Origin of the sequence: Marinovum sp. PR37 (genome assembly GCF_028807375.1) — a bacterium.
Lineage (GTDB): Bacteria > Pseudomonadota > Alphaproteobacteria > Rhodobacterales > Rhodobacteraceae > Marinovum > Marinovum algicola.
In genome coordinates this window covers 1-42692 of record NZ_JARAML010000036.1, presented here as the reverse complement: position 1 = coordinate 42692, position 42692 = coordinate 1, and the positions used below count along the sequence as shown (strand labels likewise).

Here is a 42692-nt window from a genome sequence, read left to right as displayed (position 1 = left end):
GTTGCAGTGCGGTTTGGAACGCTCAAACTTTTCCTTTGCCATGGTAGTGGCTCCCTTGATTTGGTCTTGCGGTGCGCATCAATGCGCACCCTACGGGGGGTTGTAGGGTGCGCCTTTACGGCGCACCGCTCGCTTATGCGTATTTGGACTGGATCTCGTCCGAGATGTTCTGCGGCACCGGATCGTAGTGATCGAACTGCATGGTGAACTGGGCGCGGCCCGAGCTCATCGAACGCAGGGTGTTGATGTAGCCGAACATATTGGCCAGCGGCACCATGGAGGCGATTGCCACGGCATTGCCGCGCGGCTCCTGACCGGTCACCTGGCCGCGACGCGAGGTCAGGTCGCCGATGATGCCACCGGTGTATTCTTCCGGGGTCACCACTTCGACCTTCATGATCGGCTCCAGCAGCTTGGCGCCGGCTTTCTTCATGCCTTCGCGCATGCCCATGCGGGCGGCGATCTCGAAGGCCAGAACGCTGGAGTCCACGTCGTGGAATTTACCGTCAACCAGAGCCACCTTGAAGTCGATCACCGGGAAGCCTGCCAGCGGACCGGAGTCCATGACCGACTTGATGCCCTTTTCGACGCCGGGGATGTATTCCTTGGGAACGGCACCGCCGACGATGCGGCTCTCGAAGGAATAGCCTTCGCCCGGCTCGGTGGGCGTGATGATGAGCTTGACCTCGGCGAACTGACCGGAGCCACCCGATTGCTTCTTGTGGGTGTAGGTGTGCTCGACCTCGTGACCGATGGTCTCACGATAGGCCACCTGCGGCGCACCGATGTTGGCTTCGACCTTGAATTCGCGCTTCAGGCGATCGACGAGAATGTCGAGGTGAAGTTCGCCCATGCCCTTCATGATGGTCTGACCGCTCTCGATGTCGGTCTCGACGCGGAACGACGGGTCTTCCGCCGCCAGACGCGCCAGGCCGGCCGACATCTTCTCCTGGTCGCCCTTGGTCTTGGGCTCGACCGCGATCTCGATCACCGGATCGGGGAAGGTCATGGTTTCCAGCACCACCGGATCGGACTTGTCGCACAGGGTGTCACCGGTCGTGGTGTTCTTCAGCCCGCCAAGCGCGATGATGTCGCCGGCATAGGCTTCGGAAATCTCGTCCCGGTTGTTCGAGTGCATCATCATCATCCGGCCAACGCGCTCGGTGTTGCCCTTGGTCGAGTTCAGCATCGAGTCGCCCTTGTTGAGCACACCCGAATAGATCCGCACGAAGGTCAGCGAGCCGACGAAGGGGTCGTTCATGATCTTGAACGCCAGGCCCGAGAACGCCATGTTGTCATCCGCGCGGCGCGGGATGTTGCGGGTCTCGGTCTCGTCGCCGGGCTTGAAGCCCATGTAGTCGACCACGTCCAGCGGGCTGGGCAGATAGTCGATCACGGCGTTGAGCAGCGGCTGGACGCCCTTGTTCTTGAAGGCGGAACCGCCCAGAACCGGAACGAAGGACAACGAAAGCGTGCCCTTGCGCAGCAGTTTGCGCAGGGTGGCCACGTCGGGCTCTTCACCTTCGAGGTAGGCTTCCATCGCGTCGTCGTCCATTTCGACGGCCGCTTCGATCATCTTGCCGCGCCATTCCTCGGCCACGTCCTTGAGGCTGTCGCGGATCTCTTCCTGGAACCAGGTCGCGCCGAGGTCTTCGCCCCGCCAGACCCATTCCTTCATGGTCACCAGGTCGATCAGGCCTTCGAGCTCGTTCTCGGCACCGATCGGGATGCCGACGGGCACGGCGGTGGCGCCGGTGCGGTCTTCGATCATCTCGACACAGTTGAAGAAGTCGGCGCCGATCTTGTCCATCTTATTGACGAAGACGATGCGCGGAACCTTGTAGCGGTCAGCCTGACGCCACACGGTTTCGGTCTGGGGTTCGACACCGGCGTTGGCGTCGAGCACACAGACGGCACCGTCGAGAACCGCCAGCGAACGCTCGACTTCGATGGTGAAGTCGACGTGGCCGGGGGTGTCGATGATGTTCAGGCGGTGCTTGGGGCTGTCGGGTTCGGTGCCGTTCTCGGTGCGCTCCCAGAAGGTCGTGGTCGCGGCCGAGGTGATGGTGATCCCGCGTTCCTGCTCCTGCTCCATCCAGTCCATGGTGGCGGCGCCATCGTGCACCTCACCGATGTTGTGGGATTTGCCGGTGTAAAACAGGATCCGTTCCGAGCAGGTGGTCTTGCCTGCGTCGATATGGGCCATGATGCCGAAGTTGCGGTAGCGGTCGAGCGGATAATCGCGTGCCATTGGATAAAGCCTCTGAATTTACCAGCGGTAATGGCTGAACGCTTTGTTCGCGTCGGCCATCTTGTGGGTGTCTTCGCGCTTCTTAACAGCAGAACCGCGGGAATTGACAGCATCCAGCAGCTCGCCTGCGAGGCGTTCTTCCATTGTGTTTTCGTTGCGGGCGCGGCTGGCGTTGATCAGCCAGCGGATGGCCAGCGCCTCGCGGCGCTCGGGGCGCACTTCGACGGGCACCTGGTAGGTGGCACCACCCACACGGCGCGAGCGGACCTCGACCGAGGGTTTGATGTTGTCGAGCGCTTCGTGGAACAGTTCCACCGGGGCGCGCTTGACCTTGCCTTCGATGCGGTCGAGCGCATTGTAGACGATCTTCTCTGCGACCGACTTCTTGCCGTCGATCATCAGGTTGTTCATGAATTTTGTCAGAACCCGGTCACCATATTTGGCGTCGGGCAGGACTTCGCGTTTTTCAGCGGCGTGACGACGAGACATATCCTGATCCTCTTACTTAGGACGCTTCGCGCCGTATTTCGAGCGGCGTTGCTTACGATCTTTGACGCCCTGGGTATCCAGAACACCGCGAAGGATGTGATAGCGCACACCGGGAAGGTCTTTGACACGACCGCCGCGGATCAGCACAACCGAGTGCTCTTGCAGGTTGTGGCTTTCACCGGGGATGTAGCTGATCACTTCGTAACCGTTGGTCAGGCGCACCTTGGCCACCTTCCGCATCGCCGAGTTCGGCTTTTTCGGCGTGGTGGTGTAGACACGGGTGCAGACGCCGCGCTTCTGCGGGCATTGTTCCAGGTGCTGCGACTTGGACCGTTTGACTTTCGGCTGCCGCGGCTTGCGGATCAGCTGTTGGATCGTTGGCATAGAGGTATCGTCTCCGCTTTCGCTCTCATTTCTTGCATGAGGGCGCCCCCATGCGGTGTTGTTCAGTCCCGCGCCCGCCTTCCCCGTGCATGCAGGGGGCTCACAAGCGCAAAATCCGCGATCACAGCCATTCCGAGGTCTGCGACGCGGTTGGTTATCAGAGGATCGGAGCGCTAACTGCCCGGATCTTGACCACTGCAATATGATGTCGGCACGCGGGATGGCCCCGAAACCGAGATGAGGGTGGCGTATAGGGGGAGTCGCAGGCCTTGTCAACAGCGCGCCCCGGGCGGTCCGGGCCGCTTGCCAAGCGCGGCGCGGCAATGCAAGGCTGCGGCATTGGTTAGCACCCCCTCAGGCGGAGAAAAAGTAGTGCAGGTCATTGGATTGTGCCGATTTTCCTATCCGGCGCTCGGCGGTTTCCAGGTCGAGCATGACAGCATCGAGGACCGCATCGCCTATCTCTACGCGCCCGCGCGCATGGAAGAGCGGTTCCGACATTTCGAGGCGGTCACCCTGCCCGGCCTCAAGGCCCAGACCGACGGCGATTTCACCTTTCTGATCGTCGTCGGCGACCAGCTGCCGAAACCCCATGCCGACCGGCTGCATGACCTTGTCGCCGATTTTCCCCAGGCCCGGATCATTGCCCATCCGCCACGAGAGCATCGCCCGGTGATGGCCGAGGTCCTCAATGACGCCCGCCAGGATCTGGGCCAGCCCTGCCTGCAATTCCGTCACGACGATGACGATGCCATTGCGGTCAGCTTTGTTCAGCGCCTGCGCGAGGCGGCGGCCGATTGCCCCGGCCTGATGCGCGATCACCGGCTGGTGGGCTTCGACTTCAACCGCGGCTTCATCGCCCGGCCCGACAGCGGCGGCCTTCTGGCGCAGGAGACGGTCACCCCCTATTGGGGCGTGGCCCTGGCCATGGCGGTCAAACCCTGGGCGCGGCACACGATCATGAATTTCGGCCACAACCGGATCAACCGCTTCATGCCGACGGTCACCTTTACCCACGAAGACATGTTTGTCCGCGGCCACAACGACCACAACGACAGCCGTCAGGGCCGCAAGGTCACCAAGGTCGATCTCCGACGGCTCGACGGCGCCGGAGAGCGGCATTTCGAAACCACCTTCGCAATCTCATCGGACCGGGTACGCGAGATTTTTGCGGGAACGCCGCGCCTCGCGCCATAGGGTAAAGACCCCCATGGCCACCACAATGAAGGCCCCCAGCAGCGTCAGCGGCTCGGGCCAGTCGCCCCAGACCAGAAAGCCCAGGATCAGCGCCCAGATCAACCCGGTGTAACGAAACGGCGCGGTAAAGCTCACCTCGCCGACCCGCATCACCATCACCGAGCAGAGATAGGCCGCCAGGATGAAACCGGCCGCGATCACGATAAAGAGCGCGTTCTGCGGCGCGATCGGCTGCCAGCCGCCCGGCAGGCTGGCCAGCCCGGCAAATCCCATGACCGAAACCGCCCCCATGAACGACACCATGAGCGAGGGCACCTGAACCGACATCGCGCGCGTGGCCAGATCGCGCAGGGTGGAGCAGACAACCGCCACCAGAGCGAACAGTGTCGCGTCGGAAAACCCGTCCGGCCCCGGCCGCACGATCAGCAACATGCCGCCAAAACCCACCGCGATGGCGCTCCACCGCCGCCAGCCCACCGGCTCGCGCAGAACCAGCGCCGCCCCGAGCGCGACGCTCAGCGGCAGGATCTGAAGGATCGCGGTGACATTGGCCAGCGGCATGCGGAACAACGCCGAGAGAAAGAACACCGTCGTCCCCACCTCGGTCAGCGAGCGCACGACGACCAGGGCCCAGTCGCGCCGCGAGAGGCCGAGCCGCAGCGCGCCCAAGTGCCGCGCCAGAAAGAACAGGAACAGGCTGGCGATCACCCCGCGCAGGAAGATCAGCTGAAACAGCGGCACCTCGCCCGCCGTCAGTTTCACGAAGGTATCGTTGAAGGTGAACCCCGCCATCGATCCCATCATCAACAGCGCCCCGCGCGTATTGTCCTGCATGTGCCTGCCCCTCGTCTTGCCCGATAATCGCCCGCAAGAGCCGCCCTTCCCGAGACGCGACGCTCGGGCCGGATCGGGCAGGCTCTTCCGGCTGAACCAGAACACTGCGCGCCGCTGACGCACAATGAAAAAACCCCGCCCGGTTCGCACCGGACGGGGCTGAAGCTGTCAGCGAGCTGCGATCAGTCGCGGCTGTCTTCGTCCATCACCGGCTGGGTAAAGGCATCGCCCCCCACCATGTCGTCCGAAGGCGCTGCCAGGGCGGCCGCCGCTTCCGCTTCCTCGCGGCGCGCGCCGATCACCACGTTGTCGCGGTCCTGGGCAATGCGGCGGACCTTCTGGGTCGCGCCACCGGTGCCCGCCGGGATCAGGCGGCCGACGATGACGTTCTCCTTGAGCCCCACCAGCTTGTCCTTCTTGCCCTGCACCGAGGCTTCGGTGAGAACGCGGGTGGTCTCCTGGAAGGAGGCCGCCGAGATGAACGACCGGGTCTGAAGCGAGGCCTTGGTGATCCCCAAGAGGATCGGTTCGCCCTGCGCCTCGCGCCCGCCCTTCGACAGCGCCTTTTCGTTGGCGGCGTCGAATTCGGCCTTGTCCACATGTTCGCCCTTGAGCAGCGTGGTGTCGCCCGAATCCTGGATTTCCCACTTCTGCAACATCTGGCGCACGATCACTTCGACATGCTTGTCGTTGATCTTCACGCCTTGCAGTCGATAGACGTCCTGGACCTCGTCGATCATGTAGTTGGCCAGAGCCTCGATCCCCATGATGGCGAGGATGTCGTGCGGCGCCGGGTTGCCGTCCATGATGTAGTCGCCCTTCTGGACGAAGTCACCTTCCTGAACCGGAATGTGCTTGCCCTTGGGCACCATGTATTCGACCGGCTCCAGGCTGTCGTCGGCCGGTTCGATCGCGATGCGGCGCTTGTTCTTGTAGTCCTTGCCAAAGCGCACATAGCCGTCGATCTCGGCGATGATCGCGTGGTCCTTGGGACGCCGGGCTTCGAAGAGTTCGGCCACACGCGGCAGACCACCGGTGATGTCCTTGGTCTTGGCGCCTTCACGCGGAATACGCGCCACGACGTCACCGGCCTTCACATCGACACCGTCATCGACCGACAGAATGGCGTCGACCGACATCGGATAGGTGATCGGGTTGCCCGCCTCGTTGCGCACCGGCTCGCCGTCGCCATCGATCAGGATGATCTCGGGCTTGAGTTCGTTGCCCTTCGGAGCCGCACGCCAGTCGGCGACGATTTTCTGGGTCATGCCGGTGGCATCGTCGGTCTCCTCGCGCACGGCGACACCGTTCACCAGGTCGACGTGACGGGCGATACCGTCCTTCTCGGCGATGATCGGCAGGGTATAGGGATCCCATTCGAACAGCTTGTCGCCGCGGGCCACCTGCTGGCCTTCCTTGACAAACAGCTTGGTGCCGTAGCCCAGCTTGAAGCTGGCCCGTTCGGCGCCGTGCTCGTCCTGGATCACCAGCTTCATGTTCCGGCCCATCACCAGGGTCTCGCCAAGGGCGTTTTCCAGCGTGTTGGCCGCCTCGAAGGCCACGACGCCATCGGTGCCCGCCTCCTGGAAGGACTGCTGACCACCCTGGGCAACGCCGCCGATGTGGAAGGTCCGCATCGTCAGCTGGGTGCCGGGTTCGCCGATCGACTGCGCTGCGATGATGCCCACCGCTTCGCCGGAGTTGACCATGGTGCCGCGTGCGAGGTCACGGCCGTAGCACATGGCACAGACGCCCTCTTCGGCCTCACAGGTCAGCGGGCTGCGGATGCGCATCTTTTGCACCCCCAGATCCTCGATGGTGTCGGCCATGCGCTCGTCGATCAGGGTGCCAGCCTTGCAGACCACGTCCTCGGTGCCGGGGGCCAGCACATCGTCGGCCGCGACACGGCCCAGGATACGCTCGCCCAGCGACGACACGATCTCGCCGTCGTTGACCGCCGCTTCCGCGGTGATCGCCCGGTCGGTTTCGCAATCGTGCAGACGCACGATGCAATCCTGCGCCACGTCCACCAGACGACGGGTCAGGTAGCCCGAGTTCGCCGTCTTCAGAGCGGTGTCCGACAGACCTTTCCGCGCGCCGTGGGTCGAGTTGAAGTATTCAAGAACGGTCAGACCTTCCTTGAAGTTCGAGATGATCGGCGTCTCGATGATGTCGCCGTTCGGCTTCGCCATCAGGCCGCGCATCCCGCCCAGCTGCTTCATCTGCGTGACCGAGCCCCGGGCACCGGAGTGCGCCATCATGTAGACCGAGTTCGGCTCCATGACCGAGCCATCCTCGGCGTGACGTTCGGCCGAGATGGTCGACATCATCGCTTCGGTGACCTTGTCGTTACACTTCGACCAGGCATCGACGACCTTGTTGTACTTCTCACCTTGGGTGATCAGACCGTCCATGTACTGCTGTTCGAAGTCCTTCACCTGATCGCGCGTCTCTTCGACGATCGGCCATTTGGTGTCGGGGATGACCATGTCGTCCTTGCCGAAGGAGATGCCGGCCTTGAAGGCTTCCTTGAAGCCCATCGACATGATCTGGTCGCAGAAGATCACCGACTCTTTCTGACCGCAATAGCGGTAGACGGTGTCGATGACGCGCTGCACGTCCTTCTTCCGCAGAAGCTGGTTGACCAGTTCGAAGGGCGCCTTGGCATTCAGCGGCAGCAGACCGCCAAGCCGCAGCCGGCCCGGGGTGGTCTCGTAACGCTTCATCACCTCGAGGCCGTCTTCGTCGATCTGCTTGACCCGCGCGGTGATCTTGGCGTGCAGATGCACTTCACCGGCGCCGAGCGCGTGCTCGACTTCCTCGATCGAGGAGAAGGCCATGCCCTCGCCCTTCATGCCATCGCGCTGGATGGTGAGGTAGTAGAGACCGAGAATCATATCCTGCGACGGAACGATGATCGGCGCGCCGTTGGCGGGCGACAGGACGTTGTTGGTCGACATCATCAGCACGCGCGCTTCCAGCTGGGCTTCCAGCGAGAGCGGCACGTGAACGGCCATCTGGTCGCCGTCGAAGTCGGCGTTGAAGGCCGAACAGACCAGCGGGTGAAGCTGGATCGCCTTGCCTTCGATCAGCGTGGGCTCGAAGGCCTGGATGCCCAGACGGTGCAGCGTCGGCGCGCGGTTCAGCAGAACCGGGTGCTCGCGGATCACCTCGTCGAGGATGTCCCAGACCTCGGGGCGCTCTTTCTCGACCAGCTTCTTGGCCTGCTTGACGGTCGAAGAAAGACCTTTGGCTTCAAGCCGCGAATAGATGAACGGCTTGAACAGCTCGAGCGCCATCTTCTTGGGCAGACCGCACTGATGCAGCTTCAGTTCCGGCCCGGTCACGATGACCGACCGGCCCGAGAAGTCGACCCGTTTCCCCAGAAGGTTCTGACGGAAGCGGCCCTGCTTGCCCTTGAGCATGTCCGAGAGCGATTTCAACGGACGCTTGTTGGCACCGGTGATGACGCGGCCGCGACGGCCGTTGTCGAACAGCGCATCCACCGATTCCTGAAGCATCCGCTTTTCGTTGCGGACGATGATATCCGGCGCGCGCAGCTCGATCAGCCGCTTGAGGCGGTTGTTCCGGTTGATCACGCGGCGATAGAGATCGTTGAGGTCGGAGGTCGCAAAGCGGCCACCGTCCAGCGGCACCAGCGGGCGCAGTTCCGGCGGGATGACCGGAATGACGGTCATGACCATCCATTCCGGGCGGTTGCCGGATTCGAGGAAGCTCTCGACGACCTTCAGACGCTTGATGATCTTCTTGGGCTTCAGTTCGCCTGTCGCCTCTTTCAGATCGGCGCGCAGGGTCTCGGCCTCGGACTCGAGGTCGATGGCGGCCAGCATCTCGCGGATCGCCTCGGCGCCGATGTTGGCGGTGAAGGCGTCCATGCCATAGGCGTCCTGGGCGTCCATGAACTCTTCTTCGGTCATCATCTGACCGTAGGTGAGGTCGGTGAGGCCCGGTTCGATCACCACGTAGTTCTCGAAGTAGAGCACACGTTCCAGATCACGCAGCGTCATGTCCAGCATCAGGCCGATGCGCGAGGGCAGCGACTTGAGGAACCAGATATGGGCGCAGGGCGCGGCCAGCTCAATGTGGCCCATGCGTTCGCGGCGGACCTTTTGCAGCGTGACTTCGACACCGCATTTCTCGCAGACGACACCGCGATACTTCATGCGCTTGTACTTGCCGCAGAGGCATTCGTAATCCTTGATCGGGCCAAAGATACGCGCGCAGAACAACCCGTCACGCTCGGGCTTGAACGTGCGGTAGTTGATGGTTTCCGGCTTCTTGATCTCGCCATAGGACCACGAGAGGATCCGCTCGGGCGAGGCAAGAGACACCTTGATCTCGTCGAAGGTCTTGACCGGGGCGACGGGGTTGAACGGATTGTTGGTCAGTTCCTGGTTCATTTGATGTCCTCAAAACGGGAGGGTGCGGGGAAGGTCGGCAGGGCGGGCGTAGGGTGGGGTTTTACCCCACCGATGCGCCTCACTCATCCTCCTCCGCATCCAGGAGTTCCATGTTCAGGCCGAGGCCGCGGACTTCCTTGACGAGCACGTTGAAGCTCTCGGGAACGCCCGCCTCGAAGTTGTCCTCGCCCTTGACGATCGATTCATAGACCTTGGTCCGGCCGGCCACATCGTCCGACTTCACGGTCAGCATCTCTTGCAGGGTATAGGCGGCGCCGTAAGCTTCCAGAGCCCAGACCTCCATCTCCCCGAAGCGCTGGCCACCGAACTGCGCCTTACCGCCCAGCGGCTGCTGGGTGACGAGGCTGTAGGGCCCGGTCGAACGCGCGTGGATCTTGTCGTCCACCAGATGGTGCAGCTTGAGCAGGTACTTCACGCCCACGGTGACAGGACGCGAGAACTGCTCGCCGGTGCGGCCGTCGAAGAGCACGGATTGGCCCGACTCCGAGAAGCCCGCACGCACCAACGCATCGTTGACGTCGCCTTCCTTGGCACCGTCGAAGACCGGTGTCGCGATCGGCACGCCACGGGCGACGTTGCCCGCCGCCTCGAGCAGACGGTTCTCGTCCATGTCCGACAGGCCTTCTTCATAGACCTCGTCGCCATAGGCGATCCGCATCGCTTCGCGCACCGGGGTCAGATCACCCGAGCGGCGGTATTCGTCCAGCGCGTCGTCGACCTTGATGCCCAGACCGCGTGCGGCCCAGCCCATGTGCGTCTCGAGGATCTGACCGACGTTCATCCGCGACGGAACGCCGAGCGGGTTGAGGCAGAAGTCGACCGGGGTGCCATCGGCGAGGAACGGCATGTCCTCCATCGGCACAACGCGCGAAATCACACCCTTGTTGCCGTGACGGCCGGCCATCTTGTCGCCCGGCTGAAGCTTGCGCTTCACCGCGATGAAGACCTTGACCATTTTCATCACGCCCGGCGGCAGGTCGTCGCCGCGGCGGACCTTCTCGACCTTGTCCTCGAAGCGGGCGTCGAGCTGGCGTTTCTGCGCCTCGTATTGCTCGTTCAGCGCCTCGACGATCTTGGCGTCTTCCTCGTCCTCGATCGCCAGCTGCCACCACTGGCCACGGCTCAGGCTGTCGAGCAGATCCTGGGTGATCTCGGAGTTCGGGCGCACGCCGCGCGGACCCTTGACCGCCACCTTGCCGAGGATCAGATCGCTGAGACGCGCATAGATGTTGCGGTCGAGGATGGCGAGCTCGTCGTCCCGGTCACGGGCCAGACGCTCGATTTCCTCACGCTCGATCTGCAACGCCCGTTCGTCTTTCTCGACGCCGTGACGGTTGAAGACACGCACTTCCACGACGGTGCCGAAATCGCCCGGCTTCACCCGCAGCGAGGTGTCGCGCACGTCCGAGGCTTTCTCACCGAAGATGGCGCGCAGGAGTTTTTCCTCCGGCGTCATCGGCGATTCACCCTTCGGAGTGATCTTGCCCACCAGGATATCGCCCGGTTCCACATCGGCGCCGATGTAGACGATGCCCGCCTCGTCGAGGTTGCGCAGGGCTTCCTCGCCGACGTTGGGGATGTCGCGGGTGATCTCTTCCGGCCCGAGCTTGGTATCGCGGGCGGCGACTTCGAATTCCTCGATGTGAACCGAGGTAAAGACGTCGTCACGCGCGATGCGCTCGGAGATCAGGATCGAGTCTTCGTAGTTGTAGCCGTTCCACGGCATGAAGGCGACGATCACGTTCTTGCCGAGGGCCAGTTCGCCCATGTCGGTCGAGGGACCGTCGGCAATCACTTCGCCCTGCTGCACCGTGTCACCCACCTTCACCAGCGGACGCTGGTTGATGCAGGTGTTCTGGTTCGACCGCTGGAACTTGCGCATCCGGTAGATATCGACGCCGGGGTCGCCGACCTCGAGATTGTCGGTGGCCCGGATCACGATCCGCTGGGCATCGACCTGGTCGATGATGCCGCCACGGCGCGCGGTCACCGCCGCACCGGAGTCGCGGGCGACGATTTCCTCGATGCCGGTGCCCACAAGCGGCGCTTCCGAGCGCAGCGTGGGAACCGCCTGACGTTGCATGTTCGAGCCCATCAGAGCGCGGTTGGCGTCGTCGTTTTCAAGGAACGGAATGAGCGAGGCAGCGACCGAAACCAGCTGTTTCGGCGACACGTCGATCAGGTCCACGTTCTCGTTCGGCGACAGGGTGTAGTCGCCCGACTTCCGGGTCGAGACCAGATCGTTCACGAACTTCATGTTCTCGTCGAGGTTGGCGTTGGCCTGCGCCACGGTATGGCGCATTTCCTCGGTCGCGGACATGTAGTGCACCTCGTCGGTGACGGTGCCTTCCTTGACCACACGGTACGGTGTTTCGATGAAGCCGTATTTGTTCACGCGGGCAAACGTGGCCAGCGAGTTGATCAGACCGATGTTCGGGCCTTCCGGCGTTTCAATCGGGCACATCCGGCCATAGTGTGTCGGGTGAACGTCGCGCACCTCAAAGCCGGCGCGCTCGCGGGTCAGACCGCCCGGGCCAAGGGCCGAGAGACGGCGTTTGTGGGTGACTTCCGACAGCGGGTTGGTCTGGTCCATGAACTGCGACAGCTGCGACGAGCCGAAGAATTCGCGCACGGCGGCCGCCGCCGGTTTGGCGTTGATCAGATCCTGCGGCATGACGGTGTCGATCTCGACCGAGGACATGCGCTCCTTGATCGCGCGTTCCATGCGCAGCAGACCCACGCGGTACTGATTTTCCATCAGCTCGCCGACCGAACGCACACGGCGGTTGCCAAGGTGGTCGATGTCGTCGATGTCGCCACGCCCGTCGCGCAGATCCACCAGCGCCTTGATGCAGGCGACGATATCCTCGCGGTCCAGCGTGCGCTGGGTGTCGGGCTTATCGAGCGCCAGACGCATGTTCATCTTCACCCGACCAACGGCCGAGAGGTCATAGCGCTCGCTGTCGAAGAACAGCGTATCGAAGAGTGCCGAAGCGGCCTCGACGGTGGGCGGCTCGCCCGGACGCATCACGCGGTAGATATCCATGAGCGCGCTGTCGCGGCCCATGTTCTTGTCCTGCGCCATGGTGTTGCGCATGTAGGCGCCGACGGTGATGTTGTCGATGTCCAGCACCGGGATCTCGGTGACGCCCGCGTCGATCAGCTCTTTCAGAGTGCCGCCGGTGACATCGCCATCCTTGTCGACTTCCCAGGTCAGCTCGTCGCCGGCCTCGACGTAGATCGCGCCGTTTTCCTCGTTGATGATGTCCTTGGCGGCGAACTTGCCGACGATCTGCTCGAAGGGCAGCAGCAGATCCTTGACCTTGCCTTCGTCGATCAGCTTCTTGACCGCCCGCGGCGTCACCTTCTTGCCGGCCTCGCCGATGATCTCGCCACTGTCGGCATCCACCAGGTCATAGGTCGGGCGGGTGCCGCGCACACGCTCGGGGAAGAACTTGGTCACCCAGCCCTCACCCTTGCGCAGGGAATAGGTCACGGTGTTGTAATAGGCGTCCATTATCGCCTCTTGATCGAGCCCCAGCGCATAGAGCAGGGTCGTCACCGGCAGTTTGCGGCGACGGTCGATCCGGGCAAAGACGATGTCCTTGGCGTCGAATTCAAAGTCGAGCCAGGAGCCACGGTAGGGGATGATCCGGCAGGCAAAGAGCAGCTTGCCCGAGGAATGGGTCTTGCCCTTGTCATGGTCAAAGAACACGCCCGGCGAACGGTGCATCTGGGAAACGATGACCCGCTCGGTGCCGTTCACGACAAAGGTGCCGTTCGGCGTCATCAGGGGCATGTCGCCCATGTAGACATCTTGTTCCTTGATATCCTTGACGGATTTCGCGCCGGTATCCTCATCGATATCAAACACGATCAGCCGCAGCGTCACCTTGAGCGGCGCGCTGTAGGTCAGGTCGCGTTGCTGACATTCCTCGACATCGAACTTCGGCTTTTCCAGCGCGTAATCGACGAATTCGAGAACCGCGGTCTCGTTGAAATCCTTGATCGGAAAGACCGACTGGAAGACACCCTTGATGCCCTCGCCATCCATCGGCTCGAGCTGGTCGCCGGACTTCAGGAACAGGTCATAAGAGCTTTTCTGAACCTCGATGAGGTTCGGCATTGCGAGGACTTCACGGATTTTGCCGTAGTACCGGCGAAGACGTTTCTGGCCAAGGAAGCTTTGCGCCATGAGGGGAGTGCCCTTTCGATTTTCTCTGCCCGAACGCGCGCAGTGCCGGGGCTGCAACGGCGCATTCTCGTCAGTGACGGCGTGAAACGGATCCATTCTCGGCGCACGTCCCACCGCGCGTCACTCGATCTCGATTTCCCTGCCTTGGAAAACTCCCCGATCGGGGGGCTTGCCAAGAAGGGCCTGCGAACCATCTGTTTGGAAAGATCGGAATATGGGGGTTACTACGATGATTTCAATGCGTCGCCGCCACCTCATATTCAGAACGAAACACGCACGGGTTCGAATCGGTCGAACCCGCGGGAGACTTCCGAATATTCGGTGAACAGCGCGAACGCAAGACCCCTCAGGAGGGTTTCGCGTTTTCTTGACATCCGCCGAGTGTGACAAAAACCGGCCCGCTGGTCAAGCAGCGAGGGCCGTTGCATAGCGGCCCTGAACGCCAATGTTGTCGAAAATGCGCGTGATCTGACCGCGGCAACCGTCACTTTTCCGCTTGCGCGCCTCACGTGATCGTGACGTACGCCACAATGGTCACTTCACGCTCAACCGGCACAACAGGGTGTTGCTCTGCTCCAGGTCGGGGCCCCAGATCAGCGCCGCCTCTTCGGCCCAGTCGATCTCGTCATAGCCCTCTTTCGGGCCGACCTCCTCTTCGGAATAGACGCTGGCGGCGGTCCAACCCGAGGCATCGAAGCCCGCATGATCCCAGCCGACCGGCTCGTCCTCCGCCTCGAACCCGCAGGGCGCGCTGCCCGCCACCGGCGTTTCCTCGGCGGCACAGGATTTGTCGAGCGGCGCGGTATGGATGACGCGGCATTGCCAATCGGCGTCGCTGACCGCGACCATCTCGCCCGCCGCGTCGCGGATCTGAAGGATCAGCCCGCCGTCGCCCATCTGCTGCCGATCGGTGCCGATATACTCGAGACCGGTGTCATCCTGCCTGTAGTCCATCGCCACCACCCCGATCACGAAGGGCCGGTCGGCATCGAAGCTGAAGCTTTCGGCGTTGAAAGACCGTTCGGTGCTGGCCGGCACGCTGTCTTCGGCAACTGTTTCGCCGTTGATCCGCATCTCGAACCAATTGTCGGCCCAGACATCGGCCTGGAATGTTTCAGCCGAGAGCGCGCCCGAGGACATGGCAAGCAGGGTTGCGGCGGCAAAAATACGGGTCATGAGGTCATCCTTGTCACTGGTAAGGGCCGGATACGCGGCTGTGCCCTGTTGACCCGAAACGATAGGTGGGACCGGCAAAAAAACAAGCGCCCCCGAAACGGAGGCGCTTGCGGTAATCCAACCCTGAGGCGGAGACCCGGAGGATGTCCGGCGTGACCCCGCCGTCAGGCCGCGATCACTTGAGCTCGACTTCGGCGCCAGCTGCTTCCAGCTTGCCTTTGATCTCTTCGGCTTCTTCTTTCGAAACCTGCTCTTTGACAGCCTTGCCGCCGGCTTCGACCAGCTCTTTGGCTTCTTTCAGGCCCAGGCCGGTGATGCCACGGACTTCTTTGATGACGTTGATCTTCTTGTCGCCTGCGGCCTTCAGGATCACGTCAAATTCGGTTTGCTCCTCAGCAGCCGCGGCGCCTGCGCCGTCTGCCGGGCCGGCCATCATCACTGCGCCGCCAGCTGCGGGCTCGATGCCGTACTCGTCTTTGAGGATGGTTTTCAGTTCTTGTGCTTCCAGCAGGGTCAGACCAACGATCTCTTCTGCCAGTTTCTTCAGATCAGCCATTTTTGACTCTTTCCGTATCTAGATGTGTTCCAACGTGTGGGCGCATGCCCCACGAAAGTCTTCGGTTTGCCTTACGCCGCTTCGGCCTTTTCCTCGATGGTCGAGAGGATGGAAGCGATGTTCGAAGCAGGTGCGCCAATGGCACCGGCGATGTTCGAAGCAGGTGCGCCGATCATGCCCGCGATGGTAGCAATGAGCTCATCACGCGACGGCATTTTCGACACGGCCTCGACACCGGCACGGTCCAGAGCGTTTTCACCCATTGCACCGCCAAGGATTTCGAACTTCTTGTTCTCCTTGGCGAAGCCCTCGGCGACCCGGGCTGCTGCCACGGGGTCCTCGGAATAGGTGAGCACGGTCATGCCCGAAAGGTAGTCAGCAATGCTTGCGCAGGGCTTTCCCTCAAGGGCGATCTTGGCGAGCCTGTTCTTGGCGACACGTACAGCACCACCCGCATCGCGCGCACGCGAACGGAGGTCTTGCATCTCGGCAACCGTGAGACCTTCGTAGTGGGCAACCACCACGACGCCAGAGCTTTCGAAGATCTGGCCGAGTTCGTCGACCAATTTCTCTTTCTGGGCTCTATCCACAGTTTCACTCCAATTGTGGGGGTTTCCCCCCGGCTCGGTTCTGCCGGGCTTGCACCCGGCGTTCAGGTCCTTTTTACGGGGGTCCGCCAAGAACGCCCGAGGCGCAAAGCCCTCGGCCAATCTGGTCTTCTCCCGTCTCAGGCAGGAAATTAAGCCGCGGATTTGACCCGGGGCACCCACCGTCTCGGACGAAATGTACCACGCGGCCCGAATCGGACCTGCGGCACAGGTGCGTGCAGTAAGACGGATCGGGGCCGGGATCAAGGCCCGAGTAGGCTCGGCGCCTTTCCGCCTCTGCCCCCCTGTCGTACAGGAAACCACTGGCGCCAATCCGCTACATCTGACAGTCTAGTATCCCAGATAGCTTTACCGCTATCTCGATCACAGCATTTGGGAGGACACTGTGAACCACCTTCTTCGGAATTCCATTCTGCTGGGCGTCGCCTCGGTTTTCGGGACGCAGGCCTTTGCCAATACCGCGTGTGACGGTATCGGCAGCCTGACCATCGTCTCGGCGACCGACGACGGCCTCTACGAGGAAACCCACGGCCCCGAGAATACCATCGATGGCAATTTCGACCCGGATTCGCGCTGGTCGAACCAGGGCCAGGGCACACCGAAAAGCCTGCTGCTCGATCTCGGCGCCGAGCAGACTGTGAAATCGCTGGCGATTGCCTGGTACAAGGGCGACAGCCGCAAATCCACCTTCGAAGTCGAAACCTCACCCGATGGGGCGCGCTTCGAAACCGTGCGGGCCGAAGGCCAGTCGGGCGGCGGAACGCGGGATCTCGAGCGCTACGACATCGCGCCGGTTCAGGCGCAGTACCTGCGCATCAACGCAAAGGGCAACGTGGCCAACGACTGGAACTCCATTGTCGAAGTGGCGGCCTATGGCTGCGGCACACCGGTGGACAAACCCGACCAGCCGGTGCTGACCGAGCGGCAGGGGGCCGGGCTGTACGGCCTCGACCCTGAAAAGACGCCGGGCGAGAATTTCGACCTCGCGGGCTGGTACGTGACCACCCCCGCCGATGATGACGGCGACGGCACGTCCGACAGCGTCTATGAAAACGAGCTTGCCGCCGGCTGGACCGATCCGCGCTATTTCTACACCGATCCGGCCACTGGCGGCATGGTGTTCCGGGTGACATCGGCGGGGGCCAAGACCTCGGCCAATACATCTTATACCCGCACCGAGCTGCGCGGCATGCTGCGCCGGGGCGATTATGCCATCCAGACCCGGATCGAGGGCGGATATCCCAACAAGAACAACTGGGTCTTTTCCTCGGCGCCGCTTTCGGCCCAGGCCGCATCGGCGGGCGTCGATGGCACGTTGCGCGCCACGCTCTCGGTCAACCAGGTCACCCGCCAGGGCAAGGCCTATCAGGTCGGCCGCGTGGTCATCGGGCAGATCCACGCCAAGAACGATGAGCCGATCCGGCTGTACTACCGCAAGCTGCCGCAGAACAAATACGGCTCGATCTATTTCGCGCATGACCCCGAGACCGGCAAGGAGGTCTGGGTGGACGTGATCGGCGGCCGGGGCGACCGGATTGCCAACCCCGAGGACGGCATCGCGCTGGACGAGATTTTCAGCTACGAGATCAAAGTCACGGGCAGGCCCGAGGGCGACCGGATCATTCCCATGCTGCACCTCAAGATCATCCGCGACGACGGGACGGAGGTGGTGGCCGAGCCCTTCGACATGCGCGACAGCGGATTTTCCGTCGAGGACGAGTTCATGTTCTTCAAGGCCGGCGCCTATACCGGCAACAACACCAGCCCCGCGCCCGAGACCGATTTCGACCGGGTGATCTTTTACGCGTTGGACTACACGCACGACGCGCCGCCGGCCGACGGACCGCCGCTGACCAAGGCCATCGCACAACGCTCCCCGGCGCCGGCTGCCCCGGCCAGCCCCGGCATCGTCTTTGACGACAGTTTCGCCGATGGCGGCCGCGACGACGGCGCTGACGCCAGCGACAGCAACTGGTGGACTACCTCGAACAGCAGTTCGATCGAGGTCTCCCAGGGCCGGCTGGGCCTGGTCTCCGGCGGCTCGGGCCGGGGCATCCGCACCACCTTTGCGCCGCAGATGCTGACCGAGGGGCAGACGCTGAAGGCCAGTTTCACCTTCGAGACGCCGGCGACCATAGGTCACGATCGGGGGGCCGCCTTCCGCGTCGGGCTGTTTGACACGCTGGGCCGTGGCGCGCTCGAGGGCGACCTTTCGGCCTCGTCAAAAAGCCCGAATGCCACGTATGACGGGCTGCCGGGGTATCTGATCACTTACGACGTCAACACCGCCGAAGCCGCCAATATCGAGGTCCGCAAGCACAACGACCAAGCTCTCGGCCGGCTGCTCGGCGGGCTCGACGCCTGGGACATGCTGGGCGAAGGCGGCGCGTCCTATCGGTTCGCGGCCGGTCAGACCTATACCGGCACGCTCGCGGTGGCAAAACGCGCCGAGGGCGTCGAGATCACTGGCACGCTGATGCAGGATGGCGAAGTGCTCAGCACCTTCAGCCAGATCGACCCGGGCAGTGATATCGACACCCTGGGCATGCTGGCCTTTCACGTGAACTCCAAGACCTTCGGCTCTTCCAAGTCGCCGGGCGAGACCGACAATGGCCTCGATTTCACCAATGTGAAACTGGAAGTGCTGGCCGAGTGATCTGCCGCCAGGGTCACGGCAAGGGCGCCGCGCGCGGTGCCCTTGCTGCACTCCAGAGAGTTCAGGCAGCGCCGGCCACCGCGGCGGGATCGACCGGCGCGGCATCCAGCTTGGCCAAAAGCGTCTTTTTCGACACCGGCTTGCCGATCACGTCGTTCATGCCCTCTTCCAGGTAGCCGCGCCTTTGATGTTCCATGATATTCGCGGTCACCGCGATGATACGCACCGGCGGCCGGTCGTTCGCCGACTCGAGCCGGCGAATGCGACGGGTGGCCTCGATCCCGTCCATCACCGGCATCTGGATATCCATCAGGATGATGTCAAAGTCCGTGGCCTCGACCGTGGCCACCGCATCGGCGCCATCGGCGGCCTCGGCGATGCGGCTGGCCCGATCTTTGAGAAAGCGCCGCAGCAGCAGCCGGTTGGTGGCATTGTCATCGACCACCAGCACCCGCGGCCCGGCGCGCGATGCGGCGTCCGGCGCCGGCTCGGCGTCCGCCGGGGCGGCGGCGGCCGTATCGGCGGGGTCGACCGCCGGCAGATCGAGATCGAACCAGAAGATCGCGCCCTCGCCCACCGCGCTCTCGAGGCCGATGTCGCCGCCCATCGCCTCGATCAGCTGGCGCGAGACCGACAGGCCGAGGCCGGTGCCACCGTGTTTGCGGGTGATGCTGACATCGGCCTGGGTGAAAGGCCGAAAGATCATCGCCTGGTCTTCCGGCGCGATCCCCGGCCCGGTGTCGCGCACCGATATGCGGATGCGGCCGGTGTCGGGCAGCCGCTCGGCGGTGATCCGAACTTCGCCCTCGGCGGTGAATTTCAGCCCGTTGCTGATCAGGTTGTGCAACACCTGACGCAGCCGCGTGCCGTCGCCCATCACCCGGCGCGGCAGATCCGGCGCCAGCTCGGTGCGCAGGCGCAGCCCCTTGTCCCGGGCGGTGGATCGATAGAGCGCATGGGCAACCCCGATCGCCTCGGCCAGATCGAAGGGGCGGCGGTCGATCACCAGTTCGCCGGCCTCCACCTTGGCCAGGTCGAGCACATCGTTCAGCGTGTTCAGCAGCACCTCGCCGGATTGCCGGATGATCTTGACGCAGGCGGTCTGATCGGTGTCGAGCCGGGTTTCGGCCAGCTCGCCCGCCATGCCGAGGATGCCGTTCAGAGGGGTGCGGATCTCATGGCTGACATTGGCCAGAAAGCGGGTCTTGGCCTCGCTGGCCTGGGCCGCCGCCTGCCGCAGCCGCATCTCGCGCTTCTGCGCCACGCCGGCATAGATGATCTCGGCGATGACATACATCACCAGCAGACCCATCAGCGCGACGATCAGCGTCTGCAACCGTTCGGAACCGGCATCCTCGAGCGTGCGCAGGGTCAGCTCGGCAAAGCTTCGGTTCTGGAAAGTGGCCAGCCAGATCACGCGCAACTCGCGTGCGATACCCGACATCTCTTCGGCAAGGCTGACCGCGACCCGCGGCGGGATCAGCGGCCGGTCGAAGATCGCCTCTTCCTCGGCAGCAAGCAGCGCGCGGAACCGGGTCAGGATCTCGCGCATCTCCTCGGTCGCTCCGACGGCGGTGTTGTCAACCACGTCGATCCGGCTCCAGAGCAACTCGAAGCTGAATTCCACATCGGCGCGCTTGACCTCGCCGGTAGCATGCAACCGCAACGCCATCGAAAAGCGCAGCGTCTCGAACACCAGCTCGCTGACCTTCCAGGACGTCGCCGAAACCCGGTCCATCGCGCGCTCCTTGGTCCGGGTCATATCCGCCTGCTGCGCGACAAAGAGCACCGCAAGCGCCACGATCACGGCGACCGCCACAATCGCGCGGATGCTGCGCCCATGCTCGACCAGCGCGCCCTTGACCGCGGCCAGCCGGGTCACGGCCCGACGTGCACCTTTGCCAATTGCCAGACCATCTGGTTGTCAAACGGCGCATCCGCCGCCTCGGCCTCGGTCAGCGGAAAGACAATCCAGATCGGGCCCTTGTCGCGAATCCGCATCGGCCGCCCGGCATGATCCATCGCCAGCAGCGCCCCATGGCGCACCGCCAGATCGCGGGGAAAGGAAACCGCGTAATCGTTCAGCGCCGTCACCGTCAGGGTGTCGCCACGGGCCTGCGCCGCCGCCAGCACCGATGCCAGGGTCGGCCCGGCAAAGACCTGCGGCCCCTCGGTGAAGGAGGTGAAGGTCTCGATTTCGCGCCAGTCCAGCGCCATGAGCATGTCGCGGTCGAACTCGGCCATGTCTTCGGTGTTGGTGGCCGAGATATCGCCGGAAACGGTAAGCAGAACCCGCCCCTCCGGCGCGGAAAGTTCGGCCCGGGCGGCGGGCACCGCGCAGGCCATGGCCAGAAACAGGGTTGTCAGGATCTTGGGTAACATGGCGCAGCTCTCCTTTGTCGCCGGTGTCGAAAACGCCGGCAGGATGCGCGCAATTGCCTAAGAAACCCTTGCCCAAAAACGAAAAAACGCGCCCCGAGGGACGCGTTTTTCCTTAAATCTTGAAACGGATTATTCGGCGTTGGCCGATTCCACCGCCACCGACACGCCCGGGCCCATGGTCGAGCTGAGCGAGATCTTCTTCATGTAGGTGCCCTTGGCGCCGGCCGGCTTGGCTTTCGACACGGCACCGACAAAGGCGCGCACGTTCTCGGCCAGTTTCTCGGCATCGAAAGAGGCTTTGCCCACGCCAGCGTGCACGACACCGGCCTTCTCGACCTTGAACTGAACCTGGCCGCCCTTGGCGGATTTGACCGCCTCGGCCACATCCATGGTCACGGTGCCGACCTTGGGGTTCGGCATCAGGTTGCGCGGGCCCAGAACCTTGCCCAGACGGCCGACGATCGGCATCATGTCGGGGGTGGCAATGCAGCGATCGAACTCGATCTTGCCGGATTGCACGGTTTCCATCAGGTCCTCTGCACCGACGATGTCGGCGCCGGCGGCTTCGGCTTCCTCGGCCTTGGCGCCACGGGCAAAGACGGCGACACGCACGGTCTTGCCGGTGCCGTTGGGCAGGCCGACGACGCCGCGGACCATCTGGTCGGCGTGGCGCGGATCGACGCCGAGGTTGACGGCGATTTCGACGGTTTCGTCGAATTTCGCGTTGGCATTGCCCTTGATCAGGTCAATCGCCTCTTCGACCGAGACGTTTTCCTTGCCGGCAAAGGCTTCGCGGGCGGCGCGGCTGCGTTTTCCAAGTTTCGCCATCTTACTTCACCTCGATGCCCATGGAGTTGGCAGAGCCAACAATGATCTTCATCGCCGCTTCGATATCGTTGGCGTTGAGATCCTTCATCTTCGCTTCGGCGATTTCACGCACCTGCTTGACAGTGACCGAGCCCACGGTTTCCCGCGACGGGGTCTTGGCGCCGGATTTCAGCTTGGCGGCCTTCTTCAGGTAGTAAGACGCGGGCGGCGTCTTGATGTCCATGGTGAAGGACTTGTCCTGATAGTAGGTGATCACGGTCGGGCACGGCGCGCCCGGCTCCATGTCCTGCGTCTTGGCGTTGAACGCCTTGCAGAATTCCATGATGTTGATGCCGCGCTGACCGAGCGCGGGGCCGACGGGCGGCGACGGGTTGGCTTGCCCTGCGGGCACTTGCAGCTTCATGCTGCCGACGAGCTTCTTGGCCATTGGCCTTCTCCTTTGTCATCGGCGGGTTTGAAACCCACCCTATGAGACCGGAACGCGTTCCGGGCTCCTGCTAGCGTGGTGGGGCTCCGGCACGCGTGCCCTTGCCTCCCACGAACGAACGGACCTTGCGGCCCGCAGGGTGGGTGTTCAACCCACCGCTCCCTCAGCCCTGTTTCGAGACCTGAGTGAATTCCAGTTCCACCGGCGTCTCCCGGCCAAAGATCGAGACCGACACCTTGAGGCGCTGGTTGTCCTCGTCGACCTCTTCGATCATGCCGTCGAAATCCTCGAACGGCCCGTCCGAGACCTTGACCTTCTCGCCGACCTCGAAGTGGATCAGCGTGCGCGGCGTCTCTTCGCCTTCGGCAACACGGCCCAGGATCGCCTCAACCTCGGCATCGCGCATCGGCATCGGGCGGCCCTGCGGGCCGAGGAAACCGGTGACGCGGTTGATCGAGTTGATCAGGTGGTAGCCCTGGTCCGACATTTCCATCCGCACCAGCACATAGCCCGGCATGAAGCGGCGTTCGGTTGTCACCTTCTTGCCACGGCGGACCTCGATCACCTCTTCGGTGGGCACCAGAACCTCTTCGATCTGATCCTCGAGCCCCTGCTCTTCCACCGCTTGCTTGATCTGTTCGGCAATCTTCTTCTCGAAGTTCGAGAGGACGCTGACCGAATACCACCGTTTTGCCATCTGGCGCTCACCTTGCGTTGACCCGGCCTGCCCGACCGAAAGCGTTTTTGTTCATTGCCATGGGCCTGGCCCGGCATGAGTCCCGGAAACAAAAAATCGGCGCGTGAACCGAATCGCCACGCGCCAGATGTCTTGGGATGGCGGCTGTTTACTGCCCCATCGGAACGATTTCAAGGGGGCTTACCCCAGCCCGAGCCGATACATGACGGCCTTGATCCGGTCCTTGCGGCGCCACATGTCGCCGGCCACCACCCGGCGCATCTCCTTTTCAGAGATCTGCCAGGTCGCAAAGCTCACCCGGTTCTTGGCCGCCGGCAGCCGTACCACGGTGGGAAAATGCGTCGCAATGCGGGCCTGCCACCACTCCGGCGGCTGCACCGTCGCATGCGCGTTCTCGCCACTGTCGAGCACCTTGGAAGCCGGTGCCGTGGCAATATTGAAATAGGCATGATCGGTCAGCCCGCGCACGTCCGAGATCAGCAGGTCCACCTCGGTCTCGTCGAGATGCTCGAGCACGTCGGTATTCATCACCAGATCGGCCTGCGCCACCGGAAGCGTCTCGAGGCCGGGAATGGCCGGATCATAAAGGTAATGCGTCAGCCCCAACTTTTTTGCCACCCGCTCGGCCGCCTGCGATTTGCCGCAGCCGAAATCCAGCAGCGTCTTCGGCTGCCAACCCGGGGTGGTGGCCTGACCGGCGCGCACCGCATCGGCGATCAGCCCGACCAGCTTTTGCGACGAGCGGCCGTACCGCGGATCGGTGCGGTGGATCTCGCGGTAATGGGCCAGATTGCGCGTTGCGGAACTCTTCAGATCTGCCATGGGACCTCCTTGACCTGATGGAATACCCAGCCTCCCGGGCGTAAGGCCCGGATCGGCTGGCAGCTGACATGCCCCGGCCGCTGCGCGGCGCGGGAGCGGGAGGTCAGCCGAACATGTTCAGGACAGCCTGAAGCCCGCCGCGGATCAGCAGATCGACGATGGCAAAGAAGATCGCCGTCAGGGTCGCCATGATGAATACCATCACCGTGGTCAGCAGCACTTCGCGGCGGGTGGGCCAGACGACCTTGGCGATCTCGGCGCGCACCTGCTGAATGAACTGAAGGGGGTTGGTCATTGCCATTGGTCTGTCCTTGCAAGGGTCAGGGGGCGACTTACGCGCCTCGCCGACAGATTTCAAGGTCCGCCGCACCGGCTTTGCCGGCGAGGCCTGCCTGTTTTCTAGGCAGCGACGGTCAATTACGCGCCAGAGACACCCGCCATCTGTGGCGCCTTGGCTGCCGGCTGCCTAGTCTTTGAGCATGACTCGCGCCCTGCCCCTTCTCGTGTTCTCCGATCTCGACGGCACCCTGCTCGATCACGAAAGCTATTCCTTCGCCCCCGCCCGGGCCGCGCTGGCCGCGCTGGCAGAGATCGGCGCCGGCGTGGTTCTCGCCACCAGCAAGACTGCCGCCGAGGTGGCACCGCTGCGCGCGGCACTCGGCCTCGCCGGCTGGCCCGCCATCGTCGAGAACGGCGCCGGGCTGCTTGCGGCGGGTGCCGAGGAGGGCTTTGACGACAGCGTTTATCGCGCCATCCGGAAAACCCTGCGTCAGTTGCCGCAAGGGTTTTGCGCCTTCGACGGTTTTGGCGACATGAGCGACGCCGAAGTCGCCCGTGTCACCGGGTTGCCGCGCGCGCAGGCCGCCCTTGCCCGGCGCCGCGAATTCAGCGAGCCGGGGCGCTGGACCGGCACGCCGGCCGGGCTGGAGAAGTTTCTCGCCAGCGCCGGCAAGGCCGGACTGCACGCCCGGCGCGGCGGCAGGTTTCTCACGTTTTCCCACGGTCAGACCAAGGCCGACCAGATGGCGGCGCTGATCGCGCAATACACGCCGCGAATGACGCTGGCGCTCGGCGATGCGCCCAACGACATCGAAATGCTGGAAGCGGCCGATCGCGGCGTCATCATCCCCAACCCGCACAGTCGCCCCCTGCCGCGCCTGCCGGGCGAGGACAGCGGCCGGGTGCGCCGCGCCGAAACGCCGGGACCGGAGGGCTGGAACGCCGCCGTGCTGGCCCTAGTACAAGACGTGAAGCACAACAAAGAGGCGCCTTCAGATGGCTGATTTCCACCAGAACGGCAATATCACCACCCTGCACAATCTGCGCACCCGCGAGTTGCACGATCTCGAATACGAGCTGACCACCTATGCCCAGACCCGGCGCATTTCGCTGATCCTGCCGTCGCTCTATTCCGAGCTTGAAGGCACGGCGCTGCCGCACATCCTCGAAGAGCTCTCGCATGTGCCCTACCTGCACCGGATCATCATCGGTCTCGATCGCGCCGACGAGACCGAATACCGCCATGCCCGCAAGTTCTTTGACCGGCTGCCGCAGACCCATACTGTGATCTGGAACGACAGCCCGCGGATGCAGGCGCTGGATGCAAGGCTGACGCGCCACGGGCTGGCGCCGCAGGAACAGGGCAAGGGCAAGAACGTCTGGTCCTCGATCGGCTATCTCATCGCCTGTGCCGACAGCGCAGTGCTGGCACTGCACGATTGCGATATCCTGACCTATGAACGCGAGATGCTGGCGCGGCTGGTCTATCCGGTGGCCAACCCGTCGTTCCCCTACCAGATGTCCAAGGGCTATTACCCTCGAATCGGCGGCGACAAGCTGAACGGCCGGGTCACGCGGCTGCTGGTATCGCCGATCCTGATCGCGCTGAAAAAGGTGATCGGCGACCGCGACTATATCGACTACCTGCGCTCCTTCCGATATCCACTCTCGGGCGAGTTTGCCATGCGCACGCCGATCCTGCCCGACTTGCGCATTCCCTCGGACTGGGGGCTGGAGATCGGCACGTTGTCGGAGGCCTGGCGCAACCTGGCGCCGAAATCGGTCTGTCAGGTCGAGATCTCGGACGCCTATGACCACAAGCACCAGGATCTCTCGCCCGAGGATGCCAGCAAGGGGCTGAGCCGCATGTCGACCGACATCTGCAAGGCGATCTTCCGCAAGCTGGCGGCCGATGGCACCGTGTTCACACCCAATGTCTTTCGCACGCTCAAGGCCACCTATTACCGCACGGCGCTCGACCTGCTCGACAGCTACGCCAATGACGCGACGATGAACGGGCTCAGCTTTGACCGGCATCGCGAGGAAAAGAGCATCGAACTGTTTGCCGAGAACATCATCTCGGCCGGTCAGGTCTTTCTCGACAATCCGCACGAGACGCCCTTTATCCCCACCTGGCACCGCGTCCACGCCGCAGACCCGAGCTTCCTGGCTGATCTGCGCACTGCCGTCTCTGAGGACGAGGCCGAATTCGACCCGGCCTGAGGCGCCCCCCTACCAGCGGTTGGTGATCCAGCGGCATTGATAGGGTGCAAAGACGATATCTTCGCCGTTGGCGTCGATCTCTTCGCCTGTCAGCAGATCGAGCCAGGTCTCGCCTTCGATCAGGTTCACCGCCGTGGGCGAGACGCGCAACTCTTCGTCGCTGACATTGTGCAGCGCAAAGATCGACTGGTCGCGGTCGAGGCTCTGCCGCCAGAGGCCGAAAACACGTTCGTCCAGCGACAGGGTGAACTGGGTGGCATTGGGGTGGAAAGCCGTCTGCCGGGCACGCAGCTTCAGCCGCTCGGACATCCGCCGCAAGACCTCGGAGCTTGTACTCTCGGGATCGTCGAGCTTCTCCAATAGCGTCGGGTAATCCCAGCGATGCCGGTTGATCGCCCGGTTCATGCCGCGCCGCGCGACCGCCTCGTGATCGTTCGGTGTGGCCAGCATCGAATGGATATAGAAGGCCGGGATGCCTTCGAGCGACATGACGATGGTCTGGGAACAGAGGAAACGGTCGATGTGATGCTCGTCTTCGCCCTTGAAGGTGCGGCGCACCGCCTCGAAGAAGGCACAGTTCAGTTCGTAGGGCTCCTGGCCGCCGCCAGGCAGCGAGCGCATCGAGACCAGCCCGCCGGCGGCCTGCGCCGTCTCGATCATGCGTGCCTTTTCCTGCGCCGGCAACACGCCGTCCGCCGGGCGCATGCCGATGCCGTCATGGCTGGCGGTGAAGTTGAGATAGGCACAGCCCAGTTGCGCCGGCGGCATCGCGGTCTGCCAGCGGTGCAGAAAGCGGGCACTGCCGGATTGCATCGCATGCAGGATCAACGGCGGCAGCGGGAAGTTGTAGACAACATGCGCCTCATTGCGGTTGCCGAAATAGCTCAGGTTCTCGGTCCGGGGCACGTTGGTCTCGGTCAGGAGCACCACTGTCTCGGTGGCGAAATCGCACAGCAGCCGCATCAGCTGCACCACCGCATGGGTCTGGCGCAGGTGGATGCAGGAGGTGCCGATCTCCTTCCACAGGAAGGCCACCGCATCGAGCCGCAGGATGCGCACGCCATTGTCGATATGCAGGCGAATGATCCGCAGCATCTCGATCAGCACCTCGGGATTGCGGAAATCGAGATCGACCTGATCGTGGCTGAAGGTGCACCAGACATGGCGCGGGCCTTGCGGCGTCTCGATCTCCTGCAACAGCGGCGTGGTGCGCGGGCGGACCACTTCGTTCAGGTCGTCCTCGGGGCTGGCCTCGAAGAAATAGCGATCATAGGGCGCCTGCCCCTGCCGGTAGGCATTGAACCAAGGACCTTGCGAAGAGACATGGTTCAGCACCAGATCGGACATCAGATGGAATTCATCGGCGATGCGCCGGATATCGGCCCAGCCGCCCAGTTCGGGATTGACCGCGCGATAATCGGTGACGGCAAAACCGTCGTCGGAGGTATAGGGAAAGAACGGCAGGATATGCACGCCGTTGACCACGCCCTTCATCTTGCGCAGCAGGAAATCATGCAGCAGGTCGAGCGGCTTGTGCTGACCGTCGACGATCGAATTTCCATAGGTGATCAGCACCGCGTCATGTTCCGACCAGAGCTTGTTCGACGGCACCCGGCCGCGTTTGCGGCGGTGGGCGTCGTCGGGCCAGAAGGCCTCGATGATCTGGCTCGACAGGATATGCGCGTCGAGATCGGGATAGATTTCCTGGACCAGCTTGGTCAGTCGGGTGGAGAATGTGGCGGAGGGGGACGCCATGCGCTGGTGATCTCCTCTTGATTACCTCGGGCGGTCAGCCTTTGCCGAGGATTGACGCCCTTCGGCCGGGTGGAGTCAATTCCGGCGCCAAAAGACCGCAACCTGAGCGGGCAATGTCGCGGCAATTCCTTCGCGCTGCTCAGATTTTCAGCGTAGTGGCCGCTCCGGTCGAGTGCAAGCCAACGCCTGGCGCACTTCGCTCGGACCGGTCCGTGCATCGCATGTCATGGAAAAATGGCAGGGGCAGCAGGGTTCGAACCCGCGACCTACGGTTTTGGAGACCGTCGCTCTACCAGCTGAGCTATACCCCTGTGGCCGGGTGACCGGATACTACCGGCGAGATTCGAAATCAACCCCGATTTTTCTGCCGGAGACCCGCGACACCGACAATATATAACGTGCCGACGCTCACCTTCCGTCGCTGCGCGTCACCGCGCCGTGAGAAGTTATTTCAGAATTCCATGTGCATGAGTGCACAAATAATGTTTACGCCTCATGACAGCCGGCTTTCCGGCCTTTCGGTTCACGCTCCGGTCTCCCGTCTGTGCCACCAGATCGTGAAAAACCGCTTGTTTTCACCCCCTTGGAAGCCGTTGTGCAAGTTTCAAGTCCACAAGTTGGTGAGCCGGCGTGAGCCAGAGCGTGATTTGAGAACCGCCGCGGTATCCCCCAGTTTGATTGGTGTCGGAGGCGACCACCTACTTCGAACAGAAACGCCCAGACGGGCACCATTGAACTGAGGAAACGACAATGAAAAACATCATCGCAATCACCGCTCTCGTTCTGGCAGGGGCTGCCACCACCGCATCGGCTGCAACCGTGGCCAACTCCGTGGCAGAACGCACCATCCAGCAATACGCGCCGAACGCTGACCTGTCGCAACTCTCCGAGCGCCAGATCCTCGTCATCCTGAACGCGATCAACTCCGATGAATCGCGCAGCGAAGTCACCTCGACCGTGCGCTCGCTGGTCAACAACGCAGGCTGACCCCCTGCCCTCGATTGCCGTTCTGCCGGAACTCCCCCGGCAGAACAGCCCCAAAAACCGGCCCCTCGGGCCGGTTTTCTAGTTTCGGGATACTGGTTTAGCCCGGCCTCGGGTTGCCCGTCCGAACGCAATAGCTCTCTTGCCAAAACTTATCGATATCGCAACGGTGAGAGCCGCGTTTCCTTTCAAAATCAGCGCATTATCCCTGTCTAGCGCAGATTCCGAACACGGCCACAAACATTTTGTTTACCGGGCTTTGGCGGCATTTGCATTGAGACCGGCGCCGAGCGCGCCAGTTCGTGGTGGGCTGGTGGCACTCAACGGCCGCCAAACGAGTAACCAAGTTCCGGTCCTCTGGGCCGTTTACCGAAAGGACAAGACATGAAACGCATTCTCTACGCAAGCGCCATCGTTCTCGCCGGTGCGTCCGGTGCGACCGCCGCCACCATCGAAGCGACCGAGCAGAACCTGCTGGCGATTCAGAATTTCGTGCCCGAAGCAACCATGGCCGACCTTCAGGCCATGACCGATACCGAAATCCGGGTGATCCTGAACGCGATCAGCTCGGGCGACTCGGGCAGCAACAAGGCTTCGACCGTGCGCTCGCTGTTCGAAGACTCCAGCGCAATGGATATGGACAGCATGGCGACCAGCGAATTCGCCAACGAGACCAACCTGGCCAAAATTCAGGCGTATGTGCCCGAGGCCACATTGGCGGATCTCCAGGCGATGGAAAACGAACAGATCGCCGGCATCCTGAATACCATCTCGTCCGGTGAAGATGGCGGGGACAAACGCTCCACCGTGCGCGCGCTCTTCGAGGGCGACGACTCGATGATGATGAACGCCGAAGCGACGAGCGATTTCGTCAACCAGACCAACCTGGCAAGGATTCGGACCTTTGCGCCCGAGGTCACGCTTGCCGATCTCGCGCGCATCGGTGACGAGGAAGTCGCCGTGATCCTGAACATCCTGTCCAGCGACGCAAGCGAAGGCGACAAACGCCAACGCATTCAGGCGCGTTTCGAATAACGCCAGCCATATTGCGCCCGGCGCCTGACGCCCGGGCATTGAGCAAGGGCCGGCCTCCCGACGGAGGCCGGCCCTTTGCGTCTGCGTCCAGCCGCGCCAGCCACCGGACAAAGAAAAACCCCCGAAGCGCACGCCCGGGGGTCCAATTCTCTTGTGTCCAAAGCTGGGTTGCTCAGAGCAAACCTTCGCGCTGGGCTTTCTTGCGCGCCAGTTTCCGGGCACGGCGGATCGCTTCAGCTTTCTCGCGCGCTTTTTTCTCGGACGGCTTCTCGAAATGTTGCTTGAGCTTCATTTCGCGGAATACGCCTTCACGCTGCAGCTTTTTCTTCAGGGCACGAAGCGCCTGATCGACATTGTTGTCGCGAACACTAACCTGCATGTGGTTTTCACCACCTTTCTAAGTTTGAGTTGCAAGGAAATTGCAGGAATTCGCCATATAACAAGCCCACCCCGCTTTGTCCAGTGGCGCGGTGCCGCAGCCGCTGGCTGGCTTGCAGCAGGGAACAAGCCCCGCCCTCGCATGGTTGAGCTATTCCCCGCCTGACGCGGGAAGAGGCCAATCCAGGTCAGCGGTCCGCCCGCCACCGCCGCCGCCAGGCAGCGATGGCCAGTCGGCCCAAGCGGCGCAGGATGCGGCTTTCGCTGCCGCGCCGGGCGCGATAACCTCGGCCCGACAGGAGATCCAGAGATGACGCAAACCCCGGTGGAAGACAGGCTGTTGGCGGCAATGACCTCGCATGTGCCCTTTGACGGCTGGAGCGAACCCGCCTTTCGCGCAGCGATCGCGCAGAGCGAAGTCAACGAAACGGTGGCCCGCGCGCTTTATCCGCGCGGCGCGGTGGATCTGGCGCTGGCCTATCACCGCAAGGGCGACTGCGCGATGATCGCGCGGATCGAGCAGGCCGACCTCTCGGCGATGCGCTTTCGCGACCGCATCGCCTTTGCCGTTCGCGCCCGGCTCGAGGCGGTCGAAGACAGGGAGCTGGTGCGGCGCGGGATGACGCTGTTTTCCCTGCCCAACCATGCGCCCGAAGGCGCCCGCGCGATCTGGAACACCGCCGATGCGATCTGGACCGCGCTCGGCGACACATCAGACGACGTCAACTGGTACACCAAGCGGGCCACGCTGAGCGCGGTCTACAGCGCCACGGTGCTCTACTGGCTGGGCGACGACACGCCCGACCACCATGCGACCTGGGAGTTTCTCGACCGCAGAATCGACAACGTGATGCAGGTCGAGAAGGTCAAGGCGCAGGCCCGCGGTAACCCGGTTCTGTCCAAGCTCATGGCCGGACCGGATATGCTGCTGTCGCGCCTGCGGGCGCCGAAACCGCCGTCAGGCTTTCCCGGGCGCTGGCGGCCACAAGATACCGAACATTGAGGGACACGAGATGACCAAGATGATGCAGGCGGTGGAAATCACCGCCCCCGGCGGGCCGGATGTTCTCCAACTCACCGAGCGCCCGGTGCCGGAACCGAGCCCCAACGAGGTGGTGATCCGCGTGGCCTGGGCCGGGGTCAACCGTCCCGACGCGCTGCAACGCGCCGGCTCTTACGCGCCGCCGCCCTCGGCCAGCGACCTGCCGGGTCTCGAGGCTTCGGGCGAAATCGTGGCCATCGGCACCAATGTCAGCGACTGGGAGGTGGGCGACCGCGTCTGCGCGCTGCTGCCCGGGGGCGGCTATGCCGAATATGTGGCGACACCGGCCGCCCACTGCCTGCCGATCCCAAAGGGCATGGAGCTGAAACAGGCCGCCTGTCTGCCGGAGACCTATTTCACGGTCTGGTCGAATGTCTTTCGGCGCGGCGGCTTGCAGGCCGGCGAGCGGTTTCTCGTGCACGGCGGCTCTTCCGGCATCGGCACGACGGCGATCCAGCTGGCGCAGCACTTTGGCGCGCGGGTCTTTGCCACCGCCGGATCGGCCGAGAAATGCCGCGCCTGCGCCGATCTGGGTGCCGAACGGGCGATCAACTATCGCGAAGAGGATTTTGTCGAGGTGCTGCGCGCCGAGGGCGGGGCCGACCTGATCCTCGACATGGTGGGCGGCCCCTACATCGTGCGCAATCTCAAGAGCCTGGCCGAGGACGGGAGGCTGGTGCAGATCGCCTTTCTGCAAGGCCCCAAGACCGAGGTCAACTTTGCCCCGCTGATGACACGCCGGCTCACGATCACCGGTTCGACCCTGCGGCCGCAGAGCGATCTGGCCAAGGCGCGGATTGCCGAGGATCTGCACCGCGAGGTCTGGCCGCTTCTGGACACCGGCCGCATCGGCCCGGTGATGGACAGCGATTTTGCCCTGGCTGACGCCGCCGCCGCCCATGCCCGGATGGAGGCCGGCGGCCATATCGGCAAGATCGTCTTGCAGGTTGCCGGATGAGCGAAGACCAGCCCGAGCGCATGACGCCGCTCACGCTGTTGCAAGAGCACGCAGTGCGCGACAGCTTCGAAACCTTTCGCGAGGCGATGACCGGCGCCATGCTGTTTCCGCGCAAGGCCGGGCTTCGCAAGTATTGCGCCAAGCAGGCCTTGGCCACCCATGGCGCCCGGAGGCTCTATGCCGAGTTCGGCGTCTGGCGCGGCCATGGCATCAACCTCTTCGCCCGGATGCTGGAGCCCGAGGGCGGCCATGTGACCGGCTTCGACAGCTTCGAGGGGCTGGAAGAGGATTGGACCGGTCATTCCCGGGGTGGCGAGGCCGGGCGCTACAATCTCGACGGCGTGCTGCCGGAAGTGCGCAGCAACGTGACGCTGGTCAAGGGCTGGGTGCAGGACACCGTGCCGGGCTGGCTGGTGCAGCAGGGCGAAACGCCTTTCGCCCTGGCGCATTTCGATATGGACACCTATACGCCCACCGCCTTCGTGCTCGCGCAGATCAGGCCGCGGCTGGTGGCGGGCTCGGTGCTGCTCTTCGACGAGCTCTACGGCTATCCCGGCTGGCGCCATCATGAATACAAGGCCCTGCGCGAAGCGCTGCCCGAAGACAGCTATCGCTTTGTCGGCTTTTCCGAACAGGCCGTCGCGATCGAGATGACGCGCGCGCTGTGAGACACCCGGGTCAGGCCAGCGCGGCGCGGGTCACTTCCTGGCCTTGGGTCTGGCGGCGAAATGCGGTCCAGACCACGATGCCCACCTGGGGTTCGATCAGCGCGATCAGCGCCGCCAGACGGCCCGATATCCGGCGCCGCCGCGAAAGCCCCATCCGACGCAGGAAGAACCGCACCTCGACCGACGACAGCGGCGCGGCGGCGGCATCCTCGACCGTGACATCGAATCGCGCGCGGCCCATCAGCAGATCGCGGCAGAGCGCCCGGATCTCGGCCCGCCGTTCCCGCAAGGCGTCGCAGGCGGCCCAGGCCTCTCTGGCGCAGGCAAAGGCCTGCGCCGGATCATGCGCCACCGCGTGAAACGCCAGCGGCCGCTGGATGTGCTTGACCAGCCAGATCATCTGGCCGTCATCGGTCACGCCGCGCCGGGCAAACATCATGCCGCTTTCGGAGAACACGCAGTAGGACATGTCCACAAACATCCGCACCCAGAGCTCTGATTGCCAGTCCATGTCGCCGGGCGTGGCCTGAAACCCCGGATAGCCGGCCGGGAGCAGCCTGCGCTCGACCGCGAGCCGCGCCCGGCGGGCTGCGGCCTTGTTGGCCTTGAAAAATCTTTGCATTTTATCACCTCGAAATATCATGCGCCGGCCGCCGGGAATGAACGGGTAATTCCGTTCAGGCCGCCTGCGCATGGAGATCATGCAAGACTTGGTGAAAATAATCCAGTCAGGGATTCCCGACCGTGCCCGCCTAGCGCAGCTTGGGCGGCACGTTTCGGGGCGCATTGGCGGCGCGGACAAAGGCGGCCATCTTTTCGGCATCCTTGATACCCGGCGCGCTTTCCACGCCGCTGGCCACGTCGACCTGGGTCGCCCCGGTCATTGCGATGGCGTCGCCCACATTGTCGGGCGTCAGCCCGCCCGCCAGCATCCAGGGCACCGGCCAGCGCCGCCCGGCGATCAGCCGCCAGTCAAAGGTCAGCCCGTTGCCGCCTGGCAATTCAGCGTTCTTCGGCGGCTTGGCATCCACCAGAAGCTGATCGGCGACCCGGCCGTAAGCCTCCAGCGGCGGCAGGTCCTCCGCATCGGCCACGCCCAGCACCTTGATCACCGGCAGGCCGTAGCGCGCCTTGATCTCGGTCACCCGCTCGGGGCTCTCCTGCCCGTGCAGCTGAATCATATCGAGCGGCATGCCGCCGGTGATGGCATCAAGCAGCGCGTTGTCGGGGTTCACCACCAGAACGACCTTGGCGATCCCCGGCGGCACATCCAACGCCAGTTGCCCGGCGCTGGGAATGTCGAGGTAGCGGGGCGATTTCGGAAAGAAGTTGAAGCCGAGGTAATTGGCTCCGGCCGCGGCGGCGGCGGCCACGTCCTGCGGCCGTGTCAGGCCACAAATCTTGGTGCGGACATCGTTCATGCGCGGTCGGTCAGCTTGCCTCGTCGAGCAGGGCAAGCACCTCGTCCTCGCCCGCATGCTTCTCGGCCCGAAGACGCCGGAGCTGACGCTTGAGCTCCTTGATCTCGCGGTCCTTGCGGGCGCTTTCGGCGCGCTGCCTGAACTCGCGCAGCCATTCCCAGACAAAGCCGATCAACAGGCCGGCAGCCACCCCGGCAATGATCACCACAAAGAGCGGCAGATCGATCGCCTGGTTCATGCCGGCCAGCGCCGCCAGCCCCGAGGGCAGCAGCGTCAGGGTGACGATATCCCGGTTGGCCACGGCCACGGCAACCAGCGCCAGGGCCACGATCGCCAGAAAGGCGTATTTGATGTACCGCATGGTGTGACTTTACTTTCCGTTCAGACGATCCCGCAGCAGCTTGCCGGTCTTGAAGAACGGCACATGCTTTTCCTCGACTTCAACCGCTTCGCCGGTGCGCGGGTTGCGTCCGGTGCGCGCATCGCGTTTTTTCACCGAGAAGGCACCAAACCCCCGAAGTTCGACCCGATCGCCGCGCGACATGGCGCCGGTGATCTCTTCGAACACGGTGTTTACGATGCGCTCCACATCGCGTTGATAGAGGTGCGGGTTTTCATCCGCAAGTTTCTGGATCAGTTCTGATCTGATCATGTGCGCCATCCCCCCTGAACCGGTCCGCGCGTGAAGTCTCACATTCGCGACTATAGATAGATTGTCGTGTTTCGCAAACATGCGCGAGGGGCAAACTCCCTGAAAATTCGCGATTTTTTTGCATTCCGGGGCGGCCGCGCGCACAAACGGGCGGCAAATCGGCAGCAGCCGGGGATTGCCGGCCTGTCAACCCTGACCTTTGATTCGCTGCGATTTTTCGCGCAGGCGCCTGGCCGGGCCCGGCCCGTGGCACCGCCGAAGCGGGCAAAGAAAAAGCCCCGGCGCAAGGCACCGGGGCTTTCCGAGTTCGGATCAGCGCGAGGCTTACTCGTCGCCGCCCTTCAGGGCCGCGCCGAGGATGTCGCCCAGCGATGCGCCGGAGTCGGAGGAGCCATACTGCTGCACGGCCTCTTTCTCTTCGGCGATCTCGCGTGCCTTGATCGACAGGCCGAGCCGACGGCTCTTGCTGTCGACGTTGGTGACGCGGACGTCGACTTTGTTGCCGACCGAGAAGCGCTCGGGGCGCTGTTCGGCACGGTCACGCGACAGGTCGGAGCGGCGGATGAAGGATTTCATGCCTTCGTATTCCACCTCGATGCCGCCATCCTCGATCGCCGTCACTTCGACGGTGATCACGGAGCCGCGCTTCACGCCGCCGATCGCATCGGCAAACTTGTCGCCGCCGACGTTCTTGATCGAGAGCGAGATACGCTCCTTGTCGATGTCGACCTCGGAGACCACGGCCTGCACCACGTCGCCCTTGCGGTAGTTCTGGATCGCGTCTTCGCCACGCTCGTCCCAGGACAGGTCCGACAGGTGAACCATGCCGTCGATTTCGCCCGGCAGGCCAACGAACAGACCGAATTCGGTGATGTTCTTGACTTCGCCTTCGACGACGGTGCCTTCGGGGTGGGTTTCGGCAAAGACTTCCCAGGGGTTGCGCATGGTCTGCTTGAGGCCAAGCGAGACACGGCGTTTTGCCTGGTCGATCTCGAGCACCATGACTTCGACTTCCTGCGAGGTCGAAACGATCTTGCCGGGGTGCACGTTCTTCTTGGTCCAGGACATTTCCGAGACGTGAACGAGACCTTCGACACCGGGCTCCAGCTCAACAAATGCACCGTAGTCGGTGATGTTGGTGACGCGGCCCTGGTGCACCGATTCCAGCGGGTACTTGGCGGCCACCAGATCCCACGGATCTTCCTGAAGCTGCTTCATGCCGAGCGAGATACGGTGGGTTTCCTTGTTGATCTTGATGACCTGGACCTTCACGGTCTCGCCGATCGACAGGATCTCCGAGGGGTGGTTCACACGACGCCATGCCATGTCGGTGACGTGCAGCAGGCCGTCCACACCACCCAGATCGACGAAGGCGCCGTATTCGGTGATGTTCTTGACCACGCCGTCGACTGCCTGACCTTCGGCCAGGTTGGCGATGACTTCGGCGCGCTGTTCGGCGCGGCTCTCTTCGAGGATCGCGCGACGCGAGACAACGATGTTGCCACGGCGACGGTCCATCTTGAGGATCTGGAACGGCTGCTTCAGACCCATCAGCGGGCCGGCATCACGCACGGGGCGCACATCGACCTGCGAACCGGGCAGGAAGGCCACGGCGCCGCCGAGATCGACAGTGAAGCCACCTTTGACGCGGCCAAAGATCGCGCCTTCGACGCGCTGGTCGTCGGCATAGGCTTTTTCCAGGCGGTCCCAGGCTTCCTCGCGGCGGGCCATCTCGCGCGAGATGACGGCTTCGCCACGGGCGTTCTCAGCCGCGCGCAGGAAGACTTCGACTTCGTCGCCGACGGTGATGTCGGGCTGTTCGCCGGGGTTCGCGAATTCTTTCAGCTCGACGCGGCCTTCCATCTTGTAGCCGACGTCGATGATGGCCTGGCCCGCTTCGATCGCGATGACCTTGCCTTTGACGACAGAGCCCTCTTCGGGGGTGTCCATTTCGAAGCTTTCATTCAGGAGGGCTTCGAATTCCTCCATCGATGTGTTTGCCATGTGGCGGTTGGTTCCTTTTTCAAGTCACTATTCTGGCCGGGTGGTTGTCTCCACCGGTCTTACATGATGCGCCGCCTCTCGACGGAGCTTTGGTCACGCGGGCCTCCGCAAAACGAAAGAGGGCCGGAGAAATTGCCCGACCCTGCCCGATCTCTTGTTCTACGGCGTTTATCGCCTTGTCGACGGGGCGTCCTTACACCTCTGCGCCCCGAGTTTCAAGGCCCTTCGCCGGCGCGGCCGGGCGGGTCAGCCCTGCCCGGGCAACCCGCGCAGCACCTCGGCCGCCACCGCCGCCTCGGGGTCCGGCACGGTGTCCTGCGGCACCTGATCGCGCTTGAGGCTTTTCCAGCCTGTGGTCAGGCTGCGGCAATGCAGAAACGAAAGGTCGGCATGGGTCCGGCGGCGCAGGAAGGGCAACCGTTCCATCCCGTGCACATCCCAGCTGAACCCGCCCAGCCGCCCCGAGGGCACCAGGCACCATTTCGGCGGACAGGGGCGCGGCGGCGCGGCTGTGTGGCTGTGATCGGCGTGACTGAACGGCCCCTCCGCGCCGGGCGCCGGATAGACCCAATGCCCCGCCACCTGAACGAAGCCCAGCCGCGCGGCGCAGGCGGCATCAAACACGCTCTCGCCCCGGGTCACGATCAGCTCGTCGACGTCGCAATTCAGCACCGCCCGGGCCTGCCCCAGAAAGCGCAGCCGCAGCACGTTGAACAGCGCCGTCTGCATATATTTTTCGGTTCGGCGATAAGGCTTCCGCCCGACCGGCCCGTATTTGAACGGCACTTCCAGCACTGTCAGCCGGGACAGCCCCACCCCCTCCAGCGCCGCGCGCAACTCGGCGATGCCGTAGGCCGTCGAGCCATTGTCCATCACGATCAGCGCCTCGAGCCCATGGGCGTCGCGGTGATAGCGCGCATGGGTCACCAGCCACTCGATGGGATTGTCGCGGGACATCACGAACGCCGTGTTCAGCCCGGCAAACTCCGTATGCGCGGCGCGGCTCACGCCGCTGGTGCCGGTCCAGCCCTGAAGCAGCACCGAAATCTCCGCGGGACAGTTCGGCGCATCCAACTCGGCCACCTCGTGGCGCGCATAGCGCCGCAACCGGCGGAATTTCAGAACCCGGTCATCGCCGCGAAACACCGCCTTGCGAAAGGCCGTGCGGAAATTGTTGAGCGGCGGACAGACCAGGAAAAGCCGCCCCTCCGACCAGATCGCATCATACCACAGCGTTTCACGGTCGAGCGCCGCGAGATAGCCCTCGGGCTGGTATTTCGCCGCCAGCACCGAGCTGCGCTGCATATGCGCGGGCAGGCGCAGGGAGGCGAAATCGCCGCTCATCGGCTCAGCAATACCGCTCGGGCCCGACGTATTGCCCGACGCTGTAGCGGTCGCCATGGGCCCAGCCCACCGGCAGCGCCTCTTCGATCCGGGCCAGATCCTCGGTCGAGAGCGCCAATTCGGTGCCGCGCACGCATTCGCGGAAATGCGCAACCGACCGGGTGCCGGGGATCGGAAGGATGTGCGGACCCTGCGCGAGAAGCCAGGCAATCGCCAGCGCCGCCGCCGGTTCGCCCATCTCGGCCGCCAGGGCGCGGAACCGGTCGGTCGCGGCGATATTGGCCTCGTAATTGGGCGAGAGAAAGCGCGGATTGCTCTTCATCCAGGCTAATGTCGGCACCCGTTCGGCCTCGATCGGCCGGTCGGTGAGAAAGGCCCGGCCCAGCGGCGAAAAGGCCACCAGCGCGGTGCCCTGGCGGGCGCATTCCTGCACCAGACCCAGTTCGGGCGCGCGGGTCGCCAGCGAATATTCCGATTGCACCGCCGCCACCGGGGCCACGGCGGCCGCCCGCCGCAACGAGGCGGGCGCGATCTCGGAAAAGCCGAAACCCTTGATCTTGCCCTTGTCGCGCAGCGCGACCAGCGTCGCGGTCACCTCTTCGATCGGCCGGGCCTCTTCGCGCCGGTGCACGTAAAACAGATCGACCGCCTCGATCCCCATGCGCGACAGGCTGCGGTCGAGCTCGGCCTCCAGATGCTCCGGCGAATTGTCAAAACAGCGGTTGCCCGCGGCGTCCTTGGAAATCCCCGCCTTGGTGGCAATGTGGAACACCTCGCGCGCCGCAATGTTGCGGCGCAGATAGGCGCCGATCGCCTCTTCCGACCGGCCCATGCCATAGACGTTGGAGGTGTCGATATGGGTCACGCCCAACTCCATCGCCGCATCCAGAACCGCCCAGGAGTTTTCCTCGGTGGTCGGCCCGTAGAACTCGGCAAAGGACATGGCGCCCACCCCCATGGCCGAAACCTCGGCGCCGGCGATCTTGCGTGTGGGGCGGCTCATGCGCTGGCCTCCTGCCGGGCCCGGACCGCACCCAGCGCCGCGGCGATGGCGGCCTCGATGTCCATCGCGGTGGTGTCGATATGCACCGCATCCTCGGCCGGCTTCAGCGGCGCCTCGGCGCGGCCCATGTCGCGCTCGTCGCGGGCGCGGACATCGGCGAGCACCGTCTCCAGCGTGGTCTCGATGCCCTTGCCGGTCAGCTCCTTGAAGCGCCGCTCGGCGCGCACCTCGGCGCTGGCGATGACATAGAGCTTGGCCTCGGCCTCGGGGCAGATCACCGTTCCGATGTCGCGGCCATCCAGCACCGCCCCGCCATCGCGGCGGGCGAAGGCGCGCTGGAAATCCACCAGCGCCGCGCGGACATCGCCCAGCACCGCCACCTTCGAGGCCGCCTGAGCGACCTCGGGGGTGCGCAGGCTCGGATCGTCCAGCGCCTCGGCGGTCAAGGCCTGCGCCGCCGCCAGCGGGTCGGCGCCGTCCAGCACCTGGCGCCCAACCGCGCGATAGAGCAGCCCGGTGTCGAGGTGGGCATAGCCCAGCTGTCGCGCCAGCGCCTTGGAAATCGTGCCCTTGCCAGAGGCCGCCGGGCCGTCGACTGCAATGGTAAACGCCATGAATATTCGTCCTTTCCGCTGCCGGATTACGCCTCGCGGCGCACGTCGGCGCCAAGCTGTGCCATCAGAGGTTCGAAGATCGGGAAGGAGGTGGCGATCGGCGTGCCGTCATCCACCCGCACCGGCTGCCTGGTCGACATCCCCAGAACCATGAAGGACATGGCGATCCGGTGGTCGAGATGGCTGGCGCAGGTCGCCCCGCCGCTGACCGTTCCCGGCCCCTGCCCGGTCACACGCCACCAGTCCGGCCCGTCCTCGACCGTGACGCCACAGGCGCGCAGGCCGGTGGCCATCGCCTCGATCCGGTCGCTTTCCTTGACGCGCAGTTCCTTGACGCCGGTCATGTTGGTCACGCCGGTGGCATTGGCGGCCACGACCGACAGCACCGGATATTCGTCGATCATGCTGGCGGCGCGCGCCGGCGGCACATCGATGCCCTTCATGTCGGGCGAATATTTCGCACGCAGATCGGCCACCGGTTCGCCGCCTTCCTCGCGCTGGTTCTCGTAGGTCAGATCGGCGCCCATCTCTTGCAGCGTGGTGAAGAGACCGGCGCGCGTCGGATTGAGCCCGATGCCCGGCACCAGCACGTCCGAGCCGGGGGTGATCAGCGCCGCGCAGACCGGGAAGGCCGCCGACGAGGGATCGCGCGGCACGGCGATCACCTGCGGCGTCAATTCGGGCTGGCCGGTCAGGGTGATGACCCGGCCTTCGTCGGTCTCTTCGGTGGTGATCTCGGCGCCGAAACCGGCCAGCATCCGCTCGGTGTGGTCGCGGGTGGCTTCCTTCTCGATCACCACGGTCTGGCCCGGCGCATTCAGCCCGGCCAGCAGCACCGCGGATTTCACCTGCGCCGACGGCACCGGCACCTGATAGCGCACCGGCACCGGCTCTGCCGCGCCCACCAGCGTCATCGGCAACCGCCCGCCGGAGCGGCCGACCGCCTGGCAGCCGAAGAGCGCCAGCGGATCGGTCACCCGCGCCATGGGCCGCTTGTTGAGGCTGGCGTCGCCGGTATAGGTGACCGAGATCGGCGAGGTCGCCGCCGCGCCCATGATCAGCCGCACGCCGGTGCCGGAATTGCCGCAATCGATCACCTGGTCGGGTTCGGCAAAGCCGCCGACACCGACGCCGTGCACATGCCAGGTGCCATCGTCATCGCGGATCACCTCGGCGCCGAAGGCGCGCATCGCCTTGGCGGTGTCGAGCACGTCCTCGCCTTCGAGCAGCCCGGTCACCACGGTTTCGCCCACCGCCATAGCGCCCAGGATCAGCGAACGGTGCGAGATCGACTTGTCGCCGGGCACCTCTGCGATACCGGACAGCGGGCCGCAGGGCGTGGAAATCATTGGAATGGGCGTGCCGTGGCCGGACATGGGCGGGTTCCTTCGTTATCGCTCGCGCCCTCATAGCAAGCGGGTTGAGGGGGGTCCATCCCGCGGCGGAAGCGCCCGGAGGAAAACTGCCCGTCGCCGCTGCGCCACCGTCCCCGGCCTGCCCCGGGCCCCCACCGCCGGGCCCGAGGGAGAGGCGCCGGATCAGGTCCGGCGCGCGCGGGGAAACCCCGCCAAGCCGCGTCGGCCATACAGCCCGCCTAGGTCTTCCGAAACGTCAGATAATGGGGCACCCGGCCCTCGCGCAGCGCCTTCTGCTCGTAGCGGGTGGAGATCCAGTCCTCCCAGGGCCGGCGCCAATCCTCGGGCCGCTCGGCCAGCCATTCGAAACCGTGCCGCGGCACCTGCTCCAGCGTCTGGCGCACGTAATCAGGGATATCGGTCGCGACGCGGAACTCCGCGCCGGGCTTCATCAGCGCCGACAGCGGCGCCAGATGCTCCGGCGTCACGAAGCGGCGGCGGTGATGGCGTTTCTTGGGCCAGGGATCGGGATAGAGCAGAAAGGCCTTGGAGACCGAACGCTCCGGCAGCACGTCAAACAGATCGCGGGCATCGCCGGGATGAATGCGCAGGTTGTCCACGCCGGCCTGCCGCACCTTGCCAAGAAGCATGGCGACGCCGTTGATGTAGGGCTCGGCGCCGATGATGCCGACGTCGGGATTGGCGGCCGCCTGATGCACCAGATGCTCGCCGCCGCCGAAGCCGATCTCCAGCCAGAGATCGCGGCCGCCGAACAGCGCCCCGAGGTCCAGCGGCGCGCGGTCGGGGTTCTCGTCCCAGCCGACCGGGCCGGGCGACAGCGCGGCCAGGTCCTCGTCCAGATAGCGTTCCTGCGACTTGCGCAGGCCCTTGCCCTTGAACCGGCCGTAAAAATTGCGCCAGGGCGCGCCTGATGGGTGTTTTGTCTCGCTCATGGGGCGCGGGTTTAGCCGGGCTTGGCCATCGGCGCAACGTAACCGCCCGATTTGAACCGCCTGCTCGTATGTCCCGGTGA

The 42692-nt window shown here is 64.0% G+C and carries 37 protein-coding genes and 1 tRNA gene; 9 read left to right on the top strand and 29 right to left on the bottom strand.

Features of this window, described 5'->3' with window-relative positions; translation table 11 throughout:
- Positions 1 to 133: 133 nt before the first annotated feature.
- The 3 genes from fusA to rpsL are packed head-to-tail and all read right to left on the bottom strand — an operon-like array spanning position 134 to position 3124.
- Complete coding sequence (fusA, locus tag PVW49_RS21680; protein ID WP_074840296.1) at positions 134 to 2251, bottom strand: elongation factor G; 2118 nt, start codon at positions 2249 to 2251, stop codon at positions 134 to 136.
- 18 nt (positions 2252 to 2269) lie between these two features.
- A complete protein-coding gene (gene rpsG / locus PVW49_RS21675; RefSeq protein ID WP_048532943.1) occupies positions 2270 to 2740 on the bottom strand; it encodes a 30S ribosomal protein S7 in 471 nt (156 codons plus the stop codon).
- Positions 2741 to 2752: 12 nt separating this feature from the next.
- On the bottom strand, positions 2753 to 3124 hold the full coding sequence (gene rpsL, locus PVW49_RS21670) for a 30S ribosomal protein S12 (protein WP_005862801.1): 372 nt from the start codon (positions 3122 to 3124) through the stop codon (positions 2753 to 2755).
- Between the two features lie 372 nt (positions 3125 to 3496).
- Between rpsL and PVW49_RS21665 the strand changes: the two genes are divergently transcribed.
- Positions 3497 to 4321, top strand: a complete 825-nt coding sequence (locus tag PVW49_RS21665) for a putative rhamnosyl transferase (protein ID WP_074840294.1) — start codon at positions 3497 to 3499, stop codon at positions 4319 to 4321.
- Here PVW49_RS21665 and PVW49_RS21660 read toward each other — a convergent pair.
- The 6 genes from PVW49_RS21660 to rplJ all read right to left on the bottom strand — a co-directional run bounded on the left by PVW49_RS21660 (position 4268) and on the right by rplJ (position 16114).
- Positions 4268 to 5155 (bottom strand): DMT family transporter, encoded by an 888-nt coding sequence (locus tag PVW49_RS21660; RefSeq protein ID WP_274591551.1) that lies wholly within the window; start codon positions 5153 to 5155, stop codon positions 4268 to 4270. The two genes, PVW49_RS21665 and PVW49_RS21660, sit on opposite strands and share 54 nt — an antisense overlap.
- A gap of 182 nt (positions 5156 to 5337) precedes the next feature.
- Positions 5338 to 9576, bottom strand: a complete 4239-nt coding sequence (gene rpoC, locus PVW49_RS21655; protein WP_048532946.1) for a DNA-directed RNA polymerase subunit beta' — start codon at positions 9574 to 9576, stop codon at positions 5338 to 5340.
- Between the two features lie 79 nt (positions 9577 to 9655).
- Complete coding sequence (gene rpoB, locus PVW49_RS21650; RefSeq protein ID WP_048532947.1) at positions 9656 to 13792, bottom strand: DNA-directed RNA polymerase subunit beta; 4137 nt, start codon at positions 13790 to 13792, stop codon at positions 9656 to 9658.
- A gap of 534 nt (positions 13793 to 14326) precedes the next feature.
- The gene (locus tag PVW49_RS21645; protein WP_074840288.1) at positions 14327 to 14968 is read right to left on the bottom strand and encodes a PEBP family protein; all 642 of its coding nucleotides are present in this window, start codon (positions 14966 to 14968) and stop codon (positions 14327 to 14329) included.
- A gap of 175 nt (positions 14969 to 15143) precedes the next feature.
- Entirely contained in the window at positions 15144 to 15524 is a 381-nt protein-coding gene (rplL, locus tag PVW49_RS21640) for a 50S ribosomal protein L7/L12 (RefSeq protein ID WP_048532949.1), read from the bottom strand.
- A gap of 71 nt (positions 15525 to 15595) precedes the next feature.
- Positions 15596 to 16114: a 50S ribosomal protein L10 gene (gene rplJ / locus PVW49_RS21635; protein ID WP_074840298.1), complete on the bottom strand. Its 519-nt coding sequence runs from the start codon at positions 16112 to 16114 to the stop codon at positions 15596 to 15598.
- Between the two features lie 403 nt (positions 16115 to 16517).
- Between rplJ and PVW49_RS21630 the strand changes: the two genes are divergently transcribed.
- On the top strand, positions 16518 to 18788 hold the full coding sequence (locus PVW49_RS21630; RefSeq protein ID WP_274591550.1) for a polysaccharide lyase family 7 protein: 2271 nt from the start codon (positions 16518 to 16520) through the stop codon (positions 18786 to 18788).
- A gap of 61 nt (positions 18789 to 18849) precedes the next feature.
- On the opposite strand, the gene PVW49_RS21625 is transcribed toward PVW49_RS21630, so the two are convergent.
- From PVW49_RS21625 to secE, 7 genes are all read right to left on the bottom strand, one after another.
- Complete coding sequence (locus PVW49_RS21625) at positions 18850 to 20670, bottom strand: ATP-binding protein (protein ID WP_274591549.1); 1821 nt, start codon at positions 20668 to 20670, stop codon at positions 18850 to 18852.
- Complete coding sequence (locus tag PVW49_RS21620; RefSeq protein ID WP_048532952.1) at positions 20667 to 21170, bottom strand: hypothetical protein; 504 nt, start codon at positions 21168 to 21170, stop codon at positions 20667 to 20669. Before PVW49_RS21620 ends, PVW49_RS21625 begins: the two co-directional genes overlap by 4 nt.
- Before the next feature lie 129 nt (positions 21171 to 21299).
- Positions 21300 to 21998 carry a 50S ribosomal protein L1 gene (rplA, locus tag PVW49_RS21615; protein ID WP_048532953.1) on the bottom strand — a complete coding sequence of 233 codons (699 nt, stop codon included), beginning with the start codon at positions 21996 to 21998 and terminating at the stop codon, positions 21300 to 21302.
- 1 nt (position 21999) lies between these two features.
- Positions 22000 to 22425 (bottom strand): 50S ribosomal protein L11, encoded by a 426-nt coding sequence (rplK, locus tag PVW49_RS21610; protein WP_048532954.1) that lies wholly within the window; start codon positions 22423 to 22425, stop codon positions 22000 to 22002.
- A 163-nt stretch (positions 22426 to 22588) separates the two neighbouring features.
- Positions 22589 to 23122 carry a transcription termination/antitermination protein NusG gene (nusG, locus tag PVW49_RS21605; protein ID WP_048532955.1) on the bottom strand — a complete coding sequence of 178 codons (534 nt, stop codon included), beginning with the start codon at positions 23120 to 23122 and terminating at the stop codon, positions 22589 to 22591.
- A 180-nt stretch (positions 23123 to 23302) separates the two neighbouring features.
- Positions 23303 to 23944, bottom strand: coding sequence for a hypothetical protein (locus PVW49_RS21600; protein WP_048532956.1), 642 nt, complete (start codon positions 23942 to 23944; stop codon positions 23303 to 23305).
- A 103-nt stretch (positions 23945 to 24047) separates the two neighbouring features.
- Complete coding sequence (gene secE / locus PVW49_RS21595) at positions 24048 to 24245, bottom strand: preprotein translocase subunit SecE (RefSeq protein ID WP_048532958.1); 198 nt, start codon at positions 24243 to 24245, stop codon at positions 24048 to 24050.
- A gap of 178 nt (positions 24246 to 24423) precedes the next feature.
- Here secE and PVW49_RS21590 point away from each other — a divergent pair, with 178 nt between their 5' ends.
- Together PVW49_RS21590 and PVW49_RS21585 are read left to right on the top strand one after the other, a co-directional pair.
- Complete coding sequence (locus PVW49_RS21590; RefSeq protein ID WP_074840278.1) at positions 24424 to 25227, top strand: HAD-IIB family hydrolase; 804 nt, start codon at positions 24424 to 24426, stop codon at positions 25225 to 25227.
- The gene (locus PVW49_RS21585; RefSeq protein WP_074840276.1) at positions 25220 to 26446 is read left to right on the top strand and encodes a glycosyl transferase; all 1227 of its coding nucleotides are present in this window, start codon (positions 25220 to 25222) and stop codon (positions 26444 to 26446) included. The genes PVW49_RS21590 and PVW49_RS21585 overlap by 8 nt, the downstream gene beginning before the upstream one ends.
- Before the next feature lie 9 nt (positions 26447 to 26455).
- Here the strand turns inward: PVW49_RS21585 and PVW49_RS21580 are convergent, their stop codons facing one another.
- Both PVW49_RS21580 and PVW49_RS21575 read right to left on the bottom strand, forming a co-directional pair.
- On the bottom strand, positions 26456 to 28201 hold the full coding sequence (locus PVW49_RS21580; RefSeq protein ID WP_074840274.1) for a sugar phosphorylase: 1746 nt from the start codon (positions 28199 to 28201) through the stop codon (positions 26456 to 26458).
- A gap of 235 nt (positions 28202 to 28436) precedes the next feature.
- A tRNA-Trp gene (locus tag PVW49_RS21575) sits at positions 28437 to 28512 on the bottom strand.
- 439 nt (positions 28513 to 28951) lie between these two features.
- Between PVW49_RS21575 and PVW49_RS21570 the strand changes: the two genes are divergently transcribed.
- On the top strand, positions 28952 to 29188 hold the full coding sequence (locus tag PVW49_RS21570) for a hypothetical protein (RefSeq protein ID WP_048532963.1): 237 nt from the start codon (positions 28952 to 28954) through the stop codon (positions 29186 to 29188).
- A 381-nt stretch (positions 29189 to 29569) separates the two neighbouring features.
- Entirely contained in the window at positions 29570 to 30220 is a 651-nt protein-coding gene (locus tag PVW49_RS21565) for a hypothetical protein (protein ID WP_074840272.1), read from the top strand.
- A 172-nt stretch (positions 30221 to 30392) separates the two neighbouring features.
- Here the strand turns inward: PVW49_RS21565 and rpsU are convergent, their stop codons facing one another.
- Complete coding sequence (rpsU, locus tag PVW49_RS21560) at positions 30393 to 30599, bottom strand: 30S ribosomal protein S21 (protein WP_005614280.1); 207 nt, start codon at positions 30597 to 30599, stop codon at positions 30393 to 30395.
- A 309-nt stretch (positions 30600 to 30908) separates the two neighbouring features.
- On the opposite strand from rpsU, the gene PVW49_RS21555 reads away from it, so the two are divergent.
- Genes PVW49_RS21555 through PVW49_RS21545 form a run of 3 tightly spaced genes read left to right on the top strand, consistent with a single transcriptional unit; the run spans position 30909 to position 33266 of the window.
- Complete coding sequence (locus PVW49_RS21555; protein ID WP_274591548.1) at positions 30909 to 31601, top strand: COQ9 family protein; 693 nt, start codon at positions 30909 to 30911, stop codon at positions 31599 to 31601.
- Between the two features lie 10 nt (positions 31602 to 31611).
- Positions 31612 to 32598 carry an NAD(P)H-quinone oxidoreductase gene (locus tag PVW49_RS21550; protein WP_048532967.1) on the top strand — a complete coding sequence of 329 codons (987 nt, stop codon included), beginning with the start codon at positions 31612 to 31614 and terminating at the stop codon, positions 32596 to 32598.
- Positions 32595 to 33266: a class I SAM-dependent methyltransferase gene (locus tag PVW49_RS21545; protein ID WP_274591547.1), complete on the top strand. Its 672-nt coding sequence runs from the start codon at positions 32595 to 32597 to the stop codon at positions 33264 to 33266. The genes PVW49_RS21550 and PVW49_RS21545 overlap by 4 nt, the downstream gene beginning before the upstream one ends.
- Before the next feature lie 10 nt (positions 33267 to 33276).
- Here PVW49_RS21545 and PVW49_RS21540 read toward each other — a convergent pair whose 3' ends face one another.
- From PVW49_RS21540 to trmB, 10 genes are all read right to left on the bottom strand, one after another.
- On the bottom strand, positions 33277 to 33888 hold the full coding sequence (locus PVW49_RS21540; protein ID WP_274591546.1) for a hypothetical protein: 612 nt from the start codon (positions 33886 to 33888) through the stop codon (positions 33277 to 33279).
- Between the two features lie 130 nt (positions 33889 to 34018).
- Entirely contained in the window at positions 34019 to 34687 is a 669-nt protein-coding gene (locus PVW49_RS21535) for a phosphoribosylanthranilate isomerase (protein ID WP_074840266.1), read from the bottom strand.
- A 10-nt stretch (positions 34688 to 34697) separates the two neighbouring features.
- The gene (locus tag PVW49_RS21530) at positions 34698 to 35048 is read right to left on the bottom strand and encodes a LapA family protein (RefSeq protein ID WP_048532973.1); all 351 of its coding nucleotides are present in this window, start codon (positions 35046 to 35048) and stop codon (positions 34698 to 34700) included.
- Positions 35049 to 35057: 9 nt separating this feature from the next.
- Complete coding sequence (gene ihfB, locus PVW49_RS21525; protein ID WP_048533965.1) at positions 35058 to 35339, bottom strand: integration host factor subunit beta; 282 nt, start codon at positions 35337 to 35339, stop codon at positions 35058 to 35060.
- Positions 35340 to 35663: 324 nt separating this feature from the next.
- Positions 35664 to 37343 (bottom strand): 30S ribosomal protein S1, encoded by a 1680-nt coding sequence (gene rpsA / locus PVW49_RS21520; protein ID WP_048532974.1) that lies wholly within the window; start codon positions 37341 to 37343, stop codon positions 35664 to 35666.
- Positions 37344 to 37589: 246 nt separating this feature from the next.
- Positions 37590 to 38687 (bottom strand): hypothetical protein, encoded by a 1098-nt coding sequence (locus tag PVW49_RS21515; protein WP_274591545.1) that lies wholly within the window; start codon positions 38685 to 38687, stop codon positions 37590 to 37592.
- 4 nt (positions 38688 to 38691) lie between these two features.
- Positions 38692 to 39690, bottom strand: coding sequence for an aldo/keto reductase (locus tag PVW49_RS21510; RefSeq protein ID WP_274591544.1), 999 nt, complete (start codon positions 39688 to 39690; stop codon positions 38692 to 38694).
- Positions 39687 to 40304, bottom strand: coding sequence for a (d)CMP kinase (locus PVW49_RS21505; protein WP_274591543.1), 618 nt, complete (start codon positions 40302 to 40304; stop codon positions 39687 to 39689). Before PVW49_RS21505 ends, PVW49_RS21510 begins: the two co-directional genes overlap by 4 nt.
- 26 nt (positions 40305 to 40330) lie before the next feature.
- Positions 40331 to 41680 (bottom strand): 3-phosphoshikimate 1-carboxyvinyltransferase, encoded by a 1350-nt coding sequence (gene aroA, locus PVW49_RS21500; protein WP_274591542.1) that lies wholly within the window; start codon positions 41678 to 41680, stop codon positions 40331 to 40333.
- Between the two features lie 218 nt (positions 41681 to 41898).
- Complete coding sequence (gene trmB, locus PVW49_RS21495; protein ID WP_074840297.1) at positions 41899 to 42612, bottom strand: tRNA (guanine(46)-N(7))-methyltransferase TrmB; 714 nt, start codon at positions 42610 to 42612, stop codon at positions 41899 to 41901.
- Positions 42613 to 42692: the final 80 nt, after the last annotated feature.

Excerpts from the sequence above, each read along its gene's own strand:
- rpsG (WP_048532943.1), bottom strand. The coding sequence starts at position 2,740 with ATGTCTCGTCGTCACGCCGCTGAAAAACGCGAAGTCCTGCCCGACGCC.
- trmB (WP_074840297.1), bottom strand. The coding sequence starts at position 42,612 with ATGAGCGAGACAAAACACCCATCAGGCGCGCCCTGGCGCAATTTTTAC.
- PVW49_RS21510 (WP_274591544.1), bottom strand. The coding sequence starts at position 39,690 with ATGAGCCGCCCCACACGCAAGATCGCCGGCGCCGAGGTTTCGGCCATG.
- aroA (WP_274591542.1), bottom strand. The coding sequence starts at position 41,680 with ATGTCCGGCCACGGCACGCCCATTCCAATGATTTCCACGCCCTGCGGC.
- rpsL (WP_005862801.1), bottom strand. The coding sequence starts at position 3,124 with ATGCCAACGATCCAACAGCTGATCCGCAAGCCGCGGCAGCCGAAAGTC.
- rplL (WP_048532949.1), bottom strand. The coding sequence starts at position 15,524 with ATGGCTGATCTGAAGAAACTGGCAGAAGAGATCGTTGGTCTGACCCTG.
- PVW49_RS21590 (WP_074840278.1), top strand. The coding sequence starts at position 24,424 with ATGACTCGCGCCCTGCCCCTTCTCGTGTTCTCCGATCTCGACGGCACC.
- PVW49_RS21645 (WP_074840288.1), bottom strand. The coding sequence starts at position 14,968 with ATGACCCGTATTTTTGCCGCCGCAACCCTGCTTGCCATGTCCTCGGGC.
- ihfB (WP_048533965.1), bottom strand. The coding sequence starts at position 35,339 with ATGATCAGATCAGAACTGATCCAGAAACTTGCGGATGAAAACCCGCAC.
- rplK (WP_048532954.1), bottom strand. The coding sequence starts at position 22,425 with ATGGCCAAGAAGCTCGTCGGCAGCATGAAGCTGCAAGTGCCCGCAGGG.
- PVW49_RS21505 (WP_274591543.1), bottom strand. The coding sequence starts at position 40,304 with ATGGCGTTTACCATTGCAGTCGACGGCCCGGCGGCCTCTGGCAAGGGC.
- PVW49_RS21570 (WP_048532963.1), top strand. The coding sequence starts at position 28,952 with ATGAAAAACATCATCGCAATCACCGCTCTCGTTCTGGCAGGGGCTGCC.
- PVW49_RS21545 (WP_274591547.1), top strand. The coding sequence starts at position 32,595 with ATGAGCGAAGACCAGCCCGAGCGCATGACGCCGCTCACGCTGTTGCAA.
- rpsA (WP_048532974.1), bottom strand. The coding sequence starts at position 37,343 with ATGGCAAACACATCGATGGAGGAATTCGAAGCCCTCCTGAATGAAAGC.
- rpoB (WP_048532947.1), bottom strand. The coding sequence starts at position 13,792 with ATGGCGCAAAGCTTCCTTGGCCAGAAACGTCTTCGCCGGTACTACGGC.
- PVW49_RS21580 (WP_074840274.1), bottom strand. The coding sequence starts at position 28,201 with ATGGCGTCCCCCTCCGCCACATTCTCCACCCGACTGACCAAGCTGGTC.
- PVW49_RS21530 (WP_048532973.1), bottom strand. The coding sequence starts at position 35,048 with ATGCGGTACATCAAATACGCCTTTCTGGCGATCGTGGCCCTGGCGCTG.
- nusG (WP_048532955.1), bottom strand. The coding sequence starts at position 23,122 with ATGGCAAAACGGTGGTATTCGGTCAGCGTCCTCTCGAACTTCGAGAAG.
- PVW49_RS21565 (WP_074840272.1), top strand. The coding sequence starts at position 29,570 with ATGAAACGCATTCTCTACGCAAGCGCCATCGTTCTCGCCGGTGCGTCC.
- PVW49_RS21585 (WP_074840276.1), top strand. The coding sequence starts at position 25,220 with ATGGCTGATTTCCACCAGAACGGCAATATCACCACCCTGCACAATCTG.
- PVW49_RS21540 (WP_274591546.1), bottom strand. The coding sequence starts at position 33,888 with ATGCAAAGATTTTTCAAGGCCAACAAGGCCGCAGCCCGCCGGGCGCGG.
- secE (WP_048532958.1), bottom strand. The coding sequence starts at position 24,245 with ATGGCAATGACCAACCCCCTTCAGTTCATTCAGCAGGTGCGCGCCGAG.
- PVW49_RS21660 (WP_274591551.1), bottom strand. The coding sequence starts at position 5,155 with ATGCAGGACAATACGCGCGGGGCGCTGTTGATGATGGGATCGATGGCG.
- PVW49_RS21515 (WP_274591545.1), bottom strand. The coding sequence starts at position 38,687 with ATGAGCGGCGATTTCGCCTCCCTGCGCCTGCCCGCGCATATGCAGCGC.
- PVW49_RS21555 (WP_274591548.1), top strand. The coding sequence starts at position 30,909 with ATGACGCAAACCCCGGTGGAAGACAGGCTGTTGGCGGCAATGACCTCG.
- PVW49_RS21600 (WP_048532956.1), bottom strand. The coding sequence starts at position 23,944 with ATGGCAGATCTGAAGAGTTCCGCAACGCGCAATCTGGCCCATTACCGC.
- rpoC (WP_048532946.1), bottom strand. The coding sequence starts at position 9,576 with ATGAACCAGGAACTGACCAACAATCCGTTCAACCCCGTCGCCCCGGTC.
- rplA (WP_048532953.1), bottom strand. The coding sequence starts at position 21,998 with ATGGCGAAACTTGGAAAACGCAGCCGCGCCGCCCGCGAAGCCTTTGCC.
- PVW49_RS21535 (WP_074840266.1), bottom strand. The coding sequence starts at position 34,687 with ATGAACGATGTCCGCACCAAGATTTGTGGCCTGACACGGCCGCAGGAC.
- rpsU (WP_005614280.1), bottom strand. The coding sequence starts at position 30,599 with ATGCAGGTTAGTGTTCGCGACAACAATGTCGATCAGGCGCTTCGTGCC.
- PVW49_RS21550 (WP_048532967.1), top strand. The coding sequence starts at position 31,612 with ATGACCAAGATGATGCAGGCGGTGGAAATCACCGCCCCCGGCGGGCCG.
- fusA (WP_074840296.1), bottom strand. The coding sequence starts at position 2,251 with ATGGCACGCGATTATCCGCTCGACCGCTACCGCAACTTCGGCATCATG.
- PVW49_RS21620 (WP_048532952.1), bottom strand. The coding sequence starts at position 21,170 with ATGTTACCCAAGATCCTGACAACCCTGTTTCTGGCCATGGCCTGCGCG.